The organism is Cellulosimicrobium sp. KWT-B (assembly GCF_002127155.1).
Lineage (GTDB): Bacteria > Actinomycetota > Actinomycetes > Actinomycetales > Cellulomonadaceae > Cellulosimicrobium > Cellulosimicrobium funkei.
Genome location: NZ_NEDO01000003.1, coordinates 514,062 through 569,148 on the forward strand (window position 1 = coordinate 514,062; position 55,087 = coordinate 569,148).

Consider the following 55,087-nt stretch of genomic DNA (forward strand, 5'->3'; position numbering starts at 1 on the left):
CCTCAAGGCGCTCATCGACCAGTTCGGCCCCGGCGGCGAGTCGCAGTGGGAGGTCGTCGTCACGGCCTCCGTCATCACGACCCTCCCGATGATCCTCCTCTTCTTCCTCGGCCAGCGGCACTTCGTCGAGGGGGTGGCGACGACGGGGAGCAAGGGCTGAGCCCGCGGTCCCCACCACGCACGCGCACCACGCACCACGCACACGCACCACCCACGGAAGGACGGCAGCACCATGCGAGCACTGACCTGGCAGGGACGCGAGAAGGTGAGCGTCGAGGACGTGCCCGACCCCCCGATCGAGCAGCCCACGGACGCGATCGTGCGCGTCACGTCGACCGCGATCTGCGGCTCCGACCTGCACCTGTACGGGGTGCTCGGGATGTTCCTCGACTCCGGCGACGTCCTGGGCCACGAGGCCATGGGCGTCGTCGAGGAGGTCGGGCCCGAGGCGGAGAACCTCCGGGTCGGCGACCGCGTCGTCGTCCCGTTCAACATCGCGTGCGGGCACTGCTGGATGTGCGAGCGCGGGCTGCAGACCCAGTGCGAGACGACGCAGGTCCGCTCGCAGGACAAGGGCGCCGCGCTCTTCGGGTACACCAAGCTCTACGGCCAGGTGCCCGGTGGGCAGGCCCAGTACCTGCGCGTGCCGCAGGCCCAGTACGGGCCGGTCGTCGTGCCCGACGACGGCTCCCCGGACGAGCGCTACCTCTACCTCTCCGACGTCGTGCCCACCGCGTGGCAGGCCGTCGAGTACGCCGACGTGCCGCCCGGCGGCACGGTCGTGGTGCTGGGGCTCGGCCCGATCGGGCAGATGTCCGCCCGGATCGCGCTGCACCGCGGCGCGTCCCGGGTCGTCGGGATCGAGCGCGTGCCGGAGCGGCGCGCGATGGCCGAGCGTCACGGCGTCGAGACCCTCGACCCGTCGGCGGTCGACGACCTCGTCGGCGCGGTGCGCGACCTCACGTCGGGCCGCGGCGCGGACTCCGTCATCGACGCCGTCGGGATGGAGGCGCACGGCTCCCCGGTCGCCGAGGCCACCCAGAAGGTCGTCGGCGTCCTGCCCGACGCGCTCGCCGCGCCCCTCACCGAGCGCGCCGCGACCGACCGCCTCGCGGCCCTCTACACCGCGATCGACCTCGTCCGCCGCGGCGGCACGATCTCGATCTCCGGCGTCTACGGCGGGGCGAAGGACCCGCTGCCCATGATGCAGCTCTTCGACAAGCAGGTGACGCTGCGCATGGGCCAGGCGAACGTGCGCCGCTGGACCGACGACGTCCTCCCCCTCGCCGCCGACGTCTCCGACCCGCTCGGCGTGCTGGACCTGCGCACGCACCGGCTGCCGCTCGAGTCGGCCCCGGACGCGTACCGCACGTTCCAGCGCAAGGAGGACGGCTGCATCAAGGTCGTGCTCGACCCGTGGGCCTGACCACCGTCGACGCCGTCGTGGTCGGGGCGGGGCCCAACGGCCTCGTCGCCGCGAACGCGCTCGCCGACGCCGGGTGGGACGTGCTCGTCCTCGAGGCGCAGGAGACGTACGGCGGCGCGGTCCGCTCCGCGGAGGTCGCGGCGCCGGGGTACGAGACGGACCTCTTCAGCGCGTTCTACCCGCTCGCGGCGGGGTCGCCGGTGATCCGGGGCCTGCACCTCGAGGAGCACGGCCTCACGTGGTCCCGCGCCCCGGACGTCCTCGCGCACGCCCTCGACGACGGCGGTGCCGCCGTCCTGCGCGCCCGCGCCGAGGACACCGCCGCCGGGCTCGACGAGCTCGCGCCCGGCGACGGCGACGCGTGGCTCGAGCTCGTGGCGGGCTGGGACCGCGTGCGCGACCCGCTCCTCGACGCGCTGTTCAGCCCGCTCCCGGCGGCCGGGCCGGTGCTGCGCGTGCTGCGCCGGCTCGGCGCGGCGGGCACGCTCGACCTCGCCCGGCTCGCCGTCCTGCCCGTGCGCCGCCTGGCCGACGAGACGTTCCGCGGCGAGGGGGGCGGCCTGCTGCTCACCGGCAACGCCATGCACGCCGACGTCCCGCCCGACGCCGCGGGCAGCGGCGTGTTCGGCTGGCTGCTCGCCATGCTCGGCCAGGACGTGGGCTTCCCCGTCCCGACCGGCGGGGCCGGCCGGCTCCCCGACGCGCTCGTCTCCCGGCTCCGCGCCCGCGGGGGCGACGTCGTCACCGGCGCGCGGGTCGAGCGCGTGCACGTGGTGCGCGGTCGCGCGGTCGGCGTGAGCACGGCCGACGGGCGGCACGTGCGCGCCCGCCACGCCGTGCTCGCCGACGTCAGCGCGCCCGCGCTCTACCTCGACCTCGTCGGCGCCGACCGGCTCCCGGCGCGGCTCGTGCGCGACCTCGGCCGGTTCCAGTGGGACCACCCGACCGTGAAGGTGAGCTGGGCGCTCGACCGGCCCGTCCCGTGGACCGCGCCCGGGGCGCGCGGTGCGGGCACGGTGCACCTCGGTGTCGACCGCGCGGGGTTCGTCGACGTCGCGGCCTCGCTCTCGCGCGGCCGCGTCCCCGAGCGGCCGTTCCTCGTCCTCGGGCAGATGACGACGTCGGACCCCACGCGGTCGCCCGCGGGCACCGAGTCGGCGTGGGCCTACACGCACGTGCCGCACGGCGTGCCGTGGACGCGCGAGCGCGTCACGGACGAAGTGCGCCGCGTGGAGGACGCGGTCGAGCGGGTCGCGCCCGGCTTCGCGGACACGGTCGTGGGTCGCTTCGTGCAGACCCCGGCCGACCTGGAGGCGGCCGACGCGAACCTCGCGGGCGGGGCGATCAACGGCGGCACGTCGGCCGTCCACCAGGAGCTCTTCCTGCGCCCGACGCCCGGCCTCGGCCGCCCCGAGACGCCCGTCGCGTCGCTCTACCTCGCGAGCGCGTCCGCCCACCCCGGCGGCGGGGTCCACGGGGCGTGCGGGTGGAACGCGGCGCGGGCCGCGCTCGCCGCCGCCGGACCGCGCGGGTCGCTGCGCCGTGCGCTCGTGCGCACCGCGTGGGCACGGCTGCTGCGCGACCCCTGACGCGGGGGCGCCGCGGGCACGGTGCTGCCGCGCTACGGGGTCCGGCGCTCCGCGAGGTACGCGAGCCGGCGCAGGGCCTCGACGTTCCGGGGGCCGATCACCGCGCTGCGCACCGGCCGGGGCACGAGCGTGCCCGGACCCTTCTCGGCGTCCTCCGTGATCCGCACGGTGCAGCCCTGCTCCGTCGGGCGCACCTCGATCCGCACGCGCGCCTCGCCCGCGGGCCAGCCGCGCGCCTGGAGGTCGATCCCCCGGTCCGGGTCCCAGGCGCGCACGACCGTCTCGTCGTCGAGCAGCGCGGGCCACAGCCCGACCGAGTGCAGGATCCGCGACCCGGGCGCGGGCCACGTGTCGTCGACGGCACGGATGCGTGCCGTCCCGACGACCCACGTCGAGTACGACCAGCCGTCCGCGAGGACGCCGAGCACCGCGTCGGAGGGGCATCGCACGGCCCGAGTGACGGTCACCATGAGGCGACGCTAGTCGCGCGCCCCGCACTGGCAACCGCTCGGGCACCTCTGCGCGAGTGCGCGCGAGCGGGAGGGACCCGCCGTAGCGTGAGGACCTGGCCGCGAGGGCGCGGGCACCGACCCCCCAGGGAGGGCACGATGGGCATCGCCAGCTTTCCGCAGGAGCTCGCGGACCGGGCCGCGACGATCCTCGGCCACGGCCTCGAGACCAGCATCACGGTGCGTCAGGCCGGCGTGAGCGTGCGCGCGGGCAGCAGCACCGACGCCGCCGGGCGCTGCGACCAGGCCGAGGCGCTCGACGACGCCGGCCCCTGCATCGACGCGATGGAGGACGGCGGCTCCCGGCTCGTGCCGTCCGTCGAGGAGTCGGTCGGCTGGGAGCGCTGGGCACGGCAGTGCGCCGAGGAGGGCTTCGTCTCGGCGGTGGCCGTCCCCGCGATCGTCACCGCGGACGTCGCCGTCGCGCTCAACCTGTACTCGCGCGCACCCGACCCGTGGACGCCGGAGCTCCTGACCGCCGCCGACGCGTACGCCCAGCTCGTGGCGTCCGCGGTCGGGCTGCGGCTCGAGCTCGCGGTGCTCGAGGACTCGACCGCGGGCTTCTACCGGGACATGTCCGACGCGGTCGCCACGGAGCGCGCCGTCGGCGCGATCATGCAGACCAACCAGTGCTCCGCCGAGGAGGCCCGCCGCATCGTCGACTCGGCGGCCCGGCACCGGAACGTGAGCCCGCGCGAGGTCGCCGAGTCCCTGCTGCGCGCGCTCGTCGTCGAGGACGCGCCGGACCCCGCCGACGACGACCCGGGCCGCTCGTGAGCGGCCCGGCCGACACGGCGCGCGCGCACGACCGCCGGACCGTCCTGTCGGGCGTCCTGTTCGGTGCCGGGATCGCGGCGTCGATCATCGACCTGTTCGTGTTCCACCTGGGCCTGCAGTGGCACCACTTCTACGACCTGTCGACGACCCAGGTGGCGCTCGCCGCCGACGGCGTCTTCCACGCGGTGGGCTGGTTCGTCACCGTCTGGGGGCTGTTCCTGCTCGCCGACGTGCGCCGCCGCACGGAGGTGTCGTGGTCGCGCTGGGTCGGGGCCGTGGTCGTCGGCGTCGGGGGCTTCCAGCTCCTGGACGGCGTCCTCAACCACAAGATCCTCGGGATCCACCAGATCCGGTACGGCGTCGACCTCCTGGTGTACGACGTCGTGTGGATCGGGACGGCGGTCGTCGCGCTCGTCGTCGGGCTGGTCGTCCTGCGCCGCGCGCGGCCCGCCCGGGCGGACGCCGCCGGGACCGCGTGATGCCCCCGCACGACCACGTCGCGACCGGCGGGCCCGCCCTGCTGACGGTGGTCGCGGTCGTCGTGCTCGCCCTGGGCGCCGCCGCCTACGCCGCCGGGCTGCGGGCGGCCCGGTCGCGCAGCCCCTGGCCCGTGCGGCGCACGCTGTCCTGGTACGCGGGGCTCGCGTGCGCGGGCGTCGCGACCGTCGGGCCGCTCGCGGAGGCGTCGCGGTCGAGCTTCACGGCCCACATGGCGGGGCACGTCCTGCTGGGCATGCTGGCGCCGCTGCTCCTCGTGCTCGCCGCGCCCGTCTCGCTGCTCCTGCGCGCCCTGCCGCCCGTGCGGGCGCGTCGCGTCAGCGCGGTGCTGCGCTCCCCCGTGCCGCGCGTCGTCGGCCACCCCGTGGTAGCGGGCCTCCTCGACGCGGGCGGGCTCTGGCTCCTGTACACGACGGGGCTCTTCCACCTCGCCCACTCCTCCGCCGTCGTGGGCGTGGTCGTGCACGCGCACGTCCTGCTCGCGGGCTGGTTGTTCACCGCGTCGCTCGTCGGGCCGGACCCGCACCCGTCCCGCGCGTCCTTCCGGGTGCGCGCGGGCGTGCTCGTCGCCTTCGTCGCCGCGCACTCCGTGCTCGCGAAGTGGCTCTACGCGCACCCGCCGGCGGGCGTCTCCCCCGCCGACGCTCGCACGGGCGCGCAGCTCATGTACTACGCGGGCGACGCCGTGGACGTCACGCTCACGGTGCTCCTCGTGGCCGGGTGGTACACGGCGACGCGGCCCCGGGAGATCCCGTTCGCGCGCGTGCGCACGCGACCCGGGCTCGCCTGACGGCGCGGCTCCTCACGTGCCGTCGTCGCCCGCGTCGAACGCCTCCCGGTAGAGCCGGCCCGCCTCCTCGACGACCCGAGGGTCGAGCGACGCGGCCGGCACGACGTCCACGAGGAGCGGCTCGCTGTCCGGGCCGCGCCCCGCGACCTCGCCCGTGAGGAGCCACGGGAAGCGCTCCGGCGTCATGAGGTGCGCGTACTGGCAGAGCTGGCGCGCCACCCAGTGCTCCACCGGGCGGTCCCACCACGGCTCGGGCGTCAGCGGGTTGACGCTGAGACCGGGCAGCAGGCACCCGCTCTCGTGGTCGCGGCTCACGCTCTCGGCGTCCTGCTCCGGACCGCCGCTGAACCGCACGTAGAGGGGGCGCACCACCTCCACGAGCTCGGCGACCTCCGCGAGGCTCCGCAGGCGGGGCAGCGTGTCGAGCGTGCTGGGCGCGTCGGGCATCGGGACCTCCTGGACTGGCGTCGTGCCGGCGGGGCCCCTTCTCGACTCTCCGTGACGGACGGGACCTGCCGGTCACGCCCGCCGTCCCCAGGCTACGAGGGCGTCGGCGGTCAGGCATCCCCAGGCCTGCGAGCGCCGGGAGGTCGTGCGACGGTGGCAGGACGCGCCGCCCGTGCGGGCGCGAGACCAGCACGAGAGCCCGACCGAGGAGGCCGACATGAGCGAGAACGACGAGCGCGGCTACGACCCCGCCGAGGACCCGGACGCCGACCCCCGGTCGCTCAACCCCCGCGAGGGGCGCCAGGCGAGCGGGTCGGGGTCGGAGGACACGGACCCCGACGCCGAGCCGGGGAACGTCAACCCGCGCACCGGCGGGGAGGCGTCGGGCGACGCCTGACGCGCGGCAGCACGAGGGCCCGGGTGCGACGCACCCGGGCCCTCGTGTCGTCCGGGCGGTGTCTAGGCGGCCGCCCTCGTCGCGAGCTCGCCCTCCCGGCGGGCCGTCTCGCCGCGCAGCCCGAACCGCAGGCCGAGGTGGTCCATCGTCGGCGGGAGCGGGTCCTGGGCGAGGTAGCGGCCACGCGCGACGGCCAGGTCGAGGCGCGCGACGCGCACGAGCGTGTGCGACGCCAGGAGCAGCACGACGTTGCGGCCGGGGCACGACACGGGACCGCCGCTGAACGGGACGAGGCCCCAGTCGGCGTCGGCCCGTCCGTCGAGCCACGCCTCGGGCGTGAACGCGTCGGCGAACGGCAGGCGGTCCGTGTCCCGGTGGAAGAACGCGCTGAGCACGACGAACCCGGTGCCCGCCGGGAAGGTGCGCGCGCCCCAGCGCACGGGGGCTGTCGCGTCGCGCAGGATCGCGAGCGTCGTCGGCCACAGCCGGACGGACTCGAGCACGCACCCGCGGGCGTACGGGAGGACGGCCGGACCGTCCCCGGCGGCCGCCAGCTCTGCGAGCAGCCGGTCGCGCACGGCGGGCCGCGCCGCGGCGACCGCGAGCGCGCGGAACGTCGCGGCGCCCGCCGCGTCGAACGCGAAGAGCCAGTGCGGGATCTGCCGACGCACGGCGTCCGCCCCGCCGGTGTCGCGGCCGCGCGCCGCGAGGGTCCCCGGCTCGGCGACGGCGACGTGCTCGGCGATCCGCCGTTCCAGGGCGGCGCGGAGCCAGGGTCGGCGCGGCCGGAACCACGACCAGTTCCCGTCGCGCCGCAGCGCGTCGAGGATCGCGACGAGTCGCTCGTCGTCGCGCGCCGCCCGGCCGAGGACGACCGTCCGCACGGTGCGCCACCACGACGCGGCGAACGTGTCCCAGTCCAGCCGGCCCGACGCCTCGACGGTCGCGACGAGCGCGCGGGTCTCGCGCTCGACCGCGGCGACGAACGCGTCCCCGTCGCGGTGCACGGGCTCGGACATGTCGAGCACCGCCTCGTTGTACGGGCGGCGCACCAGCCGCTCCGGGAGCGGCGAGATCAGCACGCCGTCCGGCTGGAAGTGGGCGAGCGCGCCCCGCTTCTCCCAGGACGCCGGCGTGAAGGGCTCGGGCGAGCCCGCGAGGACGCGCTCGACGTGCTCGGGCCGCGTGGCGAGCACGAGCCGCCGGCCCCCGAGGCGCACGACGAGCGGCGCGCCGTCGTACCGGGCGCGCAGCCGCTCGAGGACCCGGCGCGACGTGCGGTCGACCTGGCGTCGCTCCGCCCAGGCGGTCGCGCGGGGACGCCGCACGATGGCGCCCTGGGCGACGAGCGGACCGAGCACGTCCCACAGGACGCGCCCGGTCTCGCTCGCCGTCAGGTCGACCGGGGTGTCGGTCACGCGGCCGTCCTCGTGGTCGGCGTCACGGGACCGGTCTCCCGGCGCGCCGGCCACAGCGCGATGGCGAGGCCCGCGGCCGCGCTCACCGCGTGCAGCACGTTGTCCGCGCCGTTGATGTTGAGGACGTTCGCCTCCGGGTCGTTCACCACGATCAGCCCGTAGACGAACGCGGCCCCGTAGCCGATCGCGAGGATCCAGCCGTACGTCCGGGCGCTCGACGACCGGCTCCACAGCAGCACGCCGAGGAGGCCGATGACGAGGTGGACGACGTTGTGCAGCGGATTGATCGCGAAGACCAGCAGGGTCTGCGAGTGGTCGTGCACGGTCCACCCGTCGAACCCCGTGACGGCGAACCCGACGACGCCCACCAGCAGGTAGACGATCCCGATGACGAGCGCCAGGTACTGGTGGACGCCCCGCGCCGGGCGGTCGGCCCGCGCGGCGTCCCGTGGTGCGGATGCGGCGGTCATGTCGGTCTCCCCCTCTCAGTCCTTGTGCAGGGCGTCCTTGACGGCGCCCTTCGCCTTCTCGAGCGTCGAGGGCTTCCCGGTCGTGCCGTGGAAGCGCTCGTCCGCCGTCGTGGGCGGCGGCATCGGGACGCCCGCGGGCGGCTCGGCCACGTAGGTGAACTCGCCCTTGCCGTCGGGGGTCGGGCCGCTCGCCCAGCGCCCCTCGGACGCGTGCTCACCGTCGGAGAAGTTGATGTACTGGTAGGACACGTCGCGGTCCTCCTTCGACAGCGGGAACGTGCTGGGCACCGGGAGCTCCTCGACGCCCTCGTCGCGCAGCTCCTGCGCCGCCGCGAGCCACTGGTTCTGGTGCATCGTGTCGCGCGCGAGCAGGAACGCCAGGAGGTCCTTCACCCCGGCGTCGTCGGTCATGTGGTAGAGCCGCGCCACCTGCAGGCGGCCCTGCATCTCGGCGTTGGCGTTGGCCGTGAAGTCGGCGAGCAGGTTCCCGCTCGCGGTGACGTACCCGGCCGTCCAGGGGTTGCCGTTCGAGTCGACGGGCCGTGCGCCGGCCCCCGCGACGATCGCGTGCTGGGGGTCGGTGCCGCCGATGATCGCCGCCACGGTGGGGTCGTTCTGGACGGCTCCCTCGACGGCGCCGACGGGCGCCTTCTCGAGGAGCTGCGCGATCATCGTCGCGAGCATCTCGACGTGCCCGAACTCCTCGGCCCCGATGCCGTAGAGCAGGTCGCGGTACTTGCCGGGGATGTGGGCGTTCCAGGACTGGAAGCCGTACTGCATGGCCACGGTGATCTCGCCGTACTGCCCGCCCAGCACCTCCTGGAGCTTGCGGGCGTAGACGGCGTCCGGGCGGTCCGGCGTGGCCTGGTGCTGGAGCTCTTGACGGTGGAAGAACATGGTCTCTCCCTCGGGAGGTCGCCTCCCCCGCACGAGCGTGCGCGGGAGGACCACGGCACGCGCCCCGTTCTCGACGCGTCGAGCGTCCTCCCACCCTGTGGCCGTCCGCCGCCGGTCGCATCTGGGGAGAGCCGAACCGCGACACGCCGGATTTCACCCCCGGCGGGGCACGCCGCCGCGGGGACCGAGCCCCTAGCGTGGTGCCCGTCGCGGGGCAGCCGGTGAAGAAGACCGCCGCACGCCTGCCCCGCGGCGAACCGCCCTCGTCCGGGCCCGCCGGGACGAGGGCGACGTGCGTCCCGGGCCCACGCGCGCGAGCGCACGCGAACGTGCCTACGGTCGACGCAGCTTCGAGAACGGGAGCTCGACGAGACCTGAGGAGCCACCATGCCCGACGCCCCCGGCACCGCCGTCCATGACGACGACTCCCCCGTCCTCCTGCGCCTCGCCCGGCGGCTCGAGGACTCGCCCACGCTCGACGGGCTCTCCGGCACCGTGCGCGGCGTCGCGCTCGCCCTCGTCCCCTCGCACGGGCGGCTGCGCGAGGAGCTGCACGGCCACTCGCTCGGCCACGCCCTGCACGCGACCCTCACCGACGTGCCCGTCGGTCTCTGGACGAGCGCCGCCGTGCTCGACCTCGTCGGGGGCGAGCGCAGCGTGCCCGCGGCGCAGCGTCTCGTCGGGCTCGGCGTGCTCGCGGTCGCGCCGACCGCGCTCACGGGCCTCGCCGACTACCTCGACGTCGACCGCCGCGCGCGCCGCGTCGGCGCGGTCCACGCGGCGCTCAACTCCGGCGTCTCGCTGCTCTACGGTGCGTCGTGGCTGCTGCGACGCGGCGGCCGACGCCGGTCGGGCGTCGCCGTGTCGCTCGTCGCCTACGGGCTCGCCGGGGCGAGCGCGTTCCTCGGCGGCCACCTGGCCCAGGCGCTGCGCGAGCCGCCCGCCGAGGTCGCGCTCGGCGACGACGACGTCCCGGACCTCCCGTGACGCCGCGGCCCCCGGCGGTCGTGCGGGACCGCGCGAACGCGCTCGTGACGGGCGCGACGAGCGGCATCGGCCGCGCGCTCGCGGACGAGCTCGCCCGGCGGGGGCACGACGTCCTGGTCGTGGCGGACCGCGACGCCGACGCGACCGTGGGCGAGCTGACCGCGCACGGCGGGACGCACGAGGGCCTCACGGTCGACCTCACGACGCCGCGCGGCGTCGAGGCCACCGCCCGGCGGGCGCGCGAGCTCGGCGTCTCGACCGTCGTCCTCAACGCAGGCGTCGGCGTGCACGGCGCGTACGCGCGCACCCCGCTCGAGGCGCAGCTGCGGGTCGTGGACCTCAACGTGCGCTCGGTCGCGCACCTGACGCACCTGCTGCTGCCCGACCTCCTCGCCGAGGGGCACGGGCGGCTGCTGGTCACGGCGTCCGTGGCCGGCGAGATGCCGGCGCCGCACTTCGCGACCTACGCGGCGTCGAAGGCGTTCCTGCGGTCGTTTGCGTGGTCCCTGCGCGGCGAGCTCGCCGGCACGGGCGTGACGGTCACCGCGCTCCTGCCCGGGCCCACCCGGACGCCGTTCTTCCGGGAGGCCGGCATGGAGCGCACGCACGTGGGGCGCCTGCCGAAGCCGAGCGCCGCCGCGGTGGCGCGGCAGGCCGTGGACGCGCTCGTCCACGGCCGGCCCGAGGTCGTCCACGGTCTCCAGGGCAAGGCCATGCTGGCGGTCGCCCGCGTCCTGCCCCAGCCGGCGCGGGCCGCGTTCCACGGCTGGTTCTACGCGCCCGTCCCGCCGTCGCTCGCGGTCCCGCGCGCCCCGTCGTCGGGCTCGCCGCTGCGGTAGCCGTTCACCTTGTGCGTCCCGTCGCACCACGGCGGGATGGCCGTGCCGCCGCAGCGGCACAGGGCGACCGTCGCGCGGTGCCGCTCGATCTCGCGGCCCTGCTGGTCGACGAGCCGCGCGGGACCACGCACGAGGAGCGGCCCGTCCGGGCACGCCGTGACGGTGACCTCCTCCGCCCGCGACCCCGCCCGGGAGTCCTCGCGCGACGCACCCCCGGGGGCCGTCATGCGGCCACCGCCCGCGTCGTCGCGCCGCGCAGCGCGGCCGTCGGGTGCGCGGCCCGGCGGATCCGCGTGCCGGCGTACGGCACGCCGCCGCGGCCGCGCCAGGCGACCGCGACCCACACGCACACGGCCCGCTCGACCAGCCACGCGGGGGCCCAGAGCGCCGACGACGCGGGCCACGCCGCGGTGCCCCCGGCGCGCCGTCGCCCCGCCTCGGCGAGCGCGACGGCGCCCGCGAGCAACCCCACCAGGGTCCCCAGCCACGCGGCGCGCGCCGGCCCGCGGCGCCGCACCGCGCCGCCGACGCACGCGCCGAGGAGCGGGGCGAGCGCGAGCTCCGCGGCGAGCCGCACGGGCTGCGCGAACGAGTCGTACGCCTGGCGCACGCGCTGCTCGACGAACTTCCGCGTCGGCGGCGGGCGCCGGACCACGAGCAGGTCGGGACGGTGCGCGACCGTCCCGCCGCGGGCGCGCACGGTGCGCTCCAGCTCGAGGTTCTCGAACAGCACGCGGGCGTCGTACCCGGCGGGGCCGAGCGCGTCGCGCCGCAGCACCACCGTGCCGGCCCAGTCGTGACCGAGCGCGCGGTTCACGAGCGAGCGCGCGGTGTCCCAGCGCGCGTGCCACGGCAGCGGGTCGAAGACGTTCTGCGGCACGACGGCGTCGGCGTCGTCGAGCGCCGCGAGCGCCCGGTCGAGCGTCGCGGCGTCCCAGCGCACGTCGTCGTCCGCGACGACGACGCGCGGTGCGGTCGTCGCGGCCAGGGCGGCGAGGACGCCCACCACCTTCCCGTTGCAGCCCGGGGGCGGCGGGCCGACGGCGACGGTCCGCGCCGCGCCGCCCCACGCGGCGGTGTGGCGGTCGCGGACGGGACCGGGCGACCCGTCCGCCACGACGACCTCGACGTGGCGCGCGAGGTCGTGCAGGTAGGCGGACAGCTCGGCCGTCGCCGGCTCGTCGGGCTGCTCGCGGCGCAGCGGCAGCACGTAGGTCACGTCAGCCACGCGGCGCGTCGCCCTCCTGCGCCGCGGCGGGGCCGGTGCCCGGCTGCGGCTCGACGGCGGGTGCGAGCGGCTCGCGCAGCGCCGACGCGCCCTGCTGCCAGCGCTCGAGCGCGTGGGCGGCCACGTCGCCCTCCACGGCCAGGCACGCGGCCGCGCCGAGCAGGACGTCGTCGCGCAGCGCGGGCTCCTGCTCGACGAGGCGCCCCGCGAGGTCGCGCGCCGCGATCTGCTCGTGCACCGCGTCCGCCTCGACGTGCTCGTCGAAGTACCAGGTGGTGTCCGCGTCGTGCCCGAGGCGGCGGAAGCCGTTGCCGTACAGGCGGCTCGGCACCGACGACGTCATCTCGAACGCGGCGAGGTGGCCGACGATCGCGCCCCGCAGGCGCCGGTGCAGGCCGAAGAGCGACATCGTGTTCAGGGCCGCGAGCACGACCGCGGGCACGGCGTCGACGTAGCGGCCGTACGTGTCGTCGAGCCCGACGCCGCGCATCGCCTGCGCGAACAGCTCGGCGTGCATGCGGCCGGGCCGACCGCCGCCGTACTCGTCCGCCTGGATCTCCACGAGCGCCGCCTTCGGCACGCCCGCGAGCCGCGGGACCGCCCACGTGTGCGGGTCGGCCTCCTTGAGCTGGTAGAGGGACTTCAGCGCGAGGAGCTCGCGCGCCTGCCCCGCGTCGGCGCGCTTGGCGACGTACCGCGACAGGCTCGGGCCGTCGTCGGCCGCCGCGAGCTCGAACAGCCGTCGCGCGACGCCCGCCGCGTCGGTCGCGTCGCACGCCGGCCGGCCGGCGCGCTCGCGCACCGCGGCCTCGAACGGGGCCTCGAGACGTGCCCGCACCGCGAGCAGTGCGGGATCCCACTCCCAGTCGTCGTCGACGCCCTCGACGCCGCGGTAGTGGAGCTCGTAGAGGAGGGTGAGGGTGAGCTGGACGTCCTCGTCGCGCAGGATCGTCCCGGCCGCGCCGTCGAGCGCCGACCCGACGGCGTCCTCGACCGGGCGCAGGCGGTCGTCCGCACCCGGGGGCTCGACGAGCGCGGCGAGGAGCGCGGCGCTCAGCGGGCCCCGCGGACGGGGCAGCGGCAGGCGGCCCGACCCCGGTGCCGGCGAGGCTCCGGGCGCGGGCTCGTCCGCCGGACCGGTCGTGGTCGCCGACCCGGCGGTGGGGACGTGGGCGGGGAGGGCGGTGGAGGTCATCACGTGTTCCTGACGCTCGCGCGGACGGCGCCCCTGCTCGACGCCACCGCCATGCTCCCCACGGACCGCCCGACTCGCGAGCCGAACCGGCTCCCGAGCGGGCGGCCGACGGTGCATCAGCCCTGCTGGGAGCCCTGCGGGGACGTCGCGGACGTGCCGTCCTGCGTCAGCTCGGCGAGGAAGCGGTGGCACTGCTGGGCCCGCTCGGAGTCCTCCGCCATCACCTTCTCGAAGAACGCGGCGATCTCCTCCTTGCCCGCGTTCCGGGCGTCGCGCACGTACTGGCCGTAGTCGTGCCCGGCCTTGAGCGAGTGGTACTGCACCGAGATGAGGTCGAACGTGACGTCGTCGAACCCGGTCTCTCCTGTGGCCATGGTCGAAACCTCCTGCGCCCGGGGGCGCCGTCGTGCTGCCGGGCCGGGCCCGGCGGGGGCGGCCGGCTGCTGGACCTCCTCCCACGGTCGCAAGGCCCCGTCCGCTCGCAACCCGCGGGGCGACCCCCCCGTTCCAGTTGTGTGCGCGCGGCCCGCGCCTAGCGTGGGAGGTGGTCCAGGAGGTGGCCGTACCGGCGGAGCGAGAGCCCGGCACGGCTACCGCTCCGTCTTCAGTCACGCCGCACGAGCGGCGACGACGACGGGAGTCCGACCATGAGCGAGACGAACGTGCCGTACGGCTCGGGGCCCGGTTCGCCGGGTGTCGGGACGGCGCAGGGCACCGGGGACGGCGGCGGCGCCGCGTCCGGGATGAAGCAGCGCGCGAGCGAGGCCGCGTCCCACGCGGGCGACGCCGGACGCGAGGTCGCGCAGGACGCGAAGGAGAAGGCGCGCGACGTCGCGCACGAGGCCACGGACCGCGCCCGCGGCCTGGTCGACCAGACGAGGACGGAGCTCAGCGACCAGGCGCGCACGCAGCAGGAGCGCCTCGCGGGCGGGCTGCGGTCCCTCGGTGACGAGCTCCGCCAGATGGCGGACGGCACCGAGGACCCGGGCTACGCGACCGACCTCGTGCGGCGCGCCGGGGACGCCACCGGGCAGGTGGCGCAGTGGTTCGAGGACCGCGAGCCCGCGTCGGTGCTGCACGAGGTCGAGGACTTCGCGCGGCGCCGTCCGGGGACGTTCCTCCTCCTCGCCGCCGGGGCCGGCCTGCTGGTCGGGCGCCTCGTGCGCGGGATGAAGGACGCACCGGACACCGGCTCCGACCGCGCGCAGAGCGGCGGCACCGGGTCGACGCCGTCGGCGACGCGCGGCGCGCACGCCGCACCGCTCGGCACGACCACGGGCACGGGCACGACCACCGGCGCGACGACCGGGACCACCGGGACCGTCGGCGGGACCGGCACGACCGGGACCACCGGCGTCCCGGGCACGACCGGCGGCACGGGCACGACGGGCGCGCCGGACATCGGCACGGCGGGCGCGTACCCGGGCCTCGCGAACGACCGCCTGGCGCACGACCCCGACGTCGCGACGTCGGCCGAGGGCGCTCCCCCGGCGCCGTCGTACCCGCCCACGACGCCCGGCTCGGGCGCCCGGCCGGGAGGTGGCCCCGATGTCGTACACCCCTGACCCGTTCGCCGCGGCGGGCACCGGCCGGCACACGACGGGCAGCGGCCCCGACCCGGGCCTCGCGGCCACGCCGCAGCCCGTGCCGACGTCGGCGGACCAGCAGGCCGAGCAGCAGAGCCTCGGCGAGCTCGTCGCCGAGGTGAGCCGCGACCTGTCGACCCTCATGCGCCAGGAGGTCGAGCTCGCCAAGGCGGAGGCCAAGCAGTCCGCGCAGCGCGCCGGGAAGGGCGCCGGGATGCTCGCCGGCGCCGGGGTGGCGGGCCACATGGTCCTGCTGTTCCTCTCCGTGGCGCTGTGGTGGGCGCTCGGCGCCGTCATGGGCCGGGGCTGGTCGGCCGTCGTCGTCGCGGTGCTCTGGGCGATCGTCGCCGCGGTGCTCGCGGCGCGCGGACGCAAGGAGCTGCGCACGGTCGAGGGCATGCCCGAGACCACGGACACCCTCAAGAAGATCCCGAACGCCGTCCGAGGACACGAGGAGAAGAACTCATGAGCACCAGCGATCCGGAGGAGATCCGGGCGGACATCGAGCGCACGCGGACCGAGCTGAGCCGCGACGTCGACGCCCTCGGGGAGAAGGTCAAGCCCGGCAACGTGGCGCGCCGCCAGGTGGACCGCGTCCGGTCGGGCGTGACGAGCGTCAAGGACCGCGTCATGGGCAGCGCGCACGACACGGTCGACTCGGCCCGGGACACGTCGCACGGCGTCGCCGAGCGCGGGCGCGAGGCGGCCTCCTCGGTCGCCGACTCGGCGCGCAGCACGGCGTCCTCGGTCGCCGACACCGTGGGCTCCGCCCCGCGGGCGGTGCGCGAGCAGACGCAGGGCAACCCGCTCGCCGTCGGCCTCGTGGCCTTCGGCGTGGGCCTCGTCGTCGCCTCCCTCCTCCCGTCGAGCCGCGCCGAGCAGCGCGCCGCCGTCGGGGTCAAGGAGAAGGCGGCCCCGCTCGTCGAGGACGTGAAGTCCACGGCGCAGGAGGTCGTGCAGGACCTCAAGGAGCCCGCCAAGGAGGGCGCCGAGGCCGTCCGCGACGCCGCGAAGGACGCCGCGCAGTCCGTGGGGCAGCACGGCAAGGAGGCCGCGGCGGACGTCCGCGACCAGGTGAAGGAGGGCTGACAGGCCCGCACGACGGCGGCCCGGGTGACGCGTGCGTCACCCGGGCCGCCGTGCGTCCGGAGCGGGTCGGTGCCCGGACGCGCGAGCGCCGGGTGAGGCGGCGTCGGACGTCCGCCTCACCCGGCGCTCCTGCGCTTCAGGCCGGTGTCAGCCGCACGACAGCGCGTCGTGCTCGGCCGTGACCGTGGCCTTCCTCCCCTCGGCGTCGGTGGCGGTGACCGTGGCGGAGCCGGCCTCGACCTCGCCGGAGCGGACCGCGAACGACTGGTAGGCGTTCGCGCCCGGGGCGACGTTCTCGACCGTCTTCGTGCCGTACGGCGTCTCGAGCGTCACGGTGAGCGGCACGTCGTCCTCGTTGAGGGCACGGACCGCGACGTAGGTCTTGCCCGCGAGGCAGCGCGCCTGCGCGGTCGCCGTGACGTCGGGCCCGGCCTCGCCGGCGGGGACGCCGGTGAGGTACTCGAAGCCGTGGGCCGCGAAGTCCTCGCCGTCGGGCGCCTGGTCCCACTCGAGGACGTAGTACGCGACGCCGGCCTCCTGCGCCGCCGTGAGGATCTCCTGGAGCGGCACCTCGCCCTCGCCCAGGTTGGTGAACGACGGGCGGCCGCCCGCGTTCAGACCCGTGGCGTCCTTGACGTGGAGCAGCTCGATCCGGTCGCCGTACTGCTCGATGAGCGCCGGGACGTCGACGCCCGCGTGGGCGGCCCACGCGACGTCGAGCTGGAACGTCACGTACTCGGGGTTCGTCTCGCGGACCAGGATCTCCCAGGCCGAGAGCGTCTCCCCCTCGTGCTCGTACGTCGTGCGGAACTCGCCGTCGTGGTTGTGGCCGAAGAACTTCGTGAAGCCGGCGTCGACCGCCCGCTCCCCGAGCCGGTTCATGGCCTCGGCCGTCGCGAGCGTGTTCTCGTAGGTGCCGATCCCCGGTGCGGGCCAGCCGCCCGAGCCGACGTACTCCTGGCCGAGCGTCCCCACGTAGTCCAGGGTCGCGTCGAACGTGGCCTCGTCGACGTTGTAGTGCGACGACTTCACGCTCAGGCCGTAGGAGTCGGCCAGCGCACGGAACTCCTCGGCGGTGTAGCCGGAGAAGTTGCCGCCGAAGGGCTCGATGTTCTTGAAGCCGATCTCCGACAGGCGCTCGAGGACGGCCGGGAGGCCCGCCTCGTTGACCCACGGGATGAGCGAGAACATCTGGATGGACACCTGCTCGGCCGGCACGACGACCGGCTCGGTGCTGCCCTCGCCCACGGCGAACGTCACCGCGTCGACGTCCACGCCGCCGGTGGTCGTCACGACGACCGAGCCGGTGCCCTCGGGCACGCTGCTCAGCGCCTGCGTGACGTCCTGCCAGCCCTCGCCCGTGAAGGCGAAGTCGGCCAGCGGCTCGGAGGACTCGGCCCCCGCACCCTGCCAGCTCAGCGTGACGGTGCCCTCGCCGCTGCCGCGGACGGTCACCTCGTCGACGGCCTCGCCCGTCGGGGCGTGGACGAGCGCGAGCGGCCGGTAGGTGAACGAGTCGCCCTCGTCGAACGAGGTGACGTAGCGGCCGGCGTTCGCCGCCGCGTCCTCGACGACCTCGACGCCCTCGGCCGCGTCGTACCACTCGGCCTGCTGCGCCTGCGGCTTGAGGATGTGCGTGGCCTCGCCGGTGATGGCGGGGACGTCACCCTGGGCCTTATCCGTGTAGGTCACGACGAGCGTGCCGAAGATCTTCTCGCCCTCGCCGTGCTCGACGGCGTCGGGGCTCGTCTGGATCGTGAAGCCGCAGCCGTCCTCGGTGACCGCGGCGCGCCCGCTCACCTCGGGGTGGGCGTGCTCGTTGTGGCCGAGGCCGAACGTGTACTGGATGTTGGTGCACACCGGCTCGTCGCCGTCCTCGGCGTCGTGCACCGAGACGGTGTACGGGACGGCGTCGCCCCAGTCGAAGACCGCGCCGTCCGGCTGGCTCAGCGTGATCTCCGGGGCGGTGTTGCCGACGGTGACCTGCTGGATCGCGAGGCCGAAGTTGCCCTCCGGGTCCGTGACGCGCAGCTGCACGGCGAACCGGCCGCGCTCGGTGAACGTGTGCGTCACCGTCTCGCCCTGGGCGTCGTACTCGCCGTCGGCGTCGAAGTCCCAGTCGAAGGTCAGGCCCTCGTTCGGGGTCTCGGCGTCCGTGGTCGCCGAGGCGTCGAACGTCACCTCGAGCGGCGCGTCGCTGCCCGACACCGGGGTGGCGGAGATCGCCGCGCGCGGGGTCTTGTTCTCCGACCCGTAGGTGATGCGGTACAGCCCGGCGTCCGGGTTCTGGCGGAAGAAGCCGTCCCCGTACTCCAGGACGTACATGGACCCGTCCGGACCGAACTCCATGTCCATGACGTTGTCCCAGATCGGCTGGTTCACCGTCTCCAGGTGCGCGTTGGGCAGGAAGTCCTCGACCGCGGTGACCTCACCGGCCGACGAGAGCTCGTCGAGCGTGAACGCGACGACGTAGTCCTGGGAGAACTCCGCCATGAACGGCTTGCCGTCCCAGTACGCGGGGAACTTGCCCGGCGCGTCGGGGTAGTCGGCGGAGCGGAAGATCGGGCCGCCCATGGGCGCCTGGCCGCCGCCGCCCAGCTCGACCAGCGGGTCGAGCAGCTCCGGCTGGTCGCCGGGGCGGTCGCCGTAGTACACCTGCGGCGCCGTGGCCGGCGGGACGACGTCCAGGCCTGTGTTCCACGTGGAGTTGTTCTTCGCACCGGCCTCGCAGTCGAACCACTCGCCGGGCGTGCCCGTCGCGAAGTCCCACTCGTTGTAGTTCGCGTTGGGGCCGTGGCAGTAGGGCCAGCCGCCGTTCATCGGCTCGGTCGTGAGCTGCCACTCGACGTAGCCCATGGGGCCGCGGTCGGGGTTGGCGTTCGCCGCGTCGGGGCCGTAGTCGCCCCAGACGAGCGCGCCGGACTCGAGGTCGTAGTCGATCCGGAAGGGGTTGCGCACCCCCATCACGTAGATCTCCTCGCGCACCAGGTCCTCGGAGCCCTCGTACTGCGGGTCGTCGAAGAGGTTGCCCTCGGGGATCGTGTACGTGGTGCCCGGTCCGACCTCGGTGCCGGGGGCGATGTCCTCGATCGGGTTGATCCGCAGGATCGCGCCGCGCAGGTCGTTCGTGTTGCCCGCGCTGCGGCGGTCGTCGAACCCGGGGTTCATGCCGGGCGCGTTGTTGTTCGGGGCGTACCCGTCCGCGCCCGGGGCGCCGGCCGGGGTGTTGTCGCCCGTGGACAGGAAGAGGTTGCCCTCGGCGTCCCACGCCATGTCGGCGCCGACGTGGCAGCACTGGCCGCGCTGCGCGTCGACCTTGAGGATCGCGCGCTCGCTGTCCAGGTCGAGCGTGCTGCTCTCCGCGTCCCACGTGAACCGCGAGAGCTGGTTGTAGCCCAGCCACCGGTCCCAGTAGCTCTCGTCCTCGCCCGCGGGGAGCGAGTTCGGCGCGCTGCCCTGCGGCGTCGTCTCGGGGTACTCGACCCCGGTGGGCGAGGTGCCCTCCATGACGCGGGGCGCGTACACGAGGTAGACGAACCCGTTCTCCTCGAAGTCCGGGTCCAGGGAGATGCCCTGCAGCCCGTCCTCGGAGTTGGCGTAGACGTCGAGCTTCGCGATCTGCGTCGTCCGCCCGGTCGCGGTGTCGGTGAGACGGACGACGCCGTCGCGCGCGGTGTGCAGGACCCGCGAGTCGGGCAGCACGGCGAGGTCGATCGGCTCACCGGTGTCCTTGCTCAGCAGGACCTTCTCGTAGTTGTTCCAGTCGAGTGCCGCGTCGTCCTGCGCGGCCTCGGCGGCGGTCTCGCTCTCGTCTCCGCCGTGGCCGGGGTGCGCGCTCGCCCCGCTCATCGCGAGCGGGACGAGCAACGCGGCGGACAGCGCCGCCGCGGCACCTCGGGCGAGCCTGCGTCGGCTCGTGGATGGTCTGTGCACAACGTCCTCCTTGACGTGGATCGAGGAGCCCGTGGTCCCCGACCAGCAGCGCGGCACCTGTGCTCGGTGCCGCTGCTCGACGATCGCCGCTGATCGGTCGACCCGGATGGGTGGACGGCCCCGGGGACCGGGGCCTGCGCGGCGCCGTCCTGGCCCCGCGCTGCGTTCGACCCTAAGCGCGACTTTCGCTGATGCCAAGTCAGAAGTTGAAATATTGAGACGAAAAGTTGGGCCGGACCCCTCACGAAAACCGACCACAAGGTCGCTGTTCCTGGTGGGTCGCCGGGCGGGCCCTCACGGTGAGCATCTGCCCGTCAGTCGACCCGGAGGTCGACCGTCGCGCCCCGCGCCACGGGCCGGATCTCGACCCCGGGCAGCTCCGGCGACCGCGCGAGGAAGTCGCGCAGCGGGCTGCGGAACACGCCGTAGTCGTCGTAGTGGATCGGGACGACGAGCGGCACGCCGACGCGCCGCACGAGGTCCGCCCCCTGCACGTCGTCCATGGTCACGGTCCGGCCGAGGATGCGCGTCCCGCCCAGGTGCGCGACCACCGAGTCCAGGTGCGGGAACGCGTCCGCGACGACGTCCACGTGGTCGCCCGTGAGCGTGTCGCCCGTGACGTAGACCTGGGTCTGGCGGTCGCCGTCCACGCGGTGCGTGTAGACGGTGCCCATGACCTCCGGCAGCAACGAGCGCATGACGCCGCGCGCGTGGATCGCCGGGACCGACTCCACGTCGAGCGTCTCCTTCCCCGAGCGGAACGTCTCGATCGTGCCGGTCGGCATGCCGACCGTCGCGAAGTGGTATCGCGCCAGGCGCCGCGCCGCGGACGGCGTGGTGAGGAGCGGCACCTGCCGCGTCAGGCCGCGCCGCGCGACCCGGTCGAAGTGGTCCCCGTGCAGGTGGGACAGGACGATCGCGTCGAGCGGCGGGAGGCCCGTCGGCCCGAGCGCGGGCTGCGTGCGGCGCCGCGACGCGAGGCCCTTGCCGAGGTAGGCCCACTGGCCGCGGTGCAGGAAGTTCGGGTCGGTGAGCACGGTGAAGCGCCCGAACCGCAGGAGCGCCGTCGCCGTCCCGCCGAACGTGAGCGTCGCGCTCGCGCGGCGGCTCACGGCTCCCCCAGCGCTTCGAGGTGGACGGCCTTGCGCACGGTCATCTCGTCGAGCAGGTCCGGCCCGTACCCGGCCCCGCCGCCGCTGCCGCGCCGCGGGTCGGCGGACCCGCCCGGCGCGCCCCCGAACACCGCGTTCACCTTGACCGTGCCGACGTCGAGCACGTCCGCCGCGCGCAGCGCGTGCGCGAGCGACGGCGTGAGCACGGTCGCCGCGAGCCCGTACGCCGACGCGGACGCGCGACGCAGGCCCTCGTCGAAGTCGGCGACGCGCACGACCGGCGCCACGGGGCCGAACGTCTCCGTCGTGAGCAGGTCCACGTCGTCCGGGCACCGGTCGAGCACCGTGGGCGCGTAGTACGACCCGGCCCGGTCGAGCCGCAGGCCGCCGGTCACGACCTCCGCACCCGCCGCGAGCGCCCCCTGCACGTGCTCCTCGACGACGGCGAGCTGCGCGTCGTCGACGAGCGGCCCCATGGTCGTCGCGTCGTCGGCCGGGTCGCCCACCACGACCGCGTCGGCGAGGCGCGCGAGCTCGGCGACGACCGCGTCCGCGACCTCCTCGACGACGTACGCCCGCTCGACGGCGGTGCACAGCTGGCCGCCGTTGGTGAACGCGCCGGTCGCGATCTGTCGCGCGGCGAGCACCGGGTCGACGCCCGCGTCCACGACGAGCGGGTCCTTGCCGCCGTTCTCGAGCAGCACCTTCGCCCCGCGCGCGCCCGCGGCGGCGGCGATGCGCCGGCCCGCGGCCGTGGAGCCGACGTGCGCGACCAGGGCGACGTCGTCGTGCGCGACGACGGCCGCGCCCGTCCCGCCGTCGCCGCTGACGACGCGCAGGACGTCCGGCGGGAGCGCGCCCGCCACGATCTCGGCGAGGCGCACGCCGGGGGCGTCGCTGCGCTCGGACGGCTTGTGCACCACGGTGTTGCCGGTGACGAGCGCCGCGGCGAGCAGCCCGGCGGCCGCCGGGTAGGGGTCGTTCCACGGCGTGATCACCGCGACGACGCCGCGGGGCTCGCGGCGCACGACGTCCAGCGCGGCGGGGTCGCCCGCGAGCACCCTGCCCGCTCGGCCGAGGCCTGCCACGGCGGCCTCGTCGAGCAGGTCGGCGGCGACCTCGGCCGACGCGCGCGCCTCGGCCCGCAGCCGTCCGGTCGTCGTGCACAGGAGGTCGCCGAGCTCGTCGACGGCGGCGCGCACCGCGCGGGCGGCGGCGCGCAGGGCACCGGCTCGCTCCCCCGGCGGGGTCGCGCGCCACGCGGGCCAGGCGGCCGCGGCGGCGCGCACGGCGGCGTCGACCTCGTCGGCGCCCGCGCAGCGGACCGGGGCGGCGGGCCGACCCCTCGCCGGGTCGGTCCGGTCGAGCCGGCGCTCGCCCGCGGCCGGCGTGGTCGGGTCGGGGTGGGTGGTGGGTGCGGTGGTCGTGGTCATGCAGGCCTCCCGGGAATCACACGAAGAGAACTACCCATAGGTGCGACGTCGGCGTGCGAGAACCGCTTCTCCGGGTCAGGGTGAAGTCGGGTTGCAGCAGAGCCGACCCGCACGCGTCAGGTGGAGTGCCCCCGGTTTCTCGAGGCGCACCACGAGCCTGACCCGAACGAGGAAGGCTCGCAGCCCATGCGCGTCCTCGGAGTCAACGCCCTGTTCCACGACCCGTCCGCCGCCCTCGTCGTCGACGGCCGGGTGGTCGCCGCCGCGGAGGAGGAGCGCTTCTCGCGGCGCAAGCACGGCAAGCGACCGCTGCCGTTCGCGGCGTGGGAGCTCCCCGAGAAGGCGATGGCCTGGTGCCTCGAGGAGGGCGGGCTGCGCCCCCAGGACCTGGACGCCGTCGCGTACTCGTTCGACCCGGCGCTGGCCAAGCCCGCCGAGGAGATGGGCCTGCCGGACCCGTGGGACTGGCTGCGCGTGCAGTACGCCGAGCGCGCGCCGCAGTTCCTCGCCACCGCGCTGCCGGGCCTGTCACCCTCGACGGTGCGGTTCGTACCGCACGAGGTCGCGCACGCGGCGTCGGCCGCGCTGGCGTCGCCGTTCCCGGTCGCGAGCGTCCTGTCGCTCGACGGCCGCGGGGAGCGCTCGTCGCACCTCGCGGGCCGGTACGACCACGGCCGCCTCGAGGTGCTCGCGAGCCAGGAGCTGCCGCACTCGCTCGGGCTCGTCTACGAGTCGCTCACCGAGCACCTGGGCTTCCTGCGGTCGAGCGACGAGTACAAGGTCATGGCGCTCGCGTCGTACGGCGAGCCGCGCTTCCTCGACGACCTGCGCGAGGTGCTCTACGCGACCGGCGACGGCGGCTTCGTCGCCGAGGTGCCCGACTGGGAGCGCTGGGCGCCGCGCCGCACGGACGACGGCACGTGGGGCACCGCGCACGGCGGCCGGGCCGAGCACGCCGACCTCGCGGCGTCGGTGCAGGCGCGGCTCGAGGAGGTGCTCGTCGACCTCGCCACGTGGCTCCACGGGCAGACGGGCGACCGCGTGCTGACCATGGCGGGCGGCACGGCGCTGAACTGCGTCGCGAACTCGCGGGTCTGGCGCGAGTCGCCGTTCGAGGAGGTCTGGGTCCAGCCCGCGGCGGGCGACTCCGGCACGGCGCTGGGCGCCGCCCTCCAGCTCGCCGCGGAGGCGGGCGACACCGTCGAGCCGATGGGCTCGGCGGCGCTCGGCCGGGCGTGGGGCGACGACGCGCTCGCCCGGTGGCTGCGCACCGCGCAGGTGCCGTTCACGACGCCCGACGACCTGCCCGCCGAGGTCGGACGCATCCTCGCCGACAACGGCGTCGTGGCGTGGTTCGACGGCCGCGCCGAGCTCGGACCGCGGGCGCTGGGGCACCGCTCCCTGCTCGCGCACCCGGGACCGGTGGAGAACCTGGAGCGCCTCAACGACGTCAAGGGCCGCGAGCAGTTCCGACCCGTCGCGCCGATGGTCCTGCTGGAGGACGCCGCGGAGATCTTCTCCGGCGGCCCCGTCCCGAGCCCGTACATGCTGTTCGTGCACGAGGTGGCGCCCGCGTGGCGCGACCGGATCGCGGCCGTCGTGCACGTCGACGGGACCGCGCGCATCCAGACCGTCGACGACTCGACCCCGCGCCTGCAGGCGACGATCCGGGCGTTCAAGGAGCTGACCGGGCTGCCGGTCGTCGTCAACACGAGCCTCAACACCGCGGGGCGTCCGATGGTCGACGACCCGCGCGACGCGCTCGAGCTCTTCGGGTCGGCCCCGGTGGACGCGCTCGTGCTCGGCCCGCACCTCGTGCGCCGGCCCGACGTGTTCGCCGCTCCGTCCGGGGCGACGGCGTGAGCGCGCCCGCGGGACGCCCCGCTCCCCCGGTGCCGTACGCCGTCGTGGTGCCCTCCATCGGCCGCCCGTCGCTCGACCGGCTCCTGGAGTCCCTCGTCGCCCAGGCCGACGGCCCGGACTCCCCCGGGCCGGCCGAGGTCGTCGTCGCGGACGACCGCCGCCTGCCGCCGCCCGGCACGACCGACCCGGTGCCCGTCCCGCTCGACCTCGGGGACGCCGGCCGTGCGCTCGGCGCGCACGTCGTGCGCACCGGGGGCCGGGGCCCGGCCGCCGCGCGCAACGCCGGGTGGCGCTCGACGACCGCGCCGTGGGTCGTGCTCCTCGACGACGACGTCGAGCTCCCCGCCGGGTGGGCGCGCCACCTCGCGCACGACCTCGCGGCGGCGACGCCCCGCACCGGCGGCGTGCAGGGCCGCCTGCACGTGCCGCTGCCCGCGCACCGCCGTCCGACGGACTGGGAGCGCGGGACCGCCGGGCTCGAGCGCGCGGCCTGGGCGACCGCCGACATGGCATACCGGCGCGAAGCGCTCGAGCAGGTCGGCGGGTTCGACGAGCGCTTCCCCCGCGCCTACCGCGAGGACGCCGACCTCGCGCTGCGCGTGCGCGAGGCGGGCTGGGAGCTCGTGCACGGCACGCGCACGACGACGCACCCCGTGCGCCCCGCGGACGACGCCGTGAGCCTGCGCGTGCAGGCGGGGACCCGCGACGACGCGACGTTCCGCGCCCTGCACGGGCCGGGGTGGCGCGAGCGCGCCGAGACCGGTCGCGGCCGCCTCGCGTGGCACGTCGCGACCGTCGCGGCCGCCGCGGTCGGCGTCGGCGGGCTCGTCGCGCGGCGGCCGCGCGTCGCGGCGCTCGGCGTGCTCGGGTGGGCGGCCCTCACCGCGCAGTTCCTCGGGCGCCGCCTCGCGCCGGGGCCGCGGCCGGGCGACGACGCGTTCGGTCCCGAGCTGCGGCGCATGGCGTGGACGAGCGCCGCCATCCCGTTCGCCGCGGTGCGGCACCGCGTCGCGGGCACGCTCGCCGCCCGGCGCGGGCTCGAGCCCTGGCCGCCGCCGCTCGCGGCCGTGCTCCTCGACCGCGACGGCACGCTCGTGCACGACGTCCCGTACAACGGCGACCCGGCGGCGGTGCGTCCCGTCGAGGGCGCCCGCGCCGTGCTCGACGACCTGCGCGCCCGCGGGGTGCGGCTCGGCGTGGTGTCCAACCAGTCCGGCGTCGGGCGCGGGCTCCTCACGCGCGCGCAGGTCGACGCCGTGAACGCGCGCGTCGAGGAGCTGCTGGGCCCGTTCGACACGTGGCAGGTGTGCCCGCACGCGCCGGACGACGCGTGCGCGTGCCGCAAGCCCGGTCCCGGCCTCGTGCTCGCCGCGGCGGCCGACCTCGGCGTCGAGCCGTGGCGGTGCGCCGTCGTGGGCGACATCGGCGCCGACGTGGGCGCCGCGCTCGCTGCGGGCGCGACCCCGGTCCTCGTGCCGACGCCCGTGACGCGCGCCGAGGAGGTCGCCGCCGCCCCGTGCGTCGTGCCGGACCTCGCCGCGGCGGTCCGCGCGCTCGACGACCGCCTCCCCGGCCCGCCCCGGGAGCACGACGCCGCGCCCTCCCCCGGCGCGCCCGCTCCCGGCACGCCTGCGGCGGCACCGGGCGAGGAGCGTGCGGCATGAGCGCCGACGTGCTCGCCGTGCGCCTCGACAGCGACGGCGACGTCCTGCTCACGGGCCCCGCGGTCCGGGCGATGGCGCACGCGGCCGCGCGCGACGGCGGCCGCGTGGACGTCCTGGCGGCCCCGGCCGGGCGCGCGGCGGCAGAGCTGCTCCCGGACGTGCGCGACGTGCTCGTCTTCGACGCCCCCTGGTCCGGCTACCGGCCCCCGCCCGTCGACCGCGCGAGCGTGCTCGACCTCGTCGCGACCCTCGCCGAGCGGCGCTACGCCGCCGCGGTCGTCTTCACCTCGTTCCACCAGAGCCCGCTGCCCGCGGCGATGCTGCTCAAGGTCGCGGGCGTCGGGCGCGTCGCCGCCGTGAGCGAGGACTACCCGGGCTCGCTCCTGGACGTGCGGCACGCCCGCGCGGACGGCCTGCACGAGGTCGAGGCCGCGCTCGACCTCGCCCGCGCCGCAGGGTTCGGCGCGCCGCCCGACGGCGACCGGCTGCGCGTGCGCGGGCCGCTGCCCGACGTGTCGTCGCTCGTGCCCGCGGGGCCCTACGTCGTCGTGCACCCCGGCGCGTCCGTCCCCGCCCGGGCCCCGGCGCCCGACCACGCGCGCGACCTCGTCGCGGCGCTGGTGCGCGCGGGCCACGAGGTGGTCGTCACGGGCGGCCCCGGCGAGACCGACCTCGCGGCGCACGTCGCCGCCGGGCGCGCGCGGGACCTGTCGGGGCGCACGGACCTCACGGGCCTGGCCGCGGTGCTCGCGGGCGCCCGGTGCGTCGTCGTCGGCAACACAGGGCCCGCGCACCTGGCCGCCGCGGTGGGCACGCCCGTCGTGTCCCTCTTCGCCCCCGTCGTCCCCGCGGAGCGCTGGGCGCCGTGGGGCGTGCCGACCGTCCTGCTCGGCGACCAGGAGGCCGCGTGCTGCGGCACGCGCGCCCGGGTGTGCCCGGTGCCCGGCCACCCGTGCCTCGGCGTCGACCCGGACGACGTCGTCGCGGCCGTCGACCGGCTCGTCGTCCCGCACGTCGTGGGGACGCCCGCGCCCCGCGCGACACCGCTCCGGACCGTGGGGGTGACCCGATGAGGATCCTCGTGTGGCACGTGCACGGGTCGTGGGCGACGTCGTTCGTCGCCGGCGGCCACGAGTACCTGGTCCCGGTCGTCCCCGACCGCGGGCCCGACGGCCGCGGCCGCGCGCGCACCTGGGACTGGCCGCCCGGGGCGCGCGAGGTCGCGCCGGACGAGCTCGCCGACCTCGCGGCGGAGCGCGCGATCGACGTCGTGGTGCTCCAGCGCCCCGAGGAGGTCGAGCTGCTGCGGCGCTGGACCGGGCTCGTGCCCGGCCGCGACGTGCCCGCCGTCTACGTCGAGCACAACGCCCCGACCGGCCACGCGGCCGCGACCCGGCACCCGCTCGCCGACCTCGACGTCGTCGAGGAAGGCCTCGTGCCGATCGTGCACGTCACGGCGTTCAACGCGCTCATGTGGGACACCGGCGACGCGCGCACGCTCGTCGTCGAGCACGGCATCCCCGACCCCGGCCCGCTGTACACCGGGGAGCGGGCGAGCGTCGGCGCCGTCGTCAACGAGCCCGTGCGGCGCTGGCGCGTCGCCGGGACCGACGTGCTCGTCGGGCTGGGGCGGCACGTGCCGCTCGACGTCTACGGGATGGGCGTCGGCAAGCTCGCCGAGCACCTCGCGGGGCCCGGCGCCGCGCCGCACGACCTGCCGCACGACCTCCCGCACGGCCTGCACGACGACGTCCCCCAGGCCGCGATGCACGCGCGGCTCGCGACGTCGCGCGCCTACCTGCACCCCTACCGCTGGACGAGCCTCGGGCTCTCCCTGCTCGAGGCGATGGCGCTCGGGATGCCCGTCCTCGCGCTGCCGACCACCGAGGCGCCCGTCGCGGTGCCCCCGGCCGCGGGGCTCCTCAGCGCCCGTCCCGACGAGCTCGCCGCGACCGCGCGGCGCTGGCTCGCCGACCCCGACGACGCCCGCGAGCACGGCCGGGCGGCCCGCGCCCACGTGCTCGAGCACTACTCCCACGCCGCGTTCCTGCGGCGCTGGGACACGGTCCTGACGGAGGTGACCTCATGAAGATCGCGATGATCTCGGAGCACGCCAGCCCCCTCGCCGCCCTGGGCGGCGTCGACGCCGGCGGGCAGAACGTGCACGTCGCGTCGCTCGCCACGCGGCTCGGCGCGCAGGGCCACCGCGTGGAGGTGTTCACGCGCCGCGACGACGCGTCCCTCCCGGAGCGCGTCCCGCTCGCGCGCGGCGTCGAGGTCGTGCACGTGGACGCCGGTCCGCCCGTGCCCGTGCCCAAGGACGACCTCCTGCCCCACATGGACGCGTTCGGCGCCGACCTCCTGCGGCGGTGGATCGAGCCCGGGCCCCGGCCCGACGTCGTCCACGCCCACTTCTGGATGTCCGGGATCGCGGGCCTGCTGTCCGCGCCCCCGCTCGGGGTCCCGCTCGTGCAGACCTTCCACGCGCTCGGCTCCGTCAAGCGCCGCCACCAGGGCGCGCACGACACGAGCCCCGCCGAGCGCGTGGCCCGCGAGCGCCTGCTGTGCCGCGCGGTCGACCGGATCGTCGCGACGTGCGCCGACGAGGTCGCCGAGCTCGTCGCGCTCGGCGCCGACCCCGACCGCATCGACGTCGTGCCGTGCGGCGTGGACCTCGGCCGCTTCCTGCCCGACCCGGACCGCACCGAGCACCTGCACCGCGAGCCCGGCCGCCTGCGCCTGCTCTCGGTGGGCCGGCTCGTCGAGCGCAAGGGCGTCGACACCGTCATCGAGGCGCTCGCCGCGCTGCCGGGCGCGGAGCTCGTCGTCGCGGGCGGCCCCGCGCCGGGCACGCTCGACGACGACCCGGAGGTCCTGCGGCTGCGCGCCGTCGCGGTGGCCTCCGGCGTCGCGGACCGCGTGCGGTTCGTGGGCAGCGTGACGCAGGACGACGTGCGCGACCTCATGCACGCCGCCGACGCCGTCGTGTGCGACCCCTGGTACGAGCCCTTCGGGATCGTCCCGCTCGAGGCCGCGGCGTGCGGGCGCCCCGTCGTGGGCGCCGCCGTGGGCGGGCTGCTCGACTCGGTCGTCGACGGGCGCACGGGCCTGCTCGTCCCGCCGCGCGACCCCGGGGCGCTCGCCGCCGCGCTGCGCCGGCTCGCCGACGACCCGGCGTTCGCGGAACGCCTCGGCTCGGCCGCGCGGCTGCGCGCCGAGCACCTGTACGGCTGGGTCACGGTCGCGGAGCGCACCGCCGAGTCGTACGAGCGCGTCACCACGGCCCGCCGGGCCGAGCGCGGTCGCGCCCGGCCGGTGGCGGCCGGGCGCACCGCGCTGCGGGCGGTGAGCGCACCGTGACCGCGCCCCGGACGCCCTCCGGCGACACGCCCGGTGCCGGGTCCGGCGACGGCCCGCACGACGCCGCGCGCCGCTGGCTGCGCGCGCACGCCGACGACCTGCACGACGGCCTCGACCTGCTCACCGCCGAGGCGGGCCGGATCGACGCGTGGGGCGCGCGGCTCGCCGACACCGTGCTCGCGGGCGGGCGGCTGCTCGTCGCGGGCAACGGGGGCAGCGCCGCCGAGGCGCAGCACCTCACCGCCGAGCTCGTGGGCCGCTTCGACGGCGAGCGCACCCCGCTGTCCGCGATCAGCCTGCACGCGGAGACGTCGAGCCTCACGGCGATCGTCAACGACTACGGCATCGCCGAGATGTACGCGCGCCAGGTCGCGGCGCACGGTCGCCCCGGCGACGTGCTCGTGCTCCTGTCGACCTCCGGCGAGAGCGAGAACGTCGTCGCCGCGGCCCGCCGGGCCCGCGAGCTCGGCCTCACCACGTGGGCGCTCACGGGCCCGCGGGACTGCGCGCTCGCGGCCGCGTGCGACGACGTGCTCGCCCTGCGCGGCGCGTCGACCTCGTCCGTCCAGGAGCTGCACCTCGTCGTCGTGCACGCGCTGTGCGCCGCGCTCGACGCGCACGTGCGCCACCGCGAGGCACGCGCCGCGGCAGACCTCCCGGGCGCCGGGTCGGCCGACGACCGACCGGCCCCGGCACCCGCACCGGCCTCCGCGGCGGCGACCGGACCGCAGGTCGTCGTCGTCGGGGACGTGCTCCTCGACCGCGACGTCGACGGCCAGGTCACCCGCTTCTCCCCCGACGGCCCCGTGCCCGTCGTCGACACGCTCGGCGTCCGGCGCAGCCCGGGCGGCGCGGGGCTCACCGCGCTCCTCGCGGCCGACGGCGCGAGCGTGCGCCTCGTCGCGCCGTTCGGGGACGACGACGCGGGCTCCGAGCTGCGGGCCCTGCTGCGCCCGCACCTCGACGTCGTCGCGCTGCCGCAGGTCGGCACGACGCGGCGCAAGACCCGCGTGCGCTCCGGCGGCCAGACCGTCGTGCGCGTCGACGACGGCGGCCCCGCCCGGCCCGGCGACCTGTCGGAGCGCGCGGCGCGGGCGGCGCTCGCGGGGGCGGACGTCGTGCTCGTGTCCGACTACGGCGCGGGGACGACCCACGCCGGGCCGGTCCGCGACGCGCTCGCGCACGCGGCCCGCACCGGGACGCTCGTGTGGGACCCGCACCCGCGCGGCGGCGCCCCGGTGCCCGGGACGGCGCTCGTCACGCCCAACCTCGCGGAGGCGCTCGACGCCGCCGAGGCGCTCGGCCTGGACGCGACGCCCGACGACCCCGGGGGCCTCGCGCGGTCGCTCGCGGCCGCGTGGGACGCGGGGGCGGTGTGCGTCACGGCGGGCGACCGCGGGGCGTTCGTCGCGCGCGCGGACGGCGAGCCCGCGTACGTGCCCGCGACCGTCGCGCACGGCGACCCGTGCGGCGCGGGCGACCGCTTCGCCTCGACGGTCGCGGTCGCGCTCGCCCGGGGCGAAGGGCTCGTCCCGGCGGTCGTCGCCGCCGTCGGCTCGGCCTCGGCCTGGGTCGCGGCGGGCGGCGCGGAGGGCTACCGGCGCCGGGCCGACTCCCTCGCCGACCGCACGCCGGGCGCGGCACGGGAGCACGTGCCGGACCGCGCGTCCGGTGCCCCGGCCCCCTCCGGCGCGACGCAGGACGTCTCGCCGTCGGACCCCGACGGGCCCGAGGCCGTGGCCGCCCGGCTGCGCGCCGCGGGCGGCACCGTCGTCGCCACGGGCGGCTGCTTCGACATCCTGCACGCCGGGCACGTCGCGACGCTCGAGGCAGCCGCGCGCCTGGGCGACCACCTCGTCGTCCTGCTCAACGGCGACGCGTCCGTGCGACGGCTCAAGGGGCCGCAGCGCCCCGTCGTCGGGCAGGCCGACCGCGCCCGGGTCCTCGCCGCGCTCGACTGCGTGGCCGCGGTCGTCGTGTTCGACGAGGACGACCCGCGGGCCGCGCTCGACCGCCTGCGCCCCGACGTCTGGGCGAAGGGCGGCGACTACACGGAGGAGACGCTCCCCGAGGCGGAGACGGTCCGGCGCCACGGCGGCCGGGTCGTCGTCCTGCCCTACGTCGACGGCCGTTCCACGACCTCGATCCTCGAACGCTCCGGGCGGTTCGCGCCCGGGGTCCCCACCCTGACGGAGGAGACCACCGCATGACCACCACCACGTCCGCCCGGCGGACCGACGTCCCCGTGCCCCGCGAGCTCGGCACCGTCTACGTCACCGGGGGCGCGAGCGGCCTGGGGGCCGCGCTCGTCGAGGCGGTGACGGCGGCGGGCGGCAAGCCGGTCGTCCTGGACCGGGTCGCGCCCGCCGACGGCGTGCCGCACGCGGTCGTCGACCTGTCCGACTCCGCCGCCGCGGCCGCCGCGGTCGAGCGGCTCGCGCTCGAGGTCGGGCCGCCCGACGCCGTCGTCACGGCCGCCGGCACCGACGCGTGCGGGCGCCTCGACGAGATCGACGTCGAGACGTGGGAGCGCGTCGTGCGCGTCAACCTGTTCGGCACGGTCGCCGTCGTGCGCGCCGCGCTGCCGTTCCTCGAGGAGCGCCGCGGCACGGTCGTCACGGTGGCGTCGACGCTCGGCCTCAAGGGCGTCTCGGACGCGACCGCCTACTGCGCGTCGAAGTTCGCGGTGCGCGGGTTCTCCCAGGCGCTCGCCGCGGAGCTCGCGGGCCGCGTCGGCGTCACGTGCCTCGTGCCCGGCGGGATGCGCACCGCGTTCTTCGACGGCCGCACCGAGCAGTACAAGCCGGGGCCGGACGCCGACCTCAACGACCCGCGCGCGACCGCGGCCGCCGTCGTGACGGCGCTGCGCCAGCCGGTGGGCTGCGAGATCCGCGAGATGCTCGTCATGGCGTCCGGCGAGACGTCGTGGCCGTGACGGCGGGCGCGACGGAGCTGGCGCCCGACCTGCCGGGGCTCGCGGGGCAGGACGAGGGGACCGTCCTCGTGCTGCGCGCGCTCGGGCTCGGGGACGCGCTGACGGCCGTGCCCGCGCTGCGGGGCGTGCGGCGCGCGTGGCCCGGCCGGCGCGTGCTCCTCGCCGCACCCGCCGAGGTCGGCGGCTGGCTCCGCGACCTCGGCCTGGTCGACGGCGTCGTGCCGACCCGCGGCCTCGAGCCGCTCGTCTGGGCGCAGGAGGCGCGGACGCTCACCGGTGCGGACCCCGGGCACGTGGCGGTGAACCTGCACGGCAGCGGCCCCGAGAGCCACCGGGTGCTGCTCGACACCGCCCCGGAGCGGGTCGTCGCGTTCGCGTCGGGCGACGCGGGGGTCGACGGGCCGGGCTGGGACCCGGACGAGCACGAGGTCGACCGCTGGTGCCGGCTCGTCACCGCGGCGGGCGGCGCGTGCTCGCGCGAGGACCTGCGGCTCGACCCGCCGGGGTCGCGCGGTCGCCACGTCGTCGTGCACCCCGGCGCGGCGTCCGGCGCGCGCCGCTGGCCCGCGGACCGCTTCGCCGCGGTCGCGCGCGACCTCGCGGCCGCCGGTCACGACGTCGCCGTCACGGGCGGCCCCGACGAGCGCGACCTGTGCGCGCGGGTCGTGGCCGACGCGGACGCCGCCCTCGGCGGCCCCGCGGGGGCGCCGGACGGGACCGGCAGCGTGACCGACACGGCCGGGACGCTCGACCTGCCCGCGCTCGCCGACGTCGTCGCGACGGCCCGGCTCGTCGTCTGCGGGGACACGGGCGTGGCCCACCTGGCGACCGCGTACGGCACCCCGTCGGTGGTGCTGTTCGGCCCGACGCCGCCCGCCACGTGGGGCCCCGCCGTGGACCCGGAGCGGCACGCGGTGCTCTGGCACGGCGACACGGAGCAGGGGCCGGCGCCTGCGTCCGACGACGCCGCGCGCGGCTACCGCGGCGACCCGCACGCCGCCGACCTCGACCCGGCGCTCGGCCGCATCACCGTCGCCGAGGTCGTCGCGGCCGCGCGGTCGCTCCTCACAGGGCCGCAGGACCCTGCCGAGATGCGTGCGGGCGACGACGTCCGGAGGGTCGAGTCATGACCTCTCCCGATCTCGACCCCCGCACCGCCCGGTCCGCGACCCCCGCGGGCGAGGGAGCGCACGAGCGCCCCGTCGCCCTCGTCACGGGCTCGGAGTCCGGCATCGGACGCGCCACCGCCGTCGCGCTGGCGGCCGACGGCTTCGACCTCGGCCTGTGCTGGTACGCCGACGAGGAGGAGGTGCAGGAGACCGCGCGCCAGGTCCGCGAGCGCGGCGCGACGGCCGTGACGCGCCGCGTCGACGTCACCGACCTCGACGCGCTGGCCCCCGCCGTGGACGCCCTGGCGGCCGAGCTCGGGCGGGTCGACGCGCTCGTCAACGTCGCCGGGACGGGAACCGCGACGCCGTTCCTCGACCTCGACCTCGGGACGTGGCGCGAGGTGCTGACGACGGACCTCGACGGCCCGTTCGTGCTCACCCAGGCCGCCGCGCGGCACATGGTCGCGGGCGGGCGCGGTGGCCGCGTGGTCAACGTGACCAGCGTCCACGAGCACGCGCCGCGCGTCGGGGCCGCCCCGTACTGCGCGGCGAAGGGCGGGCTCGGGCTGCTGACCCAGGTCGCCGCGCTCGAGCTCGCGGAGCACGGCATCACGGTGAACGCCGTCGCCCCCGGCGAGATCGCGACGGCGATGACCGGCCAGGAGGACGAGGACCCGCACCCGACGGCGCGCCCGGGCGTCCCGCTCGGGCGGCCCGGGGACGCGCGCGAGGTCGCCGCCGTCGTCGCGTTCCTGTGCGGCCCGGCCGCGACGTACGTCACCGGGGCGTCCTGGCCGGTCGACGGCGGCATGCTCCGGATGGGCCCGATGGCGGGCTCCCACCTCGCCTCGGACGACTGGCGCCGCCCGTGACGCGCCGCCCCTGACGACCGCACCCGCAGCGACCAAGCACCACCGCACCGACGGAAGGACCGCACCATGACCGGACCCGCCTCCCCCGACCCCGACCCGCTGGACGCCTCGCACCGCTCGTCCGCGGCCGACTTCTCGGCGAGCGGCGACGTGCAGCCCGGCGAGACCCCGCCCGCGGAGGACCAGGTGAGCGCGCCGCAGGGCCACGAGGAGCACGGCCCGCACCGGGCCGTGCCGTGGGTCTGGATCGGGGTCGTCGGCGTGGTCGCCGTCGTGACGGCCCTGTTCTTCGTGGGCTACGCCGTGGGGCTGCTCGACTGAGGTCGGGCCGCGCGCGGCGCGGCGACCCCGAGCGAGCGCACGTCCCACCCGGCGGCACGCCACCGCGCGCCGTCGACGGCGTTGCGCGCGTCCACGAGGCGCGGCGACCGCACCACGTCGGCCAGAGCACCGGGGTCGAGCTCGCGGTACTCGTCCCACTCGGTCGCGAGGACCACGACGTCGGCACCGGTCGCCGCCTCGCGCGCGTCCGCGGCGTACCCGAGCTCGGGGGCGGCCGCCTGCGCGAGCGCGAGGGCCTGCGGATCGGTGACGACGACGTCGGCCCCCTCCGCGGCGAGCGCCCGGGCCAGCGCGAGGGCGGGCGAGCTGCGCACGTCGTCGCTGTCCGGCTTGAACGCGGCGCCGAGCACCGCCACGCGTCGCCCCGCGAGCGAGCCGCCGCACGCGGTGCGCGCGAGCACGACGGCGCGCTCCCGGCAGCGGTCGTTGATGGCGTCGACCTCGTCGAGGAACGACACGGCCGGGCCGACGCCGAGCTCGCGCGCCCGGGCCGCGAACGCGCGGATGTCCTTGGGCAGGCACCCGCCCCCGAACCCCAGGCCCACGCCCAGGTACTCGCCGCCGATCCGACGGTCGAGCGCCATGGTGCCGACGAGCGCGACCGCGTCGCCGCCCGCGGCCTCGCACACCTCCGCGACCGCGTTGGCGAACGAGATCTTCGTCGCGAGGAACGCGTTGGCGGCCACCTTCGCGAGCTCCGCCGTCGCGAGGTCGGTCACGAGGCGGGGCACGCCGTCGTCGAGCAGCCGCGCGTAGACGGCGTCGAGGCGCTCGACGAGCGCGTCGCCGTCGTCGGGCACGCCGTAGACGAGCCGGTCGGGGTGCAGCGTGTCCGCGACCGCGTGCCCCTCGCGCAGGAACTCGGGGTTCCAGGCGAGCCGGACGCCGTCGGGCAGGTCCGTCGCGAGCCGGGCCGCCGTGCCGACGGGGACCGTCGACTTGCCGACCACCACCGACCCCGGGCGCAGGTGGGGGCGCAGCGCCGCGAGCGCGGCCTCGAGCTGCTGCAGGTCCGCGACGCCGCTGCCCGCCGACTGCGGCGTGCCGACGCACAGGAAGTGGACGTCGGCGACGCCGGCGCGCGCGACGTCGGTCGAGAACGTGAGCGACCCCGCCCCGCCCGGGTCGGCGAGGAGCGCGGCGAGACCCGGCTCGAAGAACGGGGCGCGACCCTCGGCGAGCGCCGTGACGCGGGCCGGGTCGACGTCGATGCCGACGACCTCGTGCCCCAGGCGCGCGAGGGCCGCCGCGTGGACCGCCCCGAGGTAGCCGCAGCCGTGCACGGAGACCCTCATGCCGGCTCACCCGCCTCGTCCGCGGCGCCGCCGTGCGCCGCACCGACCGCGACGGGCGTCTCGCCGCCGTCGGCGCGGAACCACTCGACCGTCCGGGCGAGGCCCTCGGCCCACGGCGTGCGGGCGCGCCAGCCGAGCGTGCGCTCGGCAAGGCTCGTGTCGGGCCGGCGGCGGCGCGGGTCGTCCTCGGGCAGGTCGACGTGCACGATCCCGGCGTCGCTCCCCGTCGCCGCGAGCACGTCCCGCGCGACGCGCTCCACCGTGAGCTCCGTCGGGTCGCCGAGGTTCACCGGGCCCGGGTGGTCGGTGCGCGCGAACGCGAGGATGCCCTCGACGAGGTCGTCCACGAAGCACACCGACCGGGTCTGCGACCCGTCGCCCGCGACGGTCAGCGGCTCGCCCGCGAGCGCCTGCCGCACGAACGTCGGGACCATGCGGCCGTCGTGCCCCCGCATCCGGGGCCCGTAGGTGTTGAAGATCCGCACGATCCCCGTGTCCACGCCGCGGCTGCGGCGGTACGCGGCGGTGGTCGCCTCCGCGAACCGCTTGGACTCGTCGTAGACGCTGCGCGGCCCGACGGGGTTCACGTGGCCCCAGTAGTCCTCGCGCTGCGGGTGCACCTCCGGGTCGCCGTACACCTCGGACGTCGAGGCGAGCACGAACCGCGCCCCGGCACGCTCGGCCAGCTCGAGGCCGTGGCGCGTCCCCGCCGAGCCCGCGAGCAGGGTCTCGAGCGGGAGGCGGAGGTAGTCCACGGGCGAGGCGGGCGACGCGAGGTGCAGCACGAGGTCGACCTGCTCGGGGTCGGGCACGTCGATCCCGGCGCTGACGTCTCCCTCGACGAACCGGAACCGCGGCTCGTCGCGCAGCGCGTCGAGGTTGCGGACCCGCCCGGTCGACAGGTCGTCGACGCACACGACCTCGACGCCTTGGCCCACCAACGCCTCGCACACGTGGCTGCCCACGAACCCGGCACCGCCCAGCACCACCGCGCGGCGCACGGTGCGGGCCGCGCTCGAGGTCTCCGGGGTGTCGCTCATGCTCGTCTCCTCGCGACGGAGCGCGACGCAGGCACGCGGGGACGTTCCGTCCCGCCGGTCGCGCTCGTGCGGACGGGCTCGTGGCTGGACCCGGGGCTCCCACGCTCACACGCCTCCTGTCGGCTCGCACGGCGGCTCGCACGCCGTGCCCGTGCGGGCTCGTCCGGGCGCACGTGGCGGGCGCACGGTCCGGCACCGGGCGCGAGCGATCCGGGGTCGTGGCACGGTGACGCGATGAGCGCACCGACCGCACCCCGGCAGCAGGCCACCGACCCGGACACGAAGCTGTCCCGCTCGGTCGGGGGACGGCTCCTGTACCTCTTCATCCTCGGCGACGTGCTCGGCGCGGGCGTCTACGCGCTCGTCGGCGAGATGGCCGGCGAGGTGGGCGGCGCCGTCTGGCTGCCGCTCCTCGTCGCCCTCGGCCTCGCCCTGCTGACCGCCGGGTCGTACGCCGAGCTCGTGACCAAGTACCCGCAGGCCGGCGGCGCGGCCGTGTTCGCGGACCGCGCGTTCCGCAGCCCGCTCGTGTCGTTCCTCGTCGGGTTCTCCATGCTCGCCGCAGGCGTGACGAGCGCCGCGGGCCTCTCCCTGGCCTTCGCCGGCGACTACTTCGCGACGTTCGTCGACGCCCCCGACCGCCTCGTGGCCGTGCTGTTCCTCGCCGTCGTGGCCGCGCTCAACGCGCGCGGCATCAAGGAGTCGCTGCGCGCCAACGTCGCGATGACCGCGATCGAGCTGTCCGGGCTCGTGCTCGTCGTCGTGCTCGCCGCCGTCGTGCTGGGGCGCGGCGAGGGGTCGCCGGGCCGCGTCACGCAGTTCGCGGAGGGCACGACGCCGGCGCTCGCCGTCCTCGCGGCCGCCATCCTCGCGTACTACTCGTTCGTCGGGTTCGAGACGTCGGCGAACCTCGCCGAGGAGGTCCGCGACGTGCGCCGCACCTACCCGCGCGCGCTGTTCGGCGCGCTCGTCACCGCGGGCGTCGTCTACGTCGCGGTGGGCGTCGCCGCGGTCGCGGTCGTCGACCCCGAGACGCTCGCCGGCTCGACCGGGCCCCTGCTCGAGGTCGTCGACGCGGAGGGGTCGGTGCCCGCCTGGGTGTTCTCCCTCGTGGCGCTGATCGCCGTCGCGAACGGGGCGCTGCTCACGATGATCATGGCGAGCCGGCTCGCGTACGGCATGGCCGAGCAGGGCCTGCTCCCGGCCACGCTCGGGCGCGTGCTCCCCCGGCGCCGCACGCCGTGGGTCGCGATCGTCGTGACGACCGTGGTCGCGATGGGGCTCGTGTTCACGGGCGACGTCGCGGGCCTCGCCGAGACCGTCGTGCTGCTCCTGCTGCTCGTGTTCGCCTCGACGAACGTCGCGGTCCTCGTGCTGCGCCGCGACCCGGTCGACGCGCCGCACTTCCGCGTCGCGACGGTCGTGCCGGTGCTGGGCGTGGCGTCGTGCGTCCTGCTCCTGACGCAGCAGGACGCCGTGACGTGGCTGCGCGCGGGCATCCTGCTCGCCGTCGGCGCGGTGCTGTACGTCGTGATGCGCTGGACCCGCCGGGCCGCGGACGCGCGCGCGGCGTAGCGACCGCTCGCGACCGCCGGTGCGCGAGCCGCCGCGCTACGCGTCCGCGGGCCGGGCGACCGAGCCGCGCACGACGAGGTGCAGCGGCAGCACGGTGCGCGCGGGCGGGACCGCGGGCGGGGTGCCGGTCATCGAGCGCTCGATCGCGTCCATCGCGGCGAGCGCGAGCGCCGCGACGGGCTGCTCCAGCGTCGTGAGCTTGGGGCGCAGCCACTGGCCGACGCGGATGCCGTCGCACCCGACGACCGAGAGGTCCTCGGGGATGGAGATGCCGTGCAGCTCGGCGGCGCCCAGCATCCCGACGGCCACGATGTCGCTGCCGACGAACACGGCCGTCGGCGCGTTCCCGGGCCGCGTGAGGTAGGGGAACGTCGAGGCGCCGAACTGCTCGGTGTACGGGCCGTGGCGCACGAGGTCCGGGTCGACGTCGAGGCCGGCGTCGTGCATCGCGTCGACGTAGCCGCGCAGGCGGTCCTGGGTCGTGGACAGCTCCGCGGGCCCGGCGACGTGGGCGATGCGCCGGTGCCCCTGCTGCACGAGGTAGCTCGTGGCCTGGTAGGCGCCGCCGTAGTTGTCGACGGTGATCGTCTCGACGGGCAGGTCGAGATCGACCTCCTCGTCGATGACGACGACGGGCAGCCCGTCCGCGACGGCGCGCGCGAGCCGGTCGTCGGTGCGGGACATCCCCACGTAGACGATGCCGCCGAGCGAGCCGTCGCTCGCGAGGAGCTGGCCCAGGCCGGACTCGGCGTCGCCGTGCCGCGTCGACAGCGCGACGACGAGCGGGACGCGGCGATCGCCCGCGAGGCGCGCGACCTCCTCGGCGAGGGCGGTGAAGAACGGGTTGACGAAGTCGGGCACGACGAGCGCGACCACCCCGGTGCGGCGCTCGTCGTCGCGCGCGGCGGGACCGGGCGCGGGGACGACGTACCCCACCTCGCGGACCGCGGCGTCGATCCGCGCCGCCGTCTCGGGCTGGACGTTGAGCTGCCCGCGCAGGTAGCGCGACGCCGTCGAGGCCGACACGCCGGCACGTTGCGCAACACGCGTGAGCGTCATGGCTCCCCTTCCTCGGGGCGGTCCCCCAGATCTCCTGCACTCTACCGGGAGCGTCGGGCCGCGCACGGTGTTGACAGCCGCGCCGCTCGCCCCCTACGGTCTTGCGCAACGCTACACAACGTTGCGCAACGTCGTCGAGGACGTCGCCGCGCGACCTGATCGCAAGGAGGCCGGGATGAGCCGGGTTCTGCTCGCCGGGGAGTCGTGGATCAACGCGACCACCGACTACAAGGGGTACGACGCGTTCCCCCACGCCCAGCTCGAGATCGGGTGCGCGCGCCTGCTCGAGGCGCTGGCCGCCGAGGGCCACGAGGTCACGCACCTGCCCTCGCACCTCGTCGCCGAGGAGTTCCCCTCCACGCTCGACGAGCTCGACGCCTACGACGTCGTGATCCTGTCCGACATCGGCGCCAACTCGCTCCTGCTCCCGCCGGTCGTGTTCTCCCAGGGGCGCCCGTTCCCGAACCGGCTCAAGCTCCTCGCCGAGTGGGTCCGCCGCGGCGGCGGCCTCATGATGGCCGGCGGCTACCTCAGCTTCCAGGGCTTCCAGGCCAAGGCCAACTACCACGGCACCGCGGTCGAGGCCGTCCTGCCCGTCGACATCCTCCCGTACGACGACCGCGAGGAGACCCCCGAGGGCATCGGCGGCACCCTGACCGACGTCGAGCACCCCGTCACCGCCGGCCTCGACCGCGAGTGGCCGATCCTCCTCGGCTACCAGCGCCTCACCACCAAGGCCGACGCGACCGTCCTCGCCACCATCGAGGGCCGCCCGCTCGTCGCCGTCCGCACCGAGGGCGAGGGGCGCACGCTCGCGTTCGCCTCCGACATCTCCCCGCACTGGGCCCCGCGCGAGTTCATGGACTGGGCCGGCTACGGCCCGCTGTTCGGCCAGGCCGTCACCTGGCTCGCGGGCTGATGACGCCCGAGGTGGTGGTCGTCGGCAGCCTGAACATGGACCTCAGGCTGACCGTCGACCGCCTGCCCCGCTCGGGCGAGACCGTCTCCGCGACGGGTCTCGTCCGCTCCCCCGGCGGCAAGGGCGCCAACCAGGCGGTCGCCGCCGCCCGGCTCGGCCGCCGCGTCGCCATGGTCGGCGCCGTCGGCGACGACGACGACGGCCGCGCGATCCGCCGCCGCCTCGCCGTCGAGGGCCTCGTCCTCGACGGCCTCGCGACGGCGGACCGCCCCACCGGCGTCGCCGTCGTGCTGTGGGAGCAGCCCGAGTCGACGATCGTCATCGAGCCCGGCGCGAACGCCGTCGTCGACGAGGCGTTCGTCACCGAGCGCGCCGACCTCGTCCGCGACGCGGCCGCCGTCCTGTGCCAGTGCGAGACGCCGCTCGGCGCCCTGCGCGCCGTCGCCGCCACCGCGACGGGCACCACGGTGCTCAACCCGGCGCCCGCCGTCCCGCTGCCCGCCCCCGTGCGCGCCGCGTTCCGGGTGCTCGTGCCCAACCGGTTCGAGCTCGCGACCCTCGTCGGCGCGAGCGACGAGCCCGTCGGCACCGACGCCGTGCTCGCCATGGTCCGCGCGCTCGACCACCCCGGGGACGTCGTCGTCACCCTCGGGGCCGACGGCGCGCTCGTCGTCCCCGCGGGAGGAGCACCCGTCACCGTCCCGGCGGAGCGCGTCGACGCCGTCGACACGACCGCCGCCGGCGACTCGTTCTGCGCGGCGCTCGCGGACGGCCTCCTCCACGGCGGCGACCTCGTCGAGTCCGCCCGCTGGGCGGCGCACGTCGCCGCCTCCACCACCACCCGCCACGGCGCCGTCGACTCCCTGCCGCGCGCCACCGACCTGGCCCCCGAGGGCACCAGGATTCCGCTCCACAGCTAAGTCCGACGTACCGTCGGAGGAAGGCACGGTCACGCAATGAAGCACACCACGCCGGCGACCACCGGTTCCCCGTCCGGCACTCAGGGAGGTGCTGTGAGCCCGTCAGCCCGCCGCAGCAGGGTCAAGGACACCGCGACCGCCCTGCTCGTCGTCGCGACCGTCCTCGCGGGGGCCCTCGGCCCCATGCAGGCGGCCGTCAACGGCCAGCTGGGCAAGACGATCGGCGACGGGCACGCCGCCGCCCTCATCTCGTTCGGGACCGGCCTGGTCCTCATGTTCGTCGTCGTGTTCGCGCGCCCCGCGACCCGACGCGAGGCGCTCGCGATCCCCGGCCTGATCCGCTCGCGCACCATCCCGTGGTGGAACTACCTCGCGGGCCTGTGCGGGGCCGTCATCGTCCTGTCCGAGGGCGTGACCGTCGGCGTCCTCGGCGTCGCGACGTTCCAGATCTCGCTCATCTCCGGCCTCGTCATCTCGGGCGTCATCTGCGACCGCCTGGGCGTCACGGCGTCCGTCAAGCAGCCGCTCACCACCACGCGCCTGCTCGGCGCGGCGCTCGCCATCGCGGCGACCGTCGTCGTCATCTCGCCGAGCTTCTCCGTGCCGCACACGATCGTCCTCGCGATCATGCCGTTCGTGGGCGGTCTGCTCGCGGGCTGGCAGCCTGCCGGCAACGCGGCCGTCGCCGACGTCACCGGGTCGATGCTCGTCTCGATCGGCTGGAACTTCCTCGTGGGCTTCACCGCCCTGCTGATCGCCTACCTCGTGCGCGCGGCCGTGGGCGGCGTCGACTTCCAGCTCCCGAGCGAGTGGTGGATGTACCTGGGCGGCCCGCTCGGCCTGCTGTCCATCGCGCTCATGGCGCTGCTCGTGCGCGGCCTCGGGCTGCTCCTGCTCGGCCTCGCCTCGGTCGCGGGCCAGCTCGTCGGCTCGCTCGTCCTCGACGCCGCGATCCCCGCGCTCGGCCACACCGTGCACGTGGCGACCGTCATCGGCACGGTCATCGCGCTCGTCGCCGCCGGGATCGGCATGATCCCGTCCGGCAAGGCCGCGCACGCCGACGGCCCGGACGGACCCGGCCCGGACGGCTCCGACGCGGGCGTCGCGGCGGCCGTCGCGGGCGGCGAGGCCGGCGAGACGAGCGCGCGATGAGCGTCACGCCCGCCGGCCACGTCCAGACGGTCACCGGCCGTGCCGCGGCCGCGGACCTCGGCCTCACGCTCCCCCACGAGCACCTCTTCAACGACCTGTCCGGCGTGCTCGACCCTCCGAGCTACCGCTTCTCCGAGGCGGTCGTCGAGGCCCCGGTCTCCGCGTCGGTCGCGTGGGCGCTGCGCCAGGACCCGTACTGCTGCGCGGACAACATCGCCGACAAGCCGGTCGCCGCGGTCGCGGCGGAGCTCGAGAGCTTCGCCGCGCTGGGCGGGCGCACGATCGTCGACGCGACGTCGAGCGCCGCGATCGGGCGCAACCCCGAGCGCCTCGCGGAGGTCGCGCGCCGCACGGGCCTGCACGTGGTCGCGGGCTGCGGCGCGTACCTCGAGAAGTTCGAGGGCGACCGCATCGCCGCCGCGGCCGTGGACGCCCAGGCGGACGCGATCGTCGCGGAGCTCGCCGACGGGATCGGCGGGACCGGCGTGCGGCCCGGCATCATCGGCGAGATCGGCGTCTCGCCGTCGTTCACGCCGGGCGAGGCCGCGTCGCTGCGCGCCGCGGCCCTCGCGCAACGCGAGCACCCGCACGTCGCGCTCCAGGTGCACCTGCCCGGCTGGCAGCGCCGCGCGCACGAGGTGCTCGACCTCGTGCTCGACGAGGTGGGCGTGCGCCCGGAGAAGGTCGTGCTGTGCCACATGGACCCGTCCGCCGACGACCCGGGCTACCAGCGCTCCGTGGCCGAGCGCGGCGTCTGGCTCGAGTTCGACATGGTCGGCATGGACATCACCTTCCCGAAGGAGGGCGTGTCCCCCGACCCGCACACGACCGCGACCGCGGTGCAGCGCCTCGTCGAGGCCGGCCACGCGGGCCAGGTGCTGCTCAGCCACGACGTGTTCCTCAAGCAGATGTGGGTGCAGCACGGCGGCAACGGGTTCGCCTACGTCCCGACGGTGTTCACCGAGATGCTCGCCGCGCGCGGGGTGCCGCGCGACCTGCTCGCGCGCCTCACGCACGACAACCCGGTGGCGATGCTCACCGCGTGACGCGACGCCGTCCGCCACCCGCACGGCCGGGGCCCGCCAGGGTCCCGGCCGTCGGCGCGCCCGGGACCTCCGGCCCTGGTCACGGCGTCGGGCTCTGAGAGGATCGGCGCATGAGACGACGTGCCCTCCCGACCCTCGTGGCCGCCGTGGCCGCCACCGCCCTCGTGCTCGCCGGCTGCTCCGGCGGGTCCCCGGAGCCCTCCGCGCTGGACGCCCTGCTCGACCGCCACGACCTCACCGGGCTCAGCGGCCAGGAGGTCGTCGACCGCCTGGAAGGGCTCGAGACCGCCGACCGGCCGACCGACCTCGTGGCCTCCGTCCGCGCGGCGGAGCTCGTGCTCGCCGACGAGTCGTACGAGACCACGGTCCCGCTGCCCGAGGACACGTTCTACCTCTCGGTCGCGCCCTTCGTGGACGAGACGCACGAGTGCTTCTACCACTCGCTCACCACGTGCCAGGGCGAACTCGCGGGCGAGCCGGTCTCGGTGACCGTGGTCGACGCGGCCACCGGCGACGTGCTCGTCGAGGAGGACACGACGCTCGGCGCCAACGGGTTCGTGGGCTACTGGCTCCCGCGTGACGTCGACGCGGAGCTGCGCGTCGAGCACGACGGCCGGGTCGGCACCACGACCGTCTCGACGCGCGACGACGACCCCACCTGCCTCACGACCCTCCAGCTCGCCTGACGCGCGACCGGCGCCCCGGCGTCGTCACGGCGAGGCGTGCTCACCGTGACGACCCCGGTGACGACGCCGGGGCGCCACGGTCGCCTCAGCCGCGGGCGTGGCGCCGCACGACGACGGCGCCGGCCGCCACGAGCAGCGCCGCGACGAGGACGGCGGCGCCGAGCCCGGCCCCGGTCGTCGCCAGGCCTCCGGTCGGCGGCGTCGCCGCGGTGCCCGGCCGCTGCCCCTGGGAACCGGGCACGTCCGCGGTGTTCGTCAGCACGACCTCGACCGTCGTCCCGTCCCCGACGACGACGCGCGCGGAGCCGTCGTCGAGCACCTCGACCCCGTCGCCCGCGAACGCCGGCGCCCGCCACGCGACGCCGTCGAGGGCCGCTGGAGCCGCCTCGGCGAGCGTGACGACCGTCCCGGCCGGCAGGTCCGGGAGCACCTCGGTGCCGCCGTCCGTGAGCACGAGCTCGCCGGTCACCTCGCCCTCGGGCCCGTCGTACGCGTAGGCGACCGGGTACGTGGTCCCCTCCGGCACCGCCGACGCGGCGGGCCCCGTCACGCGCTTGGTCACGGCCACCCCGCCGACGTGCGCGTCGAAGGTGTTCGTCGCGACGACGTCGATCGTCGCGGGCGACGCCGCCGTCACCTCGATCGGCCCCGCGGGGGCGAAGGCCACGCGGTCCGCGCCGCCGTCGTCGGTCTCGGTCAGGGAGCACACGGACCCGACCGACACGCCCGTGAACGTCGTGCTCGCGCCCGCCTGGACGGTGGCCGAGCGCGGGAAGCCGGCGAGCGCCTCGCCCTGCGCGCCCGTGCAGACGAGCTCGAACGCGAACGGTCCCGTCACGCCCTGCGCCGCGTCGCCGTCGACGCGCTTGGCGAGCCGGATCGTGCGCACGCCCTCGCCCCCGCCCGTGCCGCCGGCGCCCGCGTACTCCGCCGACGCCACCACGTCGCCGGACGCCAGACCCGTGACGGTGTTCTCGTAGCGGTCGCCGTCGCGCGCGTCGGCCGGGACCGTCGTCGCGTAGGACAGCACGTAGACGTGGTCGGCGCCGTGAGCGCCCGGCACGCTGAACCGGAACTGGTTCGCGCCCGGCCCCGCCTCGACGACGTAGTCCGCCGGGTCCAGCCAGAAGCCCGAGCCCCAGAAGTCGCCGTCGTCCCACCGGTCGACGGGCACCGCGAGCACGCCGACGCTGTCCTCGACGAGCGTCAGGCGGGGGTCGAACGTGTCCGTGAGCACAACCGGGGACCCGTCCGGGCCCGTGAGGAACTGCCCGGGCACGTACACGTCCCAGCGCACGACGCCCGCGGCGCGGTCGTACCAGCCGCCCTTGACCGGCGAGGTGGGCGGCTGCCAGCCGCCGCCGCCCTCGCCCTCCCCGATGCCGCCGGGGACGTCGACGCGGATCTCCACGCCGCCGCCCGTGGTGAACACGAGCACCTCCGCGTCGCTCGTCTCCGTCACCTGGGCCCAGAAGTAGACCGTCCCGCCGACGCCCGTGTGGTCGAGGACGTACTCACCGAGCGTGCACAGGAACTGCGTCTCGTCGACGGTGCACGTGCCGACCACCGCGCCCGCCGGGTCCGTCAGCTCGAACGTGTCGGCGAACCCGGCGACGCGCGGGCTCGTGGGCAGCGCGAGACGGAACGTGTCGCCCGGGCGCGCGTCGTCGGGCACCGCCCACGTGGCGTCGAGACGGATCGAGTCCCCCTGGTGGATCGCACCGGTGGGGCGGGTGATCTCGACGCCGGTGATGGCGTCGAGCTCGGCGGCGCTCGCGGTCGTCGGGACGGCGGCGAGGCCGAGCACGGCCAGCAGCAGCGTGACGGCGGCCGCGAGGGCGCGGCGCACGGGTCGGCCGCGGTGGCGCGGGGGTCGGGCGGTGGGGGGCACGGGTTTCTCCTTCACTCCTGGACGGTCGTCCAGGAGTGAAGGACGCGGTGCGGCGCGGATCATCACGCGGAGTGCGCGAGATCACACCTCGCCCACCGCCCGCCCCGCGCACGACGACGCCCGCCGCACCGGGGTGCGACGGGCGTCGTGCCTGCTGGGCCGGGGAGGCGTCAGGCGGTCCCGCTGAAGTCGACCACGAGCTCCTCGGTGACCGTCTCACCGTCGCGCTCGGCGGTGGCGGTGACCGTCACCTGCCCCGCCGGCACCTCGACGAGGCGCGTCGCGAAGGCCTGGTAGGCGTTCTTGGTCGGCGCGACGGCCGCGAACTCCTTGGTCCCGTACGGCGTGGTGACCGTGAGGTCCACGGCCGTGTCGTCCTGGTTGACCACCCGGACCGCGAGGTACTGCTTGCCGCCCATGGTGCGCAGCTCGGCCTCGGCCGAGAGGTCGAGCGCGGGGCCGTCGTCGACGAGGGCCGACTGCCAGTCGACGAGGTCGTCGATCTTCGTGCCGAGCAGCGCGCGGTCGCCCGCCGCCGCCGACAGGTGGTCGACGAGCGAGCGCGCGCCGCCGAGCACCTGGACGGCCGTCGCGGGGTCGTCCGCGTCGGCCGCGCTGCGTGCGCTGCCGAGCAGCGACGAGATCGCACCCGCGATGACGCCGTCGCCGACCGCGGACGTGTTCAGGCCCGCCACGAGCTCGTCGACCTCGCCGAAGGTGACGCAGTTGCCGCCGCCCTCGACGACGCCCGCGGTCCACTCGACGCCCTTGAGGACGTGCCCGAGGAACAGCGGGTCGGTCCACGAGGCGTCGGTGTGCCCGGCGCCCTCGTACCAGGAGCGACCGCCCTCGAAGTTCTGGCACCACGCGATCGGGTGGTCCTCGCCCATCGCGTTGTTGCCCGGGTTGTACGTCGACTCGTCGAGCGTGATGAGGACGTGGACGTCCTCGCGCGGGTTGGTCGTGTAGTTGTACCACTCGTCGAACCGCTCCCAGACGGCGGGCAGGTGCGCCGTCGAGGGGTGGCCCGGGCTCTCGACGCGCATCGTCGCCGTCTGCTGCTGCGGGTGGCTGACGAACCGCGCGCCGCCGCCCGTGAGCTGGCTGTACCAGGGCACGGTGTGCATCGTGTCCGTCGCCGCGTGCAGGCCCACGAACCCGCCGCCGCCCCGGATGTAGCCCTGGAACGCGGCGAGCTCGGCGTCGTCCAGGAGGCGCGGCGTGGCCGGGTTGAGGGAGTTGGTGTTGTCGACCGGCGACGCGAAGACGATGGTCGCGTACTGCGCGAGGTCCTCGGCGCTCGTGAACGGCGAGGAGTCCATCGTCAGGTCGGGCTGGCCGGGCGAGCCGCTGCCCCACCACCCCGCCGAGCTGTTCGGCGGGTCCCACACGTCGACCGTGAAGCCGTTCTCGGCGCCGAGCTCGATGAGCGCGCGCGTGGTGTCGTCGATGTGCGAGTGGCGGAAGCCGAGCGTCTCGCCCACGACGAGGATCTTGTAGTCCTCCTCGTCGGCGGCCGCCGGGCCCGCGGTCATGAGCGTGGCACCGCCCACGAGCGGCAGCGCGGCGGCCGCAGCCACCGCCCGCCGGAACGTCATGCCGCTGAACAAATCCATGCGTGCTTCTCCCTCGTCGTCGAGAGCGCGAGCCGGAGGGTCGCCGACGGCGACCCCACGGGGCGACGCGCGCACTCCTGCGTGCGTGGACGTCGGCTGCTGCCGATGCAGCGAGTTTCGACGGCAGGCGCACAAAAGTCAAGGTTTCAACGACTCGCGACTACGGTTTCTCACCCCGGCCCGCGGCGCGCGTCGGACGGGGACCGGGCCGGCCTCGGGGCACAGCGAGCGCACAGGGTCACCACAGGCACGCCTCCGCGTCCCGCGCGACCCTGGGAGCATGACCGCAGCCCCCGCCCCCGTCGGCCGCCCGGACCAGCCGCGCCTCACGCGCCCGGACGGCTCCCCCGTCCGCGTGCTCGTGGTCGACGACGAGCCGAACCTCGCCGAGCTGCTCACCTCGGCGCTGCGGTACGAGGGCTGGGACGTCTCCACCGCGCTCGACGGGCACACCGCGATCCGCACCGCGCGGGAGACCGGGCCGGACGTCGTCGTGCTCGACGTCATGCTCCCCGACATGGACGGGCTCACCGTCCTGCGCCGCCTGCGCGAGCGCGACGCCGACGTGCCCGTGCTGTTCCTCACCGCGCGCGACGCCGTCGAGGACCGCGTCGCCGGGCTCACCGCGGGCGGCGACGACTACGTGACCAAGCCGTTCAGCCTGGAAGAGGTCGTCGCCCGGCTGCGCGGGCTGCTGCGCCGCGGCGGCGCCACCGCCCAGCGCGAGGACTCCGTGCTCGTCGTCGGCGACCTCGAGCTCGACGAGGACGCGCACGAGGTGCGGCGCGGGGGCGAGGAGATCCGGCTCACCGCGACCGAGTTCGAGCTCCTGCGGTACCTCATGCGCAACCCGCGCCGCGTGCTGTCCAAGGCGCAGATCCTCGACCGCGTCTGGAACTACGACTTCGGCGGCCAGGCCAACATCGTCGAGCTCTACGTCTCCTACCTGCGCCGCAAGATCGACAAGGGCCGCGCGCCCATGATCCACACGCTGCGCGGCGTCGGGTACGTGCTCAAGCCCGCCGCCGACGCGGAGAGCGCCCGTGCGTGACCTCGGCACGACCCGCCCGACCGCCACCGGCAGGGAGCGGCGGCCCACCGCGCTGCGCCGGCGCCTCGTGCTCGTGCTCGCGACCGTCGTGCTGCTCGTCACCGTCGGGCTCGCCGTCGCGTCCGCCGTCGTGCTGCGCACCCAGCTCGTGGCCCAGGTCGACCACGATCTGCGCCAGGCGAGCGACCGGCTCGCCCACGGCCCCGCGCAGCCCCCGGACGGCACCGGCGACGCGTCCGGGCCGGAGCCCGGCGGTCCCGACGACCCGTCACGCTTCCCCGCGGGCACCGGCCCCGGCAGCGCCGTGCTGCGGTACGACGGCGGCGAGCTCGTCCTCGCGGAGTACGTCACCCCGGACCTCCAGCGCGTGACGCTCGACGACACCCAGGTCGCGGCGCTCGAGAACGTCCCCGCCGACGGCGCCGCGCACGACGTCGACCTCCCCGACCTCGGGTCGTTCCGCGCCGTGCACCGCACCACCGCGGACGGGCAGCCCGTCGTCGTCGCGTCGAGCACCGCCCAGGTCGACGCGACGGTCGAGAGCTACGTGCTCGTCGAGGCCGCGCTCGGCGCGGCCGGGGTCCTCGCGGCCGTGCTCCTCGGCACCTGGCTCGTGCGGCGCTCGCTGCGCCCGCTCGACGACGTCGCCGCCGCTGCGGGCCGTGTCTCCGAGCTCGAGCTCGCGCAGGGCGAGATCGACGCCATCCCCCGCGTCCCGGACGACCTCACCGACGAGCGCACGGAGGTCGGCCAGGTGGGCGCCGCGCTCAACCGGATGCTCGAGAACGTCGAGACCTCGCTCCAGGCGCGCCACGACTCCGAGACCCAGGTGCGGCGGTTCGTCGCCGACGCGAGCCACGAGCTGCGCACGCCCCTCGCCTCCATCCGCGGGTACGCGGAGCTCGTGCGCCGCTCCCCCGACGACGTGCCGCCCGCGACCGCGCGCTCGCTCGACCGCATCGAGGCCGAGGCCGTGCGCATGACCGGCCTCGTCGAGGACCTGCTGCTCCTCGCCCGGCTCGACGCCGGCCGCCCGCTCGACCGCGCGCCCGTCGACCTCGCCGTGCTCGCCGTGGACGCCGTCACGGACGCGCACGCCGCGGGACCCGACCACGAGTGGGCGCTCGACCTGCCCGGCGCGGACGACCTCGACGTCGACCCGGCGTCCGGCGCCCCGGACCCGGACGACCTGCCGGACGACGCCGTCGACCTGGAGGTGACCGGCGACGAGGCCAGCCTGCGCCAGGTCCTGGCCAACCTCCTCGCCAACGCCCGCACGCACACCCCGCCCGGCACGCACGTGGACGTCCGGCTCACCGCGGACGCCGACGCCGTCGTGCTCGCCGTCGCCGACGACGGGCCCGGCATCCCCGCGGCCCTGCGGCCGACGCTCCTGCGCCGCTTCACGCGCGGGGACGACGCCCGCAACCGCACCGGCGGCTCCACGGGCCTCGGGCTCGCGATCGTCGACGCGATCGTCACCGCCCACGGCGGCACGATCACGGTGACCTCCACGACGGCGGACGAGCCCGGCCCTACCGGCACCACCGTCGCGGTCCGCCTCCCCCGAAACCACCCCTGACCGTCCCTCCCGCGCCGAGCAGGTGGTCCTGGCTCGTCCGGACCTCCGGACGCGCCAGGACCACCTGCTCGCCGCGCCGGGACCGCCTGGTCAGCCCTTGACGCAGAGGAGCGTCGTGAGCCGGGCGACGACCTCGACGAGGTCGGACTGGGCGCGGACGACCTCGTCGAGGTCCTTGTAGGCGGCCGGGATCTCGTCGAGCACCCCGGCGTCCTTGCGGCACTCCACGCCGGTCGTCTGGGCGGCGAGGTCGTCGAGCGTGAAGGTCTTCTTCGCCTTCGTGCGCGACATGCGACGGCCCGCGCCGTGCGACGCCGACCAGTACGACTCCGGGTTCCCGAGCCCGCGCACGATGTACGAGCCGGTGCCCATGGACCCCGGGATGAGCCCGAGGTCGCCCTTCCCGGCCCGGATCGCGCCCTTGCGGGTCACGACGAGCTCCTGGCCGTCGACGTGCTCCACCGCGACGTAGTTGTGGTGGACGTTCACGGCCTCGTCGAACGCGATCTCGCGGCCGGGGAACGACGCGCGCACGGCGTCGACGACGAGCGTCATCATGACCGCTCGCGAGCGCGCCGCGTACTCCTGCGCCCACCACAGGTCGGCGAGGTATGCGTCCATCTCCGGCGTGCCGCCGAGGAACACGGCGAGCTCGCGGTCGACGAGCCCCTGGTTGTGCTCCAGGCGCTTCGCGACCGCGACGTGCTGCTCCGCGAGCGTCTTGCCGATGTTGCGCGACCCCGAGTGCAGCTGGAGCCAGACCTGCCCGTCGGTGTCCGTGCACAGCTCGACGAAGTGGTTTCCCCCGCCCAGGGTTCCGAGCTGACGGCGTGCGCGGCCCTCGATGTCCGACACGCGCCCGTGCAGCCCGGAGAACCGCGACCAGAACGCGTCCGCGCCGCGCGCGACCTCGGCCGGGCCGCGGCCGGAGATCGAGCGCAGCCGGTGCGGGTCGACCGGCTCGTCGTGCGCGTGGAAGCCGACGGGGATCGCGGCCTCGATGCGCGCGCGGACCGGTCCGAGGTCGTCGGGCAGGTCCTCCGCCGTGAGGGACGTGCGGACGCCGATCATCCCGCACCCGATGTCGACGCCGACGGCGTTGGGCGACACGGCGTCGCGCATCGCGATGACCGAGCCGACGGTCGCGCCCTTGCCCAGGTGGACGTCGGGCATGACGCGCACGCCCTCGACCCACGGCAGCGCGGCGATGTTGCGCAGCTGCTGCAGCGCGGCCGGCTCGACGGCGTGCTCGTGCGCCCACATGAGGGTGGGTGCCTTCGCGCCCGACAGCGGGACGGGGAACGCGTGGGCCTCGGTGCTCACGATGCTGACCTCCTCGGGTCGTCCTGACGATCATGACGCCGCCCCGGCTGGGGCGGCGAGGTGCGCGCGGGAGGACTCGAACCCCCGCCGCCCGGCTCCGGAAGCCGGCGCTCTGTCCGCTGAGCTACGCGCGCTGGTGCTCCTTAACGTCGAGCAGACGGGACGCGAGCGTCCAGGTGCCCTCGGAGGGAGTCGAACCCCCGTCTCCGCTTCCGTAGAGCGGCGTCGTGTCCGTTGGACCACGAAGGCAGTGCTTTTCACCGCAGGCGCACGACAAATGCGCGCCGACGGCGGAGAGAACAGGAAGGCAGCACGAGAAATGCACCACGACCGGGTGCATTCCCGCACAAGAAAAAGGCCGCCCCGGCGATGTCCGGGACGGCCTGTCGTGACGACGCTGTGGTCAGACGACAGGACCGCCGGGGCCGCCGGCGAGGAACGAGGACACGCTGAGATACGCCACGGGCAGCACGACGCGCGGCTGCTCGCAGGGCAGGACGGGACGTCGCCGGTCATGCTGGACGGGTTCGCGCACGGCACTGCTCCTCTCGGTCATGTCGGGTGGTCGACGCACCGGAATGTCGTCGACCGAGGTAGACCGTACGCGCCTTTCCTGAACCGCACAACCCCATTTCCCGAATTCGTCGGAGAATCTTCGACCGCGGCCCGCGCACCACCCGGATATCCCGCCTGCCCGCCTTTCCTCACCGCAGACGAGCTCGCCCGCCCTCCGCCCCCCGCGCCACCCCCGGCTCCCCGCGCGCCCTCCGCGCAGGACACGGCCTCCGCCTCCTCGTCAGGGCTCGGCCGGTCGGGCTCTGGCGACCGGCCCGCCTGGTACTCGGCCGCTTGGCACACTTTTCTCCTCGTCGGCGCGAAGGTCGTCGGCCTTCCGGGCGGTCGACCGGGACTGTCGGCGGCACCGGGTAGGGTTCCGGACGTTCCGGACAGACCTCCCGACGCCGACGAACCGCGCGCGGGCCCGACGACAGGAGATGCGCCGCCATGATGGGTGCCAACCACGCCGCGACCGGTGCGGCGGCGTGGATCGCCGTGACGTCGACGGCCCCGTTCGCCCTCGGCTGGCACCCCGTGTCGTCGGTCGGGGTCATGACGGGTGCGGTCGTGTGCGCCGGGGCCGCGCTCCTCCCCGACGCCGACCACCACAACGGCACGTTCGCGCACTCGCTGCCGCCCGTGAGCGAGTGGGTGTCCGACGCCGTGGAGACGGTCGCGGGCGGGCACCGCCAGGGCACGCACTCGTTCCTCGGCATCGCGGTGTTCACCGCGCTCGCCTGGCTCGCGGGGCTCGTCACGGTCGAGACGGCGAGCTTCGGCACGGTCTACGTCGGCGGCGGTCTGCTCGCCGTGCTGCTCGTCGCGCTCGCGCTCAAGGCGCTCAAGCTCACGCGGCGCGGCAAGCTCGTGCCGTGGGTGACGTCGCTCACCGTCGCCGTGCTCGTCGCCCTGTTCTCCCCGGAGGAGTGGAACTGGCTCCCCGTCGCGGTCGGGCTCGGCGTCGCGATCCACATCCTCGGCGACGTGCTCACGACCAACGGCGCCCCCCTGCTGTGGCCGGTGAAGATCCGCTCGCCGCGCTGGGTGCGGCGCTCGCTCGTCGTCGACGACGTGTGGCGCCCGAGCGGGAGCTTCGCCCTCCCCCTGCTCGGCTCGACGGGGTCGGTGCGCGAGTGGATCCTCGCGACGGCCGTCGGGCTGTACGCGACGGTCGGGTTCGTGTGGTCGGCGCTCGACCAGATGGGCTTCGACACCCTGGGGACGTACGAGCGCGTGGTGGCCGCGATCCAGGTCCTCGCGTCCGGGGCGGCCTGAGCCCGTCCTCAGCCGGCGGCGCGGGCGCGGGGGACGCGCGCCGTCGACCACCGCAGGGCCTCCGTGAGGAGGATCGCGAGCGCACCGCACGCCAGGCCGACGCCGAGCGTCGCGGGGTCGGAGACGTCGAGCGACAGGAGCTCGCGCGCGGCGGGGACGCTGAAGAGCGCCACGTAGAACGCCGCGCAGGAGCCGACCAGGACAACCTTCCACCCCGTGTACGGACGCGCCACGACGGCGAGCACCCACAGGGCGCCCACGAGCAGGGTGACGAGCGCGGCGGTGGACGCGCGGACCTCCTCCGGGGCGAGCGTGTCCGTCGGGCCGCCCAGCGACGCCCCGCCCGCGCCCGGGTCGACCACGAGGTAGCACAGGAAGGTCGTGACGCCGATCGACACGCCCGCGGGCACCGCGAGCCGGAGCACCCTCGGCACGAAGCCCGGGCGCGCCCGCTCGTCGTTCGGCGCCAGGGACATCACGAACGCGGGGACCCCGATGGTGAACCACGCCGCGACGGTCACGTGGATCGGCAGGAACGGGTAGGAGACGGGCACGGCCCCGAGGAGCCAGGCGCCGACCCCGGCGAGGCCGACGAGGACGGCCAGCACCACCGCGTACACGGTCTTGGTGAGGAAGAGGTGCGCGACCCGTTCGATGTTCCCGATCACCCGGCGCCCTTCCCCGACGACGGACGGCAGCGTCGCGAAGCGGTCGTCCAGCAGGACGATCTGCGCCACGGACCGCGCGGCCGGGCTCCCCGACCCCATGGCCACGCCGATGTCCGCGTCCTTGAGCGCGAGGACGTCGTTCACGCCGTCCCCCGTCATGGCGACGGTGTGCCCGCGCGCCTGCAGCGCCCCGACGACGGCCCGCTTCTGGTCCGGTCGCACCCGGCCGAACGTCGTGGCGCCCTCGACGACCGTCGCGAGCTCCTCGCGGTCGGCGGGCAGGGTCCGGGCGTCGACCGACGTCTCGGGGCCGCCCAGGCCGAGGGACCGCGCGACCGCGGCGACGGACACCGGGTTGTCGCCCGAGACGACCTTCACCGTGACGCCCTGGGCGTCGAAGTAGTCCAGCGTCTGCCGGGCGTCCGCGCGCACCCGCTGCTCGAGCGCGACGAGCGCCCGCGGGACGAGGTGCCCCGGGGCGCCTCCGTCCGGGGCGACGGCGTCGACCGGGGCGTCGGTCGACGCGACGAGCAGCACCCGGAGGCCGTCGGCGCCGAGCGCCGTCGCCCGGCGGGCCACGTCGGACCGGGGGTCCAGCAGCACGTCCGCCGCGCCGAGCACCCAGCTCCCCTGCGGGCCGTCGGCGTCCGCGAACGACATGCCGGA

General features: G+C 76.1%; 51 protein-coding genes and 2 tRNA genes (2 of these 53 only partly in view). 31 read left to right on the plus strand and 22 right to left on the minus strand.

What is annotated here, in order from left to right:
- The 3 genes from B9L22_RS12230 to B9L22_RS12240 all read left to right on the plus strand — a co-directional run.
- Positions 1–160 carry the final stretch of a carbohydrate ABC transporter permease gene (locus B9L22_RS12230; protein WP_086150553.1) on the plus strand. It extends 800 nt beyond the left edge of the window, so the window shows 160 of its 960 coding nt (coding positions 801–960); its start codon lies off the left edge, out of view; the stop codon is at positions 158–160.
- Between the two features lie 72 nt (positions 161–232).
- Positions 233–1,426, plus strand: a complete 1,194-nt coding sequence (locus tag B9L22_RS12235; protein ID WP_086150554.1) for a zinc-dependent alcohol dehydrogenase — start codon at positions 233–235, stop codon at positions 1,424–1,426.
- A complete protein-coding gene (locus tag B9L22_RS12240; protein WP_233140073.1) occupies positions 1,417–3,015 on the plus strand; it encodes an NAD(P)/FAD-dependent oxidoreductase in 1,599 nt (532 codons plus the stop codon). Before B9L22_RS12235 ends, B9L22_RS12240 begins: the two co-directional genes overlap by 10 nt.
- A 32-nt stretch (positions 3,016–3,047) precedes the next feature.
- On the opposite strand, the gene B9L22_RS12245 is transcribed toward B9L22_RS12240, so the two are convergent.
- A complete protein-coding gene (locus tag B9L22_RS12245) occupies positions 3,048–3,485 on the minus strand; it encodes an SRPBCC family protein (protein WP_043659384.1) in 438 nt (145 codons plus the stop codon).
- 138 nt (positions 3,486–3,623) lie between these two features.
- Here B9L22_RS12245 and B9L22_RS12250 point away from each other — a divergent pair, with 138 nt between their 5' ends.
- Genes B9L22_RS12250 through B9L22_RS12260 form a run of 3 tightly spaced genes read left to right on the plus strand, consistent with a single transcriptional unit; the run spans position 3,624 to position 5,589 of the window.
- Entirely contained in the window at positions 3,624–4,301 is a 678-nt protein-coding gene (locus B9L22_RS12250; protein WP_086150555.1) for a GAF and ANTAR domain-containing protein, read from the plus strand.
- Positions 4,298–4,780 carry a DUF2243 domain-containing protein gene (locus B9L22_RS12255; protein ID WP_086150556.1) on the plus strand — a complete coding sequence of 161 codons (483 nt, stop codon included), beginning with the start codon at positions 4,298–4,300 and terminating at the stop codon, positions 4,778–4,780. The genes B9L22_RS12250 and B9L22_RS12255 overlap by 4 nt, the downstream gene beginning before the upstream one ends.
- Positions 4,780–5,589 (plus strand): cytochrome c oxidase assembly protein, encoded by an 810-nt coding sequence (locus B9L22_RS12260; protein WP_086150557.1) that lies wholly within the window; start codon positions 4,780–4,782, stop codon positions 5,587–5,589. Before B9L22_RS12255 ends, B9L22_RS12260 begins: the two co-directional genes overlap by 1 nt.
- 12 nt (positions 5,590–5,601) lie before the next feature.
- Here B9L22_RS12260 and B9L22_RS12265 read toward each other — a convergent pair whose 3' ends face one another.
- The gene (locus B9L22_RS12265; protein ID WP_086150558.1) at positions 5,602–6,036 is read right to left on the minus strand and encodes a DUF6098 family protein; all 435 of its coding nucleotides are present in this window, start codon (positions 6,034–6,036) and stop codon (positions 5,602–5,604) included.
- 217 nt (positions 6,037–6,253) lie between these two features.
- Here B9L22_RS12265 and B9L22_RS12270 point away from each other — a divergent pair, with 217 nt between their 5' ends.
- Positions 6,254–6,433, plus strand: coding sequence for a hypothetical protein (locus tag B9L22_RS12270; protein ID WP_021482207.1), 180 nt, complete (start codon positions 6,254–6,256; stop codon positions 6,431–6,433).
- A gap of 62 nt (positions 6,434–6,495) precedes the next feature.
- On the opposite strand, the gene B9L22_RS12275 is transcribed toward B9L22_RS12270, so the two are convergent.
- From B9L22_RS12275 to B9L22_RS12285, 3 genes are read right to left on the minus strand one after another with little or no spacing between them, the layout of a single operon-like run.
- Complete coding sequence (locus B9L22_RS12275) at positions 6,496–7,851, minus strand: cytochrome P450 (RefSeq protein ID WP_143317272.1); 1,356 nt, start codon at positions 7,849–7,851, stop codon at positions 6,496–6,498.
- A complete protein-coding gene (locus tag B9L22_RS12280; protein ID WP_086150561.1) occupies positions 7,848–8,321 on the minus strand; it encodes a DUF4383 domain-containing protein in 474 nt (157 codons plus the stop codon). The genes B9L22_RS12275 and B9L22_RS12280 overlap by 4 nt, the downstream gene beginning before the upstream one ends.
- Before the next feature lie 15 nt (positions 8,322–8,336).
- Entirely contained in the window at positions 8,337–9,218 is an 882-nt protein-coding gene (locus B9L22_RS12285; protein ID WP_086150562.1) for a manganese catalase family protein, read from the minus strand.
- A gap of 387 nt (positions 9,219–9,605) precedes the next feature.
- On the opposite strand from B9L22_RS12285, the gene B9L22_RS12290 reads away from it, so the two are divergent.
- Together B9L22_RS12290 and B9L22_RS12295 are read left to right on the plus strand one after the other, a co-directional pair.
- Complete coding sequence (locus tag B9L22_RS12290; protein WP_143317274.1) at positions 9,606–10,205, plus strand: DUF2231 domain-containing protein; 600 nt, start codon at positions 9,606–9,608, stop codon at positions 10,203–10,205.
- Positions 10,202–11,044: an SDR family oxidoreductase gene (locus B9L22_RS12295; protein WP_158097207.1), complete on the plus strand. Its 843-nt coding sequence runs from the start codon at positions 10,202–10,204 to the stop codon at positions 11,042–11,044. The genes B9L22_RS12290 and B9L22_RS12295 overlap by 4 nt, the downstream gene beginning before the upstream one ends.
- On the opposite strand, the gene B9L22_RS12300 is transcribed toward B9L22_RS12295, so the two are convergent.
- The 4 genes from B9L22_RS12300 to B9L22_RS12315 form a co-directional block, all read right to left on the minus strand.
- Positions 10,978–11,271 carry a CDGSH iron-sulfur domain-containing protein gene (locus B9L22_RS12300; protein WP_086150564.1) on the minus strand — a complete coding sequence of 98 codons (294 nt, stop codon included), beginning with the start codon at positions 11,269–11,271 and terminating at the stop codon, positions 10,978–10,980. The two genes, B9L22_RS12295 and B9L22_RS12300, sit on opposite strands and share 67 nt — an antisense overlap.
- Positions 11,268–12,272: a glycosyltransferase gene (locus B9L22_RS12305; protein WP_086150565.1), complete on the minus strand. Its 1,005-nt coding sequence runs from the start codon at positions 12,270–12,272 to the stop codon at positions 11,268–11,270. The genes B9L22_RS12300 and B9L22_RS12305 overlap by 4 nt, the downstream gene beginning before the upstream one ends.
- Positions 12,265–13,467, minus strand: a complete 1,203-nt coding sequence (locus B9L22_RS12310; protein ID WP_086150566.1) for an iron-containing redox enzyme family protein — start codon at positions 13,465–13,467, stop codon at positions 12,265–12,267. Before B9L22_RS12310 ends, B9L22_RS12305 begins: the two co-directional genes overlap by 8 nt.
- A gap of 116 nt (positions 13,468–13,583) precedes the next feature.
- Entirely contained in the window at positions 13,584–13,841 is a 258-nt protein-coding gene (locus B9L22_RS12315) for an acyl carrier protein (protein WP_074806902.1), read from the minus strand.
- Between the two features lie 273 nt (positions 13,842–14,114).
- Between B9L22_RS12315 and B9L22_RS20250 the strand changes: the two genes are divergently transcribed.
- From B9L22_RS20250 to B9L22_RS12330, 3 genes are read left to right on the plus strand one after another with little or no spacing between them, the layout of a single operon-like run.
- Positions 14,115–15,032 carry a hypothetical protein gene (locus B9L22_RS20250; protein WP_086150567.1) on the plus strand — a complete coding sequence of 306 codons (918 nt, stop codon included), beginning with the start codon at positions 14,115–14,117 and terminating at the stop codon, positions 15,030–15,032.
- A complete protein-coding gene (locus B9L22_RS12325) occupies positions 15,016–15,522 on the plus strand; it encodes a phage holin family protein (RefSeq protein ID WP_081600158.1) in 507 nt (168 codons plus the stop codon). The genes B9L22_RS20250 and B9L22_RS12325 overlap by 17 nt, the downstream gene beginning before the upstream one ends.
- The gene (locus B9L22_RS12330; protein ID WP_086150568.1) at positions 15,519–16,142 is read left to right on the plus strand and encodes a DUF3618 domain-containing protein; all 624 of its coding nucleotides are present in this window, start codon (positions 15,519–15,521) and stop codon (positions 16,140–16,142) included. The genes B9L22_RS12325 and B9L22_RS12330 overlap by 4 nt, the downstream gene beginning before the upstream one ends.
- A gap of 147 nt (positions 16,143–16,289) precedes the next feature.
- Here the strand turns inward: B9L22_RS12330 and B9L22_RS12335 are convergent, their stop codons facing one another.
- The 3 genes from B9L22_RS12335 to B9L22_RS12345 form a co-directional block, all read right to left on the minus strand.
- A complete protein-coding gene (locus B9L22_RS12335) occupies positions 16,290–20,075 on the minus strand; it encodes a PQQ-dependent sugar dehydrogenase (RefSeq protein WP_143317277.1) in 3,786 nt (1,261 codons plus the stop codon).
- Positions 20,076–20,389: 314 nt separating this feature from the next.
- A complete protein-coding gene (locus B9L22_RS12340; RefSeq protein ID WP_031315623.1) occupies positions 20,390–21,187 on the minus strand; it encodes an MBL fold metallo-hydrolase in 798 nt (265 codons plus the stop codon).
- Complete coding sequence (locus tag B9L22_RS12345; protein WP_086150570.1) at positions 21,184–22,620, minus strand: aldehyde dehydrogenase; 1,437 nt, start codon at positions 22,618–22,620, stop codon at positions 21,184–21,186. Before B9L22_RS12345 ends, B9L22_RS12340 begins: the two co-directional genes overlap by 4 nt.
- 186 nt (positions 22,621–22,806) lie before the next feature.
- On the opposite strand from B9L22_RS12345, the gene B9L22_RS12350 reads away from it, so the two are divergent.
- The 10 genes from B9L22_RS12350 (at position 22,807) to B9L22_RS12395 (ending at position 34,744) form a co-directional block, all read left to right on the plus strand.
- Complete coding sequence (locus B9L22_RS12350; RefSeq protein WP_086150571.1) at positions 22,807–24,483, plus strand: carbamoyltransferase C-terminal domain-containing protein; 1,677 nt, start codon at positions 22,807–22,809, stop codon at positions 24,481–24,483.
- Entirely contained in the window at positions 24,480–26,147 is a 1,668-nt protein-coding gene (locus B9L22_RS20755) for an HAD-IIIA family hydrolase (protein ID WP_369824827.1), read from the plus strand. Before B9L22_RS12350 ends, B9L22_RS20755 begins: the two co-directional genes overlap by 4 nt.
- A complete protein-coding gene (locus B9L22_RS12360) occupies positions 26,144–27,220 on the plus strand; it encodes a glycosyltransferase family 9 protein (protein WP_086150572.1) in 1,077 nt (358 codons plus the stop codon). The genes B9L22_RS20755 and B9L22_RS12360 overlap by 4 nt, the downstream gene beginning before the upstream one ends.
- Entirely contained in the window at positions 27,217–28,236 is a 1,020-nt protein-coding gene (locus tag B9L22_RS12365; RefSeq protein WP_086150573.1) for a glycosyltransferase, read from the plus strand. Before B9L22_RS12360 ends, B9L22_RS12365 begins: the two co-directional genes overlap by 4 nt.
- Positions 28,233–29,507, plus strand: a complete 1,275-nt coding sequence (locus B9L22_RS12370) for a glycosyltransferase (protein WP_086150574.1) — start codon at positions 28,233–28,235, stop codon at positions 29,505–29,507. Before B9L22_RS12365 ends, B9L22_RS12370 begins: the two co-directional genes overlap by 4 nt.
- Positions 29,504–31,717 carry a PfkB family carbohydrate kinase gene (locus B9L22_RS12375; protein ID WP_086150575.1) on the plus strand — a complete coding sequence of 738 codons (2,214 nt, stop codon included), beginning with the start codon at positions 29,504–29,506 and terminating at the stop codon, positions 31,715–31,717. The genes B9L22_RS12370 and B9L22_RS12375 overlap by 4 nt, the downstream gene beginning before the upstream one ends.
- The gene (locus tag B9L22_RS12380) at positions 31,714–32,442 is read left to right on the plus strand and encodes an SDR family oxidoreductase (protein ID WP_086150576.1); all 729 of its coding nucleotides are present in this window, start codon (positions 31,714–31,716) and stop codon (positions 32,440–32,442) included. The genes B9L22_RS12375 and B9L22_RS12380 overlap by 4 nt, the downstream gene beginning before the upstream one ends.
- A complete protein-coding gene (locus B9L22_RS12385; RefSeq protein WP_369824828.1) occupies positions 32,433–33,572 on the plus strand; it encodes a glycosyltransferase family 9 protein in 1,140 nt (379 codons plus the stop codon). The genes B9L22_RS12380 and B9L22_RS12385 overlap by 10 nt, the downstream gene beginning before the upstream one ends.
- Complete coding sequence (locus B9L22_RS12390) at positions 33,569–34,423, plus strand: SDR family oxidoreductase (RefSeq protein WP_086150577.1); 855 nt, start codon at positions 33,569–33,571, stop codon at positions 34,421–34,423. The genes B9L22_RS12385 and B9L22_RS12390 overlap by 4 nt, the downstream gene beginning before the upstream one ends.
- A 66-nt stretch (positions 34,424–34,489) precedes the next feature.
- The gene (locus tag B9L22_RS12395) at positions 34,490–34,744 is read left to right on the plus strand and encodes a DUF6480 family protein (protein WP_043654002.1); all 255 of its coding nucleotides are present in this window, start codon (positions 34,490–34,492) and stop codon (positions 34,742–34,744) included.
- Here B9L22_RS12395 and B9L22_RS12400 read toward each other — a convergent pair.
- Together B9L22_RS12400 and B9L22_RS12405 are read right to left on the minus strand one after the other, a co-directional pair.
- Entirely contained in the window at positions 34,720–36,060 is a 1,341-nt protein-coding gene (locus B9L22_RS12400) for a UDP-glucose/GDP-mannose dehydrogenase family protein (protein ID WP_086150578.1), read from the minus strand. The genes B9L22_RS12395 and B9L22_RS12400 overlap by 25 nt on opposite strands.
- Entirely contained in the window at positions 36,057–37,100 is a 1,044-nt protein-coding gene (locus tag B9L22_RS12405; RefSeq protein WP_086150579.1) for an NAD-dependent epimerase/dehydratase family protein, read from the minus strand. The genes B9L22_RS12400 and B9L22_RS12405 overlap by 4 nt, the downstream gene beginning before the upstream one ends.
- Before the next feature lie 234 nt (positions 37,101–37,334).
- Between B9L22_RS12405 and B9L22_RS12410 the strand changes: the two genes are divergently transcribed.
- Positions 37,335–38,675, plus strand: a complete 1,341-nt coding sequence (locus B9L22_RS12410) for an APC family permease (protein WP_086150580.1) — start codon at positions 37,335–37,337, stop codon at positions 38,673–38,675.
- 36 nt (positions 38,676–38,711) lie between these two features.
- Here the strand turns inward: B9L22_RS12410 and B9L22_RS12415 are convergent, their stop codons facing one another.
- Positions 38,712–39,734 carry a LacI family DNA-binding transcriptional regulator gene (locus B9L22_RS12415; protein ID WP_086150581.1) on the minus strand — a complete coding sequence of 341 codons (1,023 nt, stop codon included), beginning with the start codon at positions 39,732–39,734 and terminating at the stop codon, positions 38,712–38,714.
- A 175-nt stretch (positions 39,735–39,909) separates the two neighbouring features.
- Here B9L22_RS12415 and B9L22_RS12420 point away from each other — a divergent pair, with 175 nt between their 5' ends.
- The 5 genes from B9L22_RS12420 (at position 39,910) to B9L22_RS12440 (ending at position 44,457) form a co-directional block, all read left to right on the plus strand.
- Positions 39,910–40,653, plus strand: coding sequence for a glutamine amidotransferase (locus B9L22_RS12420; RefSeq protein ID WP_086150582.1), 744 nt, complete (start codon positions 39,910–39,912; stop codon positions 40,651–40,653).
- Positions 40,653–41,573: a ribokinase gene (locus B9L22_RS12425; RefSeq protein WP_043653989.1), complete on the plus strand. Its 921-nt coding sequence runs from the start codon at positions 40,653–40,655 to the stop codon at positions 41,571–41,573. Before B9L22_RS12420 ends, B9L22_RS12425 begins: the two co-directional genes overlap by 1 nt.
- A 93-nt stretch (positions 41,574–41,666) precedes the next feature.
- Complete coding sequence (locus tag B9L22_RS12430) at positions 41,667–42,725, plus strand: DMT family transporter (RefSeq protein ID WP_233140074.1); 1,059 nt, start codon at positions 41,667–41,669, stop codon at positions 42,723–42,725.
- On the plus strand, positions 42,722–43,771 hold the full coding sequence (locus B9L22_RS12435; protein WP_086150584.1) for a phosphotriesterase: 1,050 nt from the start codon (positions 42,722–42,724) through the stop codon (positions 43,769–43,771). Before B9L22_RS12430 ends, B9L22_RS12435 begins: the two co-directional genes overlap by 4 nt.
- 110 nt (positions 43,772–43,881) lie before the next feature.
- A complete protein-coding gene (locus B9L22_RS12440) occupies positions 43,882–44,457 on the plus strand; it encodes a CueP family metal-binding protein (protein WP_021483840.1) in 576 nt (191 codons plus the stop codon).
- Positions 44,458–44,542: 85 nt separating this feature from the next.
- Here B9L22_RS12440 and B9L22_RS12445 read toward each other — a convergent pair whose 3' ends face one another.
- Both B9L22_RS12445 and B9L22_RS12450 read right to left on the minus strand, forming a co-directional pair.
- On the minus strand, positions 44,543–46,348 hold the full coding sequence (locus B9L22_RS12445; protein WP_143317279.1) for a DUF5979 domain-containing protein: 1,806 nt from the start codon (positions 46,346–46,348) through the stop codon (positions 44,543–44,545).
- A 170-nt stretch (positions 46,349–46,518) separates the two neighbouring features.
- Entirely contained in the window at positions 46,519–47,964 is a 1,446-nt protein-coding gene (locus tag B9L22_RS12450; RefSeq protein WP_086150586.1) for a ThuA domain-containing protein, read from the minus strand.
- A 280-nt stretch (positions 47,965–48,244) separates the two neighbouring features.
- Between B9L22_RS12450 and B9L22_RS12455 the strand changes: the two genes are divergently transcribed.
- Together B9L22_RS12455 and B9L22_RS12460 are read left to right on the plus strand one after the other, a co-directional pair.
- On the plus strand, positions 48,245–49,015 hold the full coding sequence (locus B9L22_RS12455) for a response regulator transcription factor (RefSeq protein ID WP_085387810.1): 771 nt from the start codon (positions 48,245–48,247) through the stop codon (positions 49,013–49,015).
- Positions 49,008–50,597 carry a cell wall metabolism sensor histidine kinase WalK gene (locus B9L22_RS12460; RefSeq protein WP_086150587.1) on the plus strand — a complete coding sequence of 530 codons (1,590 nt, stop codon included), beginning with the start codon at positions 49,008–49,010 and terminating at the stop codon, positions 50,595–50,597. Before B9L22_RS12455 ends, B9L22_RS12460 begins: the two co-directional genes overlap by 8 nt.
- Before the next feature lie 90 nt (positions 50,598–50,687).
- Here the strand turns inward: B9L22_RS12460 and B9L22_RS12465 are convergent, their stop codons facing one another.
- The 4 genes from B9L22_RS12465 to B9L22_RS20630 form a co-directional block, all read right to left on the minus strand.
- Positions 50,688–51,860 (minus strand): RtcB family protein, encoded by a 1,173-nt coding sequence (locus B9L22_RS12465; protein ID WP_086150699.1) that lies wholly within the window; start codon positions 51,858–51,860, stop codon positions 50,688–50,690.
- A 121-nt stretch (positions 51,861–51,981) separates the two neighbouring features.
- Positions 51,982–52,054: transfer RNA gene (locus B9L22_RS12470), tRNA-Arg, on the minus strand.
- A 43-nt stretch (positions 52,055–52,097) separates the two neighbouring features.
- Positions 52,098–52,169, minus strand: a tRNA-Arg gene (locus B9L22_RS12475).
- Between the two features lie 154 nt (positions 52,170–52,323).
- Positions 52,324–52,455 (minus strand): hypothetical protein, encoded by a 132-nt coding sequence (locus tag B9L22_RS20630; RefSeq protein WP_255376903.1) that lies wholly within the window; start codon positions 52,453–52,455, stop codon positions 52,324–52,326.
- Positions 52,456–52,925: 470 nt separating this feature from the next.
- Here B9L22_RS20630 and B9L22_RS12480 point away from each other — a divergent pair, with 470 nt between their 5' ends.
- Positions 52,926–53,753 (plus strand): metal-dependent hydrolase, encoded by an 828-nt coding sequence (locus B9L22_RS12480; RefSeq protein ID WP_086150588.1) that lies wholly within the window; start codon positions 52,926–52,928, stop codon positions 53,751–53,753.
- An 8-nt stretch (positions 53,754–53,761) separates the two neighbouring features.
- On the opposite strand, the gene B9L22_RS12485 is transcribed toward B9L22_RS12480, so the two are convergent.
- A protein-coding gene (locus B9L22_RS12485; protein ID WP_086150589.1) for an HAD-IC family P-type ATPase crosses the window boundary here: on the minus strand, positions 53,762–55,087 show its 3' portion. Its footprint extends 1,113 nt past the window's final position; 1,326 of the gene's 2,439 nt are visible here — the last part of the coding sequence; the start codon falls outside the window, past its right edge — the gene reads right to left on this strand; its stop codon occupies positions 53,762–53,764.

What these genes read in the sequence shown, in the direction of transcription:
- B9L22_RS12325 (WP_081600158.1), top strand. Translation starts at nt 15,016, where the DNA reads ATGTCGTACACCCCTGACCCGTTCGCCGCGGCGGGCACCGGCCGGCAC.
- B9L22_RS12315 (WP_074806902.1), bottom strand. Translation starts at nt 13,841, where the DNA reads ATGGCCACAGGAGAGACCGGGTTCGACGACGTCACGTTCGACCTCATC.
- B9L22_RS12390 (WP_086150577.1), top strand. Translation starts at nt 33,569, where the DNA reads ATGACCTCTCCCGATCTCGACCCCCGCACCGCCCGGTCCGCGACCCCC.
- B9L22_RS12350 (WP_086150571.1), top strand. Translation starts at nt 22,807, where the DNA reads ATGCGCGTCCTCGGAGTCAACGCCCTGTTCCACGACCCGTCCGCCGCC.
- B9L22_RS12265 (WP_086150558.1), bottom strand. Translation starts at nt 6,036, where the DNA reads ATGCCCGACGCGCCCAGCACGCTCGACACGCTGCCCCGCCTGCGGAGC.
- B9L22_RS12310 (WP_086150566.1), bottom strand. Translation starts at nt 13,467, where the DNA reads ATGACCTCCACCGCCCTCCCCGCCCACGTCCCCACCGCCGGGTCGGCG.
- B9L22_RS12300 (WP_086150564.1), bottom strand. Translation starts at nt 11,271, where the DNA reads ATGACGGCCCCCGGGGGTGCGTCGCGCGAGGACTCCCGGGCGGGGTCG.
- B9L22_RS12245 (WP_043659384.1), bottom strand. Translation starts at nt 3,485, where the DNA reads ATGGTGACCGTCACTCGGGCCGTGCGATGCCCCTCCGACGCGGTGCTC.
- B9L22_RS12415 (WP_086150581.1), bottom strand. Translation starts at nt 39,734, where the DNA reads ATGACGCTCACGCGTGTTGCGCAACGTGCCGGCGTGTCGGCCTCGACG.
- B9L22_RS12235 (WP_086150554.1), top strand. Translation starts at nt 233, where the DNA reads ATGCGAGCACTGACCTGGCAGGGACGCGAGAAGGTGAGCGTCGAGGAC.
- B9L22_RS12290 (WP_143317274.1), top strand. Translation starts at nt 9,606, where the DNA reads ATGCCCGACGCCCCCGGCACCGCCGTCCATGACGACGACTCCCCCGTC.
- B9L22_RS12395 (WP_043654002.1), top strand. Translation starts at nt 34,490, where the DNA reads ATGACCGGACCCGCCTCCCCCGACCCCGACCCGCTGGACGCCTCGCAC.
- B9L22_RS20250 (WP_086150567.1), top strand. Translation starts at nt 14,115, where the DNA reads ATGAGCGAGACGAACGTGCCGTACGGCTCGGGGCCCGGTTCGCCGGGT.
- B9L22_RS12400 (WP_086150578.1), bottom strand. Translation starts at nt 36,060, where the DNA reads ATGAGGGTCTCCGTGCACGGCTGCGGCTACCTCGGGGCGGTCCACGCG.
- B9L22_RS12435 (WP_086150584.1), top strand. Translation starts at nt 42,722, where the DNA reads ATGAGCGTCACGCCCGCCGGCCACGTCCAGACGGTCACCGGCCGTGCC.
- B9L22_RS12420 (WP_086150582.1), top strand. Translation starts at nt 39,910, where the DNA reads ATGAGCCGGGTTCTGCTCGCCGGGGAGTCGTGGATCAACGCGACCACC.
- B9L22_RS12370 (WP_086150574.1), top strand. Translation starts at nt 28,233, where the DNA reads ATGAAGATCGCGATGATCTCGGAGCACGCCAGCCCCCTCGCCGCCCTG.
- B9L22_RS12425 (WP_043653989.1), top strand. Translation starts at nt 40,653, where the DNA reads ATGACGCCCGAGGTGGTGGTCGTCGGCAGCCTGAACATGGACCTCAGG.
- B9L22_RS12250 (WP_086150555.1), top strand. Translation starts at nt 3,624, where the DNA reads ATGGGCATCGCCAGCTTTCCGCAGGAGCTCGCGGACCGGGCCGCGACG.
- B9L22_RS12450 (WP_086150586.1), bottom strand. Translation starts at nt 47,964, where the DNA reads ATGGATTTGTTCAGCGGCATGACGTTCCGGCGGGCGGTGGCTGCGGCC.
- B9L22_RS12480 (WP_086150588.1), top strand. Translation starts at nt 52,926, where the DNA reads ATGATGGGTGCCAACCACGCCGCGACCGGTGCGGCGGCGTGGATCGCC.
- B9L22_RS12260 (WP_086150557.1), top strand. Translation starts at nt 4,780, where the DNA reads ATGCCCCCGCACGACCACGTCGCGACCGGCGGGCCCGCCCTGCTGACG.
- B9L22_RS12345 (WP_086150570.1), bottom strand. Translation starts at nt 22,620, where the DNA reads ATGACCACGACCACCGCACCCACCACCCACCCCGACCCGACCACGCCG.
- B9L22_RS12455 (WP_085387810.1), top strand. Translation starts at nt 48,245, where the DNA reads ATGACCGCAGCCCCCGCCCCCGTCGGCCGCCCGGACCAGCCGCGCCTC.
- B9L22_RS12465 (WP_086150699.1), bottom strand. Translation starts at nt 51,860, where the DNA reads ATGTGGGCGCACGAGCACGCCGTCGAGCCGGCCGCGCTGCAGCAGCTG.
- B9L22_RS12405 (WP_086150579.1), bottom strand. Translation starts at nt 37,100, where the DNA reads ATGAGCGACACCCCGGAGACCTCGAGCGCGGCCCGCACCGTGCGCCGC.
- B9L22_RS12365 (WP_086150573.1), top strand. Translation starts at nt 27,217, where the DNA reads ATGAGGATCCTCGTGTGGCACGTGCACGGGTCGTGGGCGACGTCGTTC.
- B9L22_RS12360 (WP_086150572.1), top strand. Translation starts at nt 26,144, where the DNA reads ATGAGCGCCGACGTGCTCGCCGTGCGCCTCGACAGCGACGGCGACGTC.
- B9L22_RS12285 (WP_086150562.1), bottom strand. Translation starts at nt 9,218, where the DNA reads ATGTTCTTCCACCGTCAAGAGCTCCAGCACCAGGCCACGCCGGACCGC.
- B9L22_RS12280 (WP_086150561.1), bottom strand. Translation starts at nt 8,321, where the DNA reads ATGACCGCCGCATCCGCACCACGGGACGCCGCGCGGGCCGACCGCCCG.
- B9L22_RS12330 (WP_086150568.1), top strand. Translation starts at nt 15,519, where the DNA reads ATGAGCACCAGCGATCCGGAGGAGATCCGGGCGGACATCGAGCGCACG.
- B9L22_RS12440 (WP_021483840.1), top strand. Translation starts at nt 43,882, where the DNA reads ATGAGACGACGTGCCCTCCCGACCCTCGTGGCCGCCGTGGCCGCCACC.
- B9L22_RS12270 (WP_021482207.1), top strand. Translation starts at nt 6,254, where the DNA reads ATGAGCGAGAACGACGAGCGCGGCTACGACCCCGCCGAGGACCCGGAC.
- B9L22_RS12410 (WP_086150580.1), top strand. Translation starts at nt 37,335, where the DNA reads ATGAGCGCACCGACCGCACCCCGGCAGCAGGCCACCGACCCGGACACG.
- B9L22_RS12380 (WP_086150576.1), top strand. Translation starts at nt 31,714, where the DNA reads ATGACCACCACCACGTCCGCCCGGCGGACCGACGTCCCCGTGCCCCGC.